Genomic DNA, 57671 nt, shown 5'->3' with positions numbered 1-57671 from the left:
CTTTTTCCACTCTCATCAAAACACCAATCTTAATTATTAATATTATATAATTATTTGTCTGTAATCATATTTAAATAGTATAATTGTACTAATTTTATAGACTTAAATTCCTTAGTTGTATAATTTGGTAGTCCTATTTTTGAATTATTTGAAAATATTTTAAAAAAATTATAAACTGATTAAATATAATGCATTAAATATAAGATTTTAAAAAATAATTTATATAAAAAATTAGAAATTTATATCTAACATTTAATTTAAATTTTTTAAAGGAGAGTTTATGATAGATATAGTTTATATATTGAATCAAATTGATGGAGTATTGTACTTTCCAATATTGATTATTGTCATGGCAGTGGCAGGATTGTATTTTACTCTAAAAACCAGAGGAGTGCAAATCAGACTGTTCGTTGAATCTTTAAGGATACTCTTTGAACCTTCAGGTGATGAAAGTTCTGTATCATCCCTGCAGGCAATGCTTGTATCTACCGCTTCAAGGGTTGGAACCGGCAACATTATAGGTGTTTCAACTGCAATATGTCTAGGTGGACCTGGAGCAGTATTCTGGATGTGGCTTATGTGTATAATAGGTGCATCTTCAGCATTCATTGAAAGTACTCTTGCACAGATTTTCAAAAGAATGGATAATGACGGAAACTTTTACGGAGGACCTGCATACTATATTGAACAGGGCTTGAAAAAACCTAAAATCGCAGCACTGTTCTGCATATGTTTAATTGCTACATATGCATTGGGTTTCAATTTACTGTGCTCATATAATCTGCAGTCAACCTTTATGGATTATTCATTCTACAATCCTGCAACCACCCCGATGATTATAGGTGCGATACTGGCCATAATAACCGGATATTGTTTGCTTGGAGGAGGTAAAAGAATAATTAAGGTGACAAATACCATTGTGCCATTAATGGGTGTTTCTTATGTTATTGTATCATTAATCGTCATCCTTGTAAACTATTATAACATTCCGGCAATGTTTGCTTTGATTTTCCAGAATGCATTTGATTTCCAATCAATCTTTGCAGGGTTTGCAGGTTCATGTATAGTATATGGAATAAAAAGAGGACTGTTCTCAAATGAGGCAGGTGTGGGATCTGCTCCAAATGCATCCGCATCAGCGACAGTTTCACATCCTGCAAAACAGGGATTGGTACAGACATTATCTGTATATATTGACACATTGCTTTTATGTACTGCAACTGCACTGATGTGTTTGTCAACAGGCGTTGCAAGAAATGCTGCCGTTTCAGGAGCCCCATATGTGCAAAGTGCAATCGGAAGTGTTTTCGGCACTGCAGGACCAATATTCATAACAGTTGCAATGGTGCTTTTTGCATTCACCACGTTGCTTGGAAACCTATACTATGTGGATAATGCTTTAATCTATTTAAATCGCAAAAACAAGCCTTCAAAAAGATTCATGAATATATTCTATGTCGCAGCTGCTTTCATAGTTTTTATTGGAGCCATTATTCCAATGGATGCCGCATGGGCAATGGCAGACATTACAATGGGTCTGATGACACTGATAAATCTTCCTGCATGTGTTTCATTGGGCAGGATTGCTGTTGACTGTCTTAAAGATTATGAAAAGCAGAAAAAAGAGGGAAAAGATCCGATATTTGATGCAACGGATATTGATATTGACACGAAAATGTTGGATACATGGTATTAGTGTATTATCATACACTTCCCCTATTATTTTATATCAAAGAAATCTATTTTTATTTCAATAGTTGAATATCTAACTTATTATTTTAATAGTCATAATTCTTTTTAAATTGATTGTTGGTTGATTTTTATTTAAAAACAAATGATACATCTAACTTTTTTTAGAAATATAAAATATTTAATTGCAAAAATCAAAAGTCAAACAGGGTTTTTTGAGTGATTCTTTTAATTTTCAACTCATCATTTAAATAGAATTTATCATCCAAATTATCATTAATTTTATTGTAGTCTTTCAGGTGAAGAATATCCTTAAGGCACCTGTAACCATCATATTTGGAGACAATAATCTTTTCAAAGTTAAATGAATCCCAGACAACATAAAAAGATTGAATAATCCTATTTTTCCCAATTTTTTCATTTAAAAATATCAGATTGTCATAGGTTTCAATATCAATTCCGACATGACTTGTTAATTCATTGACCTTCCAAATAGGATTTAAATTCATACAGAAACTTTTAAGGACATACTCAAGCATTCTTTTGTAATTTTCTTTAATGAAAAAATGATTTGCCAGAATTTGTGTATTTAAAATATAATTACTGTGGTGTTTATCTTCAATTGCTTTAGAAATATGCTGCTTTATAAATTCAACAGGGATTTTAGCTTCCTTTTTTCTGAAATTATCCATATAATATTCATTGAATTCATCAAAGTAATAGTTTTCAAACAGATAATCAGTGAAAATATTCATTCTTCTTTTCTTGTTTTTATAAAATATCCTGGATTTTGAAGACAGATAATAGTCCTGACCTAAAAGCCCATTTTCCAATATTTTCTCTTCGATTTTTTCTCTTTTTCCAGAAGCTTTAAGACCTTCTTTTTTAAGAATCTTTTTTAATGTCTTGGTATTATACTTTTTAAGCTGCCTAGTCTGTTCATTTTTATTCGCTTTATTTAATATATATTTATTTTTAATCAGATAATCCTTCAGATAGTCCTGTGATAAATTATACTCATTTGCAACGACACGAACTGCTCCGTCAATTGATACGTCACGCTTAAAAACCAGATATATGAAATCAAATGTAAACTGCATTTTTGAAGTATCGTAATCTCTAGGCACGTCATTTGAGTATTTAAGGGAAAACTTTTCTGTCATAATTAAAACTATTTTTGTCAATCATACTTATTAAACATGATGAAAAGCTTATGGAAATTATCTGTATCAAATTTCTTACATGAAAATTTAAATAAACAGTTAATTAATATAATACATGAATATAATTCAATTTTCAAGAGATACTATGACATCAAAAACATTAGATACAAAAACACGAAACCTGATACTTCTATTATTTTTAATAGGTGTATTTATGGGCTCACTTGACACAGGAATAATAGGTCCTGTGCTGCCATCAATTGAACAGACATTCAACTTAACCAGCAGAGAATCCAGTTGGATATTCACATTATTTGTAATCACGTTCATGATCGGATCACCTGTACTGGCCAAATTTTCTGATTTTTACGGTAGAAAAAAGATTTTCATACTGGATGTGGTGCTTTTTGGTATCGGATCATCTTTAATTGCATTTTCACCTAACATAGAAGCAATATTTCTTGGAAGAATCATTCAAGGATTCGGTTGTGGAGGATTATTTCCTGTAGCCGGAGCATTTGTAGGAGATGCATTCCCATTAAAAGAAAGAGGAAAAGCATTGGGAATACTTGGAAGCGTATTTGGAATATCTGCTATTGGAGGACCATTGGTTGGTGCTGCATTAATACCATTCGGTTGGCATTGGTGCTTTACAATCAATATTCCGATAAGCATATTCCTTATAGTATTTGCATACTACATCCTTCCGGGCAATGAAGATGACAGAAAAATGAAAATAGACTATGTTGGAATCGTTATTTTGAGTCTGCTTGCAATATGTCTGGCATATGGCTTAAACCAAATTGACTCAAGTAATTTCCTAAACAGCCTGCTGTCATTTAACGTGTTGCCTTTCCTGGTAATATTCATAATATTGCTTCCGATATTCATTAAAATAGAAATAAATGCAACTGAATCGATCATACCTATACACATGTTGAAAAACAGTGAAATAGCCATTGCATGCATTGAAACTTTATGTTATGGCATAATCTATTCATCTGTTATTTTTGTCCCGTCATTGGTAATCCTATCAATGGGATTGACTAATCAATTTGCCAGTCTGATGCTGATTCCTATTTTAGGGGCAAATGCTGTTGCAGCACCAATTCTCGGTAAAATCCTTGACTCAACAGGATCACGTAAAATCATGATGGTTGGAACATTGATATTGGCAATTGGTTTGATTGTTATTTCAATATATCCAGGTAATTTAATTTTATTTATCATTTCCGGTCTTTTGGTCGGTGTTGGTCTTGTAACCATTATTGGAGCACCATTAAGATATATTGTCCTATGTGAAGCAAAACCTTATGAAAGAGGTGCAGGTCAGGCCATCGTCAATATGCTTTCAAGTGCCGGTCAGCTTATAGGCGGAGCGTTGATTGGAGGAGTGATTGCATCATTTTCAGGCATATTGGGATATACTATTAGCCTGATTTTAGCTTCCGCAATTGCATTAATTGCATTCATATTCACTTTAAGGCTAAAAAATCGTGATGAGCAGATTGCAACCATGAAAGCTAATCAATAATTGTTTAAGTTAATTTAACTTAAACATCTATTCTTTTTTTTAAAATAATCCAAATGTATGTTAATATGGCTGATGAGATAATTGCTAATAGAGTTGGACCTAAAAATATTGAATCCAAACTAACTGTCAGCTGATAAACGATAAAACCAACAAACCATGAAAAAACATTCCAATACCAGTCTTTAACATTATTATTGTCATTTCCAAAGTAAAATGAAACCAAAAGAACAGCAGCCATCGGACCAAATACTGAACTAATCAGGTATAAGAAATTGATATAATGGTCCATTATTCCGGAAATTGCCAACAGTGCACTTAAAATACTTACAATAACTCCAGTGACCTTAGGGTCCAGGCTGTTGAAAATGGCCTTTGCGGATTCTCCTGCTGAATTGGTTGCAAGGAAATTGGTTGTGACTGTTGAAAGAACCATAATTATCACTCCAGGAATTCCAAGTCCTGCAATGAGAATTGCCTGTGAAATGCTTGTGGTTCCAATGCCTACAACTTCTACGCCGATAAAATACATCCAAAGACTTGCAATGGTATATGCTATAGCTGAAACTGCAGTTGCCTTAACTGGCTTTTGTGCATCTTTAGTATAATCTGAAATAACCGGCAGCCATGAAATTGGCATTGCAATGGAGATTTCAAAGATGTTCCAGAAGGTTAATGAATTCTTTACAGGTAATGTATTATATGCATTAAATCCCAATAGCTTAAAAGACAATAATATCAAAAGTACTGTTAAAACAATCATTACAACACTGGTGATTTTTGATGAGCGTTGAAGACCGATGAACACCCAAATGGCAACCAGTATTGCCAGAATAAAACATATGGCGGGGAAAGGTATTCCTAAATTCAGGCCCAATAATGCCAGTGCTCCCTGTGCATTTAAAACTGCAACCCATGCAATAAGCTGCAGGACATTTAGTGATGCGAAGAATTTTGAACCGATATTTCCGAAAGTTGACTTGATTGATTCCATTGCATTTACTCTAAGGCGGGCTCCAATAAGACCAACTAAAAAAAGCATTATTCCTCCAACTACATGTCCGAGTATTAATGGAACCCAAATTGAATTTATTGGTGCAGCTGAAGCAATCTGCACTCCCGCTTCAATTTCTGATACTGAAATTGCAACTCCAAACCATATTATAGCATTGGTGAAAAGTCCGGTCCGATATATATTTTTACTGTCTTTCATTTTAAACCTAAAAATAGTTATTATTTAGAAACGAGACATTACCAATCATTCAAATCCTGATTGGTCATATTTATATTTAAAGGAGTAAGACTCGGGCATTTTTCAACAAAAAGTGCATATCCGTCGCTTCCTTCATCATATTCCTTAACAAGATCCGAGACAATCATTATCAAATCATCGCTTGGCTGGTTTTCATCCAATGGATAATTGAATATTTCAGCTTTATCCTCATCATATTTGTCTATAACTTTCTTATCAAGCATTTTATGGGATAAGTGAGTTATTTTAACCTCTTCTGATTCATAATTGGTTGGAACATTTAGATTGAATAAGTCCACATTTTCAGGAAATCCTTCCTCAATGATTTTTAAAACAATATCATGCAATACCTTTTTTGCCAATTCAAAGTCATATTCCACATACCATTCTCCATTTTCATCCTGTTTATATGCTGTTTTTGGATCTATGAATAATGAAACGGCAATTGCAGGTATGCCCAGACTGACTGCTTCAAGTGCCGCACATACTGTTCCTGATGAGGTTATATCACAGCTAATGTTTACGCCCTGATTTATTCCTGATATGACCAAGTCAGGTTTTTCATCCATTACATATTTTGCCCCTACCACTACTGAATCTGCAGGGCTTCCTGATACGGAATATGCCTGACTTCCATCTTCTAGCTTGTATGATTTGATATTTAAATGCTTGAATAAGGTTAACCTGCGACCAACACTGCTATTGTTTTCATCTGGTGCCACTACATATACATTTGCCAAATCATCTACGGCCTGTTTTGCAGCTAGTATTCCCGGTGCGTCAACTCCATCGTCGTTTGATATTAGAATATTCATAATCTTTAAAACCTTCTGTCTTTAGTTAATATTATATATTTTATATATTAAAATAATTATTTAAATATATAACAATAGTTATATTTATATAGTATAACAATAGTTATATAATTACATCAATCTTTTTTTAATGATTATAATAAAAAATACTATCAAAAACTGAATCAGAAATAATCATTTTAAAAGATAGATTAAACAAAAATAAAAAGGTGATAAAAAATGAGTTTAATAGAAATAATCAAAAATTCAATCAAATACCCGTTAAATGACTATACAAAATTCTTAATTGTTGGAATAATATCCTTAATAGCAGGCTTAACAATAGTTTTACCGCAATTCCAAGTAACTGATACAATAATATTATCAATTGCAGGAATTATATCATTAATTTTTGCATTGATTCTTGGAGGTTACTCATTAGATGTAATTAAAAAAGGAATTGAGGATTCTGATGAAATACCTGATTTCAATATTGTAGAAAATATTGTAAATGGAATTAAATCAGTGATAGTGAGCATTGTATACTTAATTATTCCAACAATTATCCTAATAGCATTAGCAGTGGTAACCGGTGCAATCGGAGCAAGTTTAGACAATATTTTAGCATCTCTTGGCATACTAGCAATAGTTGCAATAATCATATATATCCTATTCGGAATTTTAGAAATTGTAGGATTAGCAAGATTAGCAAAAACAGGAAGCATTTCAGAAGCATTAAGCTTTGGTGAAGTGTTTGCAGATGCAAAATCCATCGGAATAATTAACATAATTGCATTCATCATTCTTGTTGCAATAATCATATTTATTATAGCATTAATAGGTGGAATAATCTCATTAATTCCATATATCGGTTTTATAATTGCTACAATTTTAGTTGGTGGATTTTCAGTATTATTCTACGGTAAAGCATTAGGTTTATTATACTCCCAAGTATAATTAAACCAATATTTTTTTTATTTTTTTAATAATTTTTTAACTTCTTTTTCATGTTCAAACAATACACAACCACCTTCATGATGATCCATTAAAAGACCATTACTTCTAAGTGATTTAAACAGGTTTGACTGCAAAGCATCCAAAACTGATGTATCTTTAACATTAATATCAGAGTATGGTGAAGCAGGACAAGGTTCAGCACCGCCATGTGAATTGATATGGAAAAATCCGCGTCCGGCAGCCAGGCATCCTCCGCTTTCTTTTTCATCACCAGGAAAAGACATAAAAAGCATGTCATCATATCTGTCTCTCAGATTATTTATTTCAGATAACAGATAATCTCTTTGAGAATCTGTTATTGTTAAATCAATCGTGTCAGCATCGACAGGAACAAACTCGATAAAGAACAATACCTTACATCCCAATTCATATAATCCATTGATATAATCTTTACTGAGTGCATAATCAAGATTGTCTTTAGTGATGGTTATTGATGCGCCAAAAATCAAATCATTATCATTCATATAATTCATGGAACTCATCAATTGGTCATAGACCCCGTCACCTCTTCTAAAATCAGTCAGTTGCCTGTCACCCTCAATGGACAAAATCGGAATAATATTTCTATGCTTATCTATCAATTTAAAGTATGAATCATCAAGCATGGTGCCATTGGTAAAAACAGGAAACAGTATTTCAGGAAAATTGCATGCTTTTAAAATCACATCTTCACGAATTAAAGGTTCACCACCTGCAAGAACAATGAAATTAATTCCCAGATCTCTTGACTGTGTGAAAATATCTTCCCAGTCACTATCTGAAAGCTGTTCAATTGCAATATCGTCACTGCAGTTGTCATTGGCACGGGAATAACACCCTGTACAGTGAAGATTACATCTGCTTGTAATGCTTGCAATTAAAAAAGCAGGTATGTTAATGCCCTTTTTTTCGTATTGTTTTCTAATTTTCGATGCTTTGCGACTATATTTTATGAATTTAGCTAAAAACAAGGTTTCTTTTGGATTTTTAAATGTAGCAGAAATTGCATTTTTAATAATATTTTCAGCACCATTTGCCAAATATTCCTGCAGATTAAAATTTTCCGCCACATTAACACCAAATTTATTCAAATTTATCCAATAGACCATACAATTCAGGAATAGCCTGTTCGAATTTGACTCCATAAGTATGGGTTTCATCGCCGATTGTTTTTTCAATTGCCTTTTTGGTGAATTCTCCAGCAACTTTTGCAGCAGCTTCTGGAGTTTTTCCAATCATGGTTGACCCAACAAAAGCGGACGCAAAAACATCTCCTGTTCCATGGGATAAATAATCGATTTTATCATTGTAGACAAAATTAAGAGTATCTTCTTTTTTATCCAATACAATCATTCCCATTTCTTTTTGTCTATGATTGTCTCCTTTAAGGATCACATATCTTTTAGTGAAATCAGATAACTCTTTAGCCATTTCAATCATTTCTTCTTTTGTGAAATCTGGTTTCCATGGCTTATGTAATATGTAGCATGCTTCTGTAGTGTTTGGCAGAATGTAATCTCCCAATTTACAAAGCTCTCCCATTTTATCAGCAAATTCCTGATCGAATGTGGAGTAAAACTCACCATTGTCTGCCATAGCAGGGTCAACGAAAACCAATCCATCAGGGTTTAATCTGGAATCAATAATGTCTTTAATATAATCCAACTGTTCGGCTGAAGCAATAAATCCAGTATATATTGCGTCAAAAGATATGCCCTCACTTTCCCAATGTTTTTGAATAGCAGGAAGGTCTTCTGTTAAGTCCCTAACAGTGAAACCTGTAAAACCTGATGTGTGAGTGGATAAAACAGCGGAAGGTAATATTGCAGTTTCTATTCCAAAAGCAGAGATAACTGGAAGTGCTACTGTTATGGAACATTGACCATAACATGAGATGTCTTGGATTGTTAAGATTTTTGTTGTGTCATTCATTTAATTTTCACCGTTTTATATTCTTTTGATTTAAATCAGTATTTATATGTATATTCATAATATATATAAAGATTTTTAGCACAAAACTGTACATTAACTTTATAATATGTCAAATTATAATATCTAATATAGTAGGTGTTATATTGTTTAAAAAATTAATATTCCTGTTTTCAATCATCTTAATTATATTATTGGCAGTGACCAGTGTTTCAGCTGAGGACAACAGTACTCTTGAAATTGTTTCAACTGAAAATACTATAAGCTCTTCTGCAACCATTAATGTAGCTTCAGATTCATTTACTGCACTTCAAAATGAAATTTCAAACGCCAATCCCAAATCCACATTGTATATCAGCGGCAAATATAAGTATGATAAGAATACTGATTCCTCACTCAAAAACGGAATTGTAATCAATAAGGATTTGACAATATACGGTAAAAATGACTGCACTATCGACGGATCAGGACTAGCAAGATGTTTGAATATCAAATCCGGCTGCACTGTAAAACTAGAAAATGTTAAAATTAAGAACGGATATTCAACAAGCGGTGGAGGTGGAATTAAGGTAGGTTCAAACTGTAAATTAACCATTAAGAATTGTGAATTTTCTAATAATGTTGCAGACAATTCCAATGGTGGAGCAATTTTGGCAGGAAAATCATGCACCATTAAAATCTATTCTTCCACATTTAAAAAGAATAAAGCAACAGATTTAAAAAAGCCTAACGGTAACATAAAAAAACGGGGAATGGCAGGTGCAATTCAGGTGTCATATAACTCTAATTTAAAAATATATGATTCCACTTTTAAGCAAAACACTGCATATCTATCAATAATTCTTGTAATAAGTTATATCGATTCCGTTAGAAAAACAAGCACTCTATATATCAATAATTGCTTATTTAGTAATAATAAAGTAAAACAGTGCGGAGTAATATATCTGGATGAATATGGAAAAGGAAGCATCCTTAATTCAGTTTTCTCTAAAAACACTTCACCTGATAATGCAGGCACTTTAGTGTTTGATTCATCAATCTATGCATTGGTTAAAAACTGCTATTTTTATAAAAACAAGGGATATAAAGGCGGTGCAATAAGCTTAAAAATATTTTCAAAAAAGGATCTGTCCCATGTGAAAGTAATCAATTGCAGATTCACAAAAAATTATGCATCAGTATATGGTGGTGCAATTTATGCGGTAAGTGGTGCGTTAACAGTTAAAAATTCAAGATTCACTTCCAATAAAGCAGAAATATTTGGTGGAGCTATCTATTCACGATTGGGTAAATTATCACTATCCCACTCAAAGTTCACTAAAAACAAGGCACGATATGCCGGGGCATTATGTCTTGCATGTAAAAAATCAACCACAAAATACTGCAGCATAACAAAAAACAAGGCGTATTATCTGTATGGTGCATATTATTCAATAAGTAAAAATAAGGTTAGCAAATGTAACATTAAATCAAATAAAGTGTTCAAATATTGCAAAATATATTTTTACAAGTCTGGAAAATATATTAAGGTTAAAGTAACTGACAATGAGGATAAAACTGTAAGTAAATTTGTTCGATTAATTTTTTATGGTTCAAAAAAGATTAAAACAAAATATTACAATACTTCCGATAAAAAGTATAAAAAGATTAAGATTCCAAAATCAGTCAGAGGTTCATATAAAGTTACTTTAAAAGTTAGAAAAGCAAAATATTTCCCTAAATCAATCTATATTAATGTTTAATCATATCTAAAAACTTTTTAATTATTAAAAATATAAATTATATTACATTATTTATATTTGGGGAGATATGAAAATGCAGAATTTAATTGGTAACACACCAATGATTAAGATTAATTATGAATATAATGGAAAGAAAGGTAGTATTTACTCTAAACTTGAATATTACAATTATACTGGAAGTATAAAGGATAGGATTGCATTATATATTTTACAAAAAGAAAAAGAAAATGGCAATTTAGCTGAAGGCCAAACAATAGTTGAAGTGACTAGCGGAAATACCGGCATCTCTTTTAGTGCAATAGGTGCATTTTTAAATCATGAAGTGCATATTTTCATGCCTGATTGGGTTTCTGTCGAGAGAAGAAATCTAATTGAAATGTACGGCGCTCATGTCCATCTTGTATCTAAAGAGGAAGGCGGTTTTAAAAAGGCACTTGAACTTGCAGAAGAATTCGCTATTAAAAACAATGCATTCAGACCTCTGCAATTTGACAATCCTTTAAACACACAAGCCCAATATAACACAACCGGTAAAGAGATTCTTGATAAGGTGCCTGACATTAATGCATTCGTTTCAGGAATTGGAACTGGCGGAACATTAATGGGTATAGGTAAACGATTAAAGGACAATAATCCTGATTCAAAAATATTTGCACTTGAACCGTCAACATTATCCATATTAAAAATGGGCATGGATGAGGGATCACATCTCATTGAGGGAATTGGTGATGATTTCATTCCCAGTATTGTCGATAGGGATTTGATTGATGATATAGTTTTAATTCATGATTGTGATGCAATCAATATGTCCAAAAGAATATCACGTGAATTTGGGTTGGGAATAGGCATTTCTAGTGGTGCTAACTTTTTAGCAAGTGTATTGATGGATAGTGATGATTTAAAAATCGCTACTGTTTTTGCAGATGATAATAAGAAATACATTACTACAAAATTGTCTGAAAAAGTAGATGATAATCCGGAATTAATTTCTAACCAAATTAAATTAATCGGTTTCGATGTAATTTAATTATTTTTTTAATAAAATAGAATTTTTAGGTATGCCTAAATATTTATATACTATTATAATAAATATAATAACAGAGTACTTGAGTTTTATTCATGTTAAAAATATGGAGGATTAAAATGATTATAGGAATTGAAAACCTAAAAGAAAAACAGAAAGAAGAAGAAAAATCAGAATAATGTTAAAAAATAACATTATTCTATCACTATTATACTATTTTTTTCATATTATTGCTTTTAATGATTTCAGAAATTTTGATATTGGGATTTCTGTATCGTTCGTTAGGATTTAACTCATCATTAATGGTTAATGTATTTGTTTTACAGTGCTGCACACAACCTAAACAGAAGTCGCAATTATCACCAATCTGAGGGCGGTCATCTAAAAAGGAGATATTTCCCCTAGGACAAACCCTTGTGCAGATTTTACACAAACTGCAGTCCTCACCAACCTGAATGTGGTATTTTTCAGTCATTGTTGTTTCTAAAAAAACTTCAATGTCAGGCTGGTCAGTGAAAGGCTTTTTGTCAAAAATATAGTCTTTTTTATTTAAAATATCATCTTTAATAACATCAATTTGACCATCAACATCCAAATCCTTTTTAATTTCCTTTTCATGAGCCATATCAAAAACAGGAAGGAAATTGTCAATCATCAAAACAGAATTGGTATAATTAACTTTAATTCCTCTATTTTCAAACGTTTCCTTCATTATCCTTAAGGCGTTCTGATCGCCATCGGAACCATAGGAAGTTATTAAAAAGAAGTAATCTGCTTTAATTTTAACTTTTTTGATAAATTCCCTTAGGCTTTTAGGAGAAGTTGCAAAAAATACGGGAAAAACAATGCCTACAATATCATCTTCAATGTCATAAATCCCGTTTTTAATTAGCTGAGGAATGCTTAAAAGCTCTCCACCCAATCTTTTTGAAATATAAAGGTTATTTCCTGTTGATGTATAGTATAAGATTTTCATGTTTTTTAAAAAAATTATGAAAGTATTTATTCTGGATAAATACTTTCCGGAGGATTTTCCAAATCCATTATATATTTGTTTTCAAGGTTTTCAGGACCTAATGGAGTATGTGTTGACAGATATACGGTCGGATGATTCATGATGAATTCACGAATATTATCCAATGTTTCACGAGCCTTTTCGATATTCTCAAAAACAATTGATAACTTGTTTTCATACAATGCCTCATCAGTATATGTAACGTCTCCATGAATCATGTAGAATATGTCATCATCTTTTACAATTACGATACTGTTACCATTGGTATGACCGATTGCTTCAATTAAATATACATCATCAATAATTTTTTGCGCATTGCTGAAATTATAATATTCGTCATCATAATCAACAGTTACAATATTGTCTCCATTCAAATCTAATGCTTCAGCTTCGGTTTTTGAAAGATAAACTTTTGCATTAGGGAATTGCTTTAGCTCACCGGAGTGATCAGGATGCTTGTGGGTTAAAAGAATTTTAGTTACATCTTCCTTTTTATATCCTAACTTTTCAAAAGCAGTCATATAATCACTGATTCTTTCACCATTATAAATCATGACTGAATCATCTGCTTCAGGATCAGGAAAATCGGAAGGTATTCCAGTGTCAACAAGGATAACTTCATCTCCTGTATCAATCAGATAATTATTGATGCTTGCCCTATATCTTATTGATGCATCAAAGTTTTCAATACCTTCTTCACCACCAAAGGCAAAAGGCTGCTTCATAAATCCATTTTCATAAGTTTTAACAGCTTCAATTTTGATAATATCACAACCTGAAATTAAATTTATTCAACAGTTTGATTATTTATTAATAATTGGGTGAGGTAATTTTGTTTTCCAATCATTTTGCATAAATCAAGTTGCTGTTCGCTCCAATACATGTCTTCTTCCTCATCTTTGAGATAGACTTTCATTAAATCATAAGTAGTATTATCAAAGATTCCGGAATCCATTAATTCATTTAAAAAAGCAATTCCTTCAACGGATACTTGGTAATCAGCTTCGATAAACTCAACAATATCGGTGTAAATTGGTTTAGCTTCCTGAGCTTCCTGTTTGATTTCTCCACCTAAATCAAGAATACGGTCCATGAACTGTTCTACGAAGTCCATTTCTTCACTAGCATGAGCTGCATATTTGTCTCCTAAAGACTGGAAACCTAATCCTGCAAATATTTTTGATTGAATCCTGTGTCCGAATGAATTTGCAGATAAACCGGTTACGATTGCTTGTAAAGCTTCAATAGTTTTTTCTTTATCAGCCATAGTTTCACCTATTAAATTCTACTTAAGATACTTAAGTATGAAATATTTTGTAAAAAATTATATTTAAATTTTTAGTCATAAAATTAAATCATTTTACGAATACTTTCAAGATTATCCACAATAAATTGTTTATATTTTGGATTGGCAAGAATCATGAACTGCTTTTTACCAGTTTTACTATATGATTCATTCATGATATTTTGCAAATCGTCAACATCACTGTTTAAGATAATAGCCAGTTTATGTTTTTGATCTGAAGTTAAATTGTCCAAATAACCCTGAATAATAGATTCAAACTTCGAAACGAGATTGGTGTTTTTTCGAGCAAATCTTTCAAGCAAAAATGTTGGAGCCAAAGTAAATAATGTTTCATATTCTCTAACATCACTATATGTTATCTTATCTTCACTCATCAAATTCCTCCTAAATTGTCAATAGCACTTATCAGTTCAAGCATATGTGAATCCTTAACGTTTTGTGAAGCAAAGCTATACTCTTCAAAGTAGAATGCAGGCACTCCATTATTATTTAATGGAATAGTCAAATATGGTCCGCTGGTGGTTGTATCGGGAGCATAATATGTAATGTTTGGACAGTTGTCTGCAACTTTCTGTGCATAATCAACACCCAAGCCCTCATTTAAAGGTGAGAATACAAAAGTCTTGAAGGGATAAGCGCCAATATTTGAATGCACATCAACTGCAAGAGAATAATTGCCGTTAACTATCTGAGGATATACATACTCATATGCCAGATTCTGTCCATTCTGTCTTCCGGGATTTTCATAATTATCCAGTCCGTCACCGTAATAACCTATATCACGAGTAACATTAATTATGTACACATCATAACATTTGTTGAGATTATCCATCTTTGGAAGTAATTTAACTAGCGTTTCGTGGGTTTCATGCTCCAAAGGATGAACTCCAACGACATAAGCTATTCTTTCACCATCTGCATTACCAATATTTCTGATAACCTCAACACTACCCGGTTCGCCACTGTTATTTGCTATAACCTCACGATAAGTGATATTTTCATCATTATTAAATAATCCATGTTGAATAATCAGCATGCTGAATATCAAAATAATCAGAATTAAAATAACAATGATTATTTTCTCTTTGAATTTCATAAGTCATAATGGATATTGTGCAGTTTATATAGACAAACGGAACTGCTTGAAGGGAAAGCATAAATCATATAATCAAGTTCTTCTAATGTGATTTTCTTGTTGATTATGAATGCAAACATGTTTGCAACGTTTTCAGCATCTGCAGCATAGATTTCAGCTCCGACAATCTGTAAATCCTTATCAACAATGACCTTGGCCTCAGCAGTAGTGTCATTTTTAAGTTCTAATGAGTAAGAATTACCATACCTTATTTGATGCACATCATATTCATCGCTTTCATCAGCAATATAAGCCGGCACACCTACAGTAGCAATTCTTGGAATGGTATATGCCACAGCAGGAACGACAGGATATGTAATTTCATCAGCTTCACCCAACAGTTCTTTTGCAAGATATTTGGAGTGATGTATTGCAACGGTTACAAGCTTTGCAATGCCGGTGTCTGCAACATCACCAGATGCATATATATTAGGAACGACAGTTTGAAGGTGTCCATTTACTTTAATACCCTGTTTGGTGTATGTCAAACCAACATTTTCAAGACCAATGTCTTCCACATTAGCTTCACGGCCAATTGCTGAGACAACATAATCTCCAGTAAGGCTCAAACCGCTTTCACAGTTTACTGTAAATCCGTTTTCATAAGCATTATTATTAATTTTAGCTTCAGGATCCCTTAATATTTCATCACTGTTTTGAGCATTGGTGACATTTAAGACCTTATCTAGAGGATTATCAATTTCTATGTTGCTAATTACTTCTTTTACATTTTCATTGAAATGGAAGCGAATATTCTTTTCTTTTAAAATTTCAATTACTTTTTGAACATAAGGTTGGTGGAAGTACTTTAAAGCCATGTTTCCACGGATTATCACGTCGGCGCTCAAGCCGGCTTCAGCAAGTATTGAAGCAAATTCCATTCCAACAAAACCTGCACCGATAATAATTGCATGTTTAGGAAGTTCATCAATATCCAAATAATCAGTACTGTCATGCAAATATTCTTTTCCAGGGATATCTGGTATAACTGGCTTTAAACCGGTGGCTATAACGATTTTGTCAGTAGTGTATGTTTCATCTCCTACTTTTACAGTATGTTCATCAACAATGACTCCTTTTCCATGGGCAACATCAAGGTCATACTCCTTGAATTTACCATCTAAAAATGGAGCCATATTGGCTATTCTTTTTCTTTTGAATTTCATTAGGCTAGGCCAGTCCACTTCAAAGTTTCCGGATTTTCCAACACCTTCAAAATTATCTGTCAGTGCTTTGATTTCATAGGGTGCATCTAGCAGTGCCTTTGAATTGCAACCTCTGTTGGCACAGGTTCCGCCATAAAGACTTTCTTCGACAATCAATATTTTAAGGCCAGCTTTCCTTAAGAATCGCCCTCCTTGCCAAGCGGCATTACCGCTTCCGATATAAATGACATCATAATCCATTTTTTTAACCTCTTAATTAATTATTTAGTACAAGTTGATATAAATTTTTACTTATTTCAAAAGAAAAATTTATTTATCTATTTATTTAAAGCTTTAATTAGTTATGAAAGATTATCTATACATTGATAGGGATGATGATGCTCATCAAGCCAAATTTAAAGTTTCAAAAACACCCGCAATTGAAAATCTAATCAAACAGGAAAAATATGACGAGGCTTTGGATGAAATAAATGGAATTTTGAAAGATGAATTTACATATGTCAATCTGAATTTGAAAGGAATTATCCTAAACAAAATGGGACAATTCAAAAAATCCATCGAATGCTTTGATGAAGCCCTGTCCTTCAGTCAAAATGATGAGTTCAGGTCAAATAAGGCTCATGCATTATATGATTGGGCAAAAGTTAGTTTTTTTCCTGAAGGAAATTATGATAAGGCATTAACTCTCATCAATTGCGGATTGGAAAATGTTCCGGACGGTGAAGATCCGTCTGAATTCTATTTTTTAAAGGCTGAAATTCTTGAAGGATTAAATGATTTGAAGGAATCATATAAATCATATTTAATTGCCTATAAGGAATTTGACAGACTAGAAGAATTCAAAAATCAGGTTAACTATCTTCAAAACACTCAGGATACATTAATCAATATAGTGGGCAGCAACTTTTATGAATTTACACCTGAAAGTGGAGTTATTGTTGATTTGGTAAGGGATGAAGAAAATGAACATGACAGTGATGCTGTGGCCGTTATTGTAGATGGTAATACTGTTGGATATGTTGCAAATAATCCCTATACATTAATCGATGAAGTTAAAAGTGCAAGCGACATTAAAAGCATGATTGGTGAAAATCAAAAGGCCGAAATCCTTTTTATTTATCTGGGAGAATATGTTATCGCTAAATTAATCTGAATTTGGCTAAGCTGTTTCTGCTTATTTTTGGATTTTTCCATGGCTTTTTAATATTTAATTCCTGTTTTGGGGCATTTTTTGTATCAAGAGGATTGTTAAGCTGATAATTTATGTTTTTCATTATATAAAATGTGTCATAAATATGACTGTTTAAATGAATTTTCATGATTTCATACACACCCAGTGATTATAAATATATAACTTTTGAAAGACCATCATTATTATTCAAATGTCTTTTGATTAAATCAATATTTTTTGTCAAACTTATATAATAAACAGACCTTCAAATGATATGGTGACATTTTCCAAGTCATCAGATTCTTTTTCCATGTTTATAAACAATTCAGTCAAAAGTTCAAGAAACTCTTTAATTGAAAAAGATTTATTCAGTGTCACTTCAGTTGAATTTCCCATCAGCTCAAAGAGAGTTTCCTTAAAAGTGAATTTAAAGTCCAATATTTCTGTTATGCCATATTTATCGATAATTATTTTTATCGATTCGATTTTTTCTTTTGATAGTTGATCATCAGAAATCTTTATTAACCTGTCATTAACATTTACCCCTAGCATATTTGTCACCTCTATAGAATTTATTCAAGTTTAAAGTTGCAGAAATGTCTAAAAAATAATATCCATCATGTTTTAGAGAGATTACATCATATTCATTTAACAGTTTGTCCATCATGCAAATATAGCAGAAATATTGTCTTGATGTGACATCAACTGATTTTGGAATAAAAAACCTATACTCAAAACTGATGAATGTTGGAACCAGTCTAAAGGAATTGAATTTTAACTTTCGGGTGATAAAATTTTCTTTTATTTGAAAGAATTCGTTCATAGAATTTACCAATTTATCCATTAGTCCTTTTTTCTTTTCAAGCAGTTGATTAATTTCGTTTAATGTATCATCATAACTGCTACAGAGAAGTTTTGGGTCATATTTAGTGACTATTTTCTCGTTGGTTTTTATCAATTCTATTATAATCATTTCAATTTCCTTAATTTTAGACATCTCTACCCCAACTACAATTCTTTATTTGTATTAATTAGTATTATATTCATCTTATTTAAGCTTAATTAAATTGTAATGGCTTTGAAAAATTGTTGTGACTTTGAAAAATTGCTTTCATTGAAACATAGTATATATAGTTTTCTATATCTAAAATCAATCAATTTTTACTATCTTTTATATTGTTTCATAATTAACTGTTTCAAAAGAAACAATTATATATATTTAAATATAAATTAATAATCAGGTGAAAAAATGGAAGAAGACATATTTCAAGCGATATCTAAAAAATCACCATTAATAGCATGGATTCATAATATTTCACTAAACCAGGAAAAGTACATGAAAAGCAAATTCAAGCAACTGAATCTGGGCCATGACGTGAGATATATAATGTTTATCTATGACAATCCCAACTGCTCACAGGAAGAACTGGTGAACATGTTCGGCCAAAGCAAGGGAAACATCGCAAAGGTGTTAAAAAAACTTGAAGATGAAAACTACATAAAAAGAGAAATTAATCCTGAAAACCGTCGAAAATACATGCTTACAACAACAAAAAAAGGAGATGAACTAGTACCGAAATACAGACAATACTCAAGACAATGGGAACAGGAAGTAGGAATTACAGAAGATGATGAAGAATTACTAAAGAGAATTAAAGAAATCGCAATAAATGCAAGTAAACTAGTGGAGTGACAGTATGAAAATTAAATTTGAGACATATGTAATATTTGTTTCATTCATTACATCATTTTTTGCAGTGTTTTTATCATCAGGAATAGTATTGGGAGTTCCATCAATTGCTCAGGAATTCGCAATGAACAATGTAGTTCAAAATTGGATACCTACAATTGCATTGCTTGTAGTAGCTGTTTTTACATTGCCTGCAGGTCAGATTTCGGGAAAATATGGCGTTAAAAAATTACTGATTATAGGTGTTGTAATTTTTATTATAGCTTCAGCAGGAGCATGCCTGTCATTTTCAACAGAATCATTCCTGTTTTTCAGAGTAATACAGGGAATTGGAATGGCATTTCTAAATGTATCTGCAATGGCAATGGTGGTGCAGGCAATTAAACCACAAAATCGTGGAAAAGCATTGGGATTCACCGTCACAGGAATTTATCTTGCAGGATCATTATCTCCTGTAATCTGCGGATTTTTAGTATACAATCTCGGTTGGAGGTCAATGTTTTACTTTGTAATACCATTTTTGTTACTATGTCTTGCAATTATGATTTTAAAGATTCCTGGAGAATGGAAAACATATGAAAATGATAAAATCGACTCAACAGGTTATCTGATATATGGAATAGGCATCCTATTGTTCATTTACGGATTTACAAATTTAATGAATACAATAGGAATATTAAGCATAATAGCAGGAATCCTTTTATTAAGTGTATTTGCATATTACGAGCTTAAAACTGACAGTCCAGCATTCAATATGAAATTATTTAAAAATATGAAGTTTACCTCATCCAACATTGCTGCCCTATGCAGCTATCTGGCCATAGCCGCAATAACCACAATTTTAAATTACCATTTCCAATATGTGAGAGGATGGAATGCACAGATTTCCGGAGTGATGTTAATTATTACACCTATAATAATGGCAATAATGGCACCAAATGCAGGAAAACTATCCGATAAGATACATCCACAAAAGTTAGCTGCAATAGGAATGGCAATTGCAACAGTAACCCTTGTTATACTATTGTTCCTGGATGCAGATACTCCGATTTATCTTATTGTAATAGCAATGATTTTACAGGGAGTAGGAATGGGATTATTTACAACTCCAAACACCAATGCAATTATGAGTTCAGTTCCTCCTAAAGAAACACCAAATGCTTCTGCAGCACAGTCTGCAATGAGAACAATTGGGCAGACCATGAGTCTGGGACTTTTAACATTGGTATTTGCATGGATGATGGGTAATTTGAAATTATCACCCCTTTATGCAGATTTGATAGTTCAAGAATCACAGCTAATATGTTTAATCTGTACAATAATCTGTATAATAGCAATTTTTGCCTCATTAGTGGGTATACGTTCAAAAGATTCATTTAATATAGAAAGATAAAAAAGGAGAGATAAATATGGAAATAAAATTTGAAACATACGTAATATTCGTATCATTCATTACATCATTTTTTGCAGTCTTTCTGTCAAACGGAATAATAATTGGTGTTCCGGCAATAGCACAGGACTTTGCAATGAACAATGTAATACAAAATTGGGTACCGACAATATTCTTCCTAGTGGTTGCGGTATTTACCGTTCCCGCAGGACAGATTTCAGGAAAATTTGGAGTTAAAAAATCTTTGCTTGCAGGAATTTTAGTGTTTCTTGCAGGTTCAATCGGAGCATGCCTGTCATTTTCAACAGAATCATTTTTAATATTCAGAATGATGCAAGGTGCAGGAGTTGCATTTCTAAACGTATCTGCAATGGCTATGGTAGTGCAAGCTGTGGCACCACAAAACCGTGGAAAAGCACTAGGTTTTACAGTAACTGGAGTATATCTTGCAACATCCCTTTCACCTGTGATATGTGGATTTTTAGTACATAATCTCGGTTGGAGATCAATGTTTTACTTTGTTATTCCATTTTTACTTTTATGTATAATATTGATGATTTTAAAAATCCCACAAGAATGGAAAACATATGAACATGACACTATAGATAAAGTAGGTTCAGTATTATATGGTATAGGCATTTTGGCATTCATATACGGATTTACCACATTAATTTCAACAACAGGAAAATTTTTAACTGTTTTGGGAATTATTTTGCTTATAATATTCGGATATTATGAACTTAAGCAAAAATCTCCAGTATTCAACATGAACCTGTTTAAAAACAAGAAATTCACTTCATCCAACATAGCGGCATTGTGCAGTTATTTGGCAATTATGGTTGTTACAACTATCTTAAACTATCATTTCCAATATGTTAGGGGATGGGATGCTCAGATGTCTGGAATGATATTGATTATTACACCAATTATTATGGCATTAATGGCACCTAATTCAGGTAAGCTTTCAGATAAAATCCACCCTCAAAAATTAGCCGCTTTGGGAATAGGTATTGCAGCAATCGCATTGGCTATTTTAACTTTCCTAAGTGGAGATACACCATTATATGTAGTTGTTATAGCAATGATATTGCAGGGTATCGGAATGGGATTGTTCTCAAGCCCGAATATGAATGCTATAATGAGTTCCGTTCCACCTAAAGATGCACCAACAGCCTCTGCATCACAGGCCACTATGAGAACCATAGGCCAGACCATGAGTCTGGGACTTTTAACATTAGTATTTGCCTGGGTGATGGGCAATTTGGAGTTGGCTCCTCAATATGCAACAATGATTGTGCAGGCATCACAAACAATCTGTCTGATATGTACAATTGCCTGTGTTCTTGCAGTCTTTGCATCACTTGTTGGTATTAAATCAAGCGACAAGTTCAATACAAATAGATAAATTGATAATTATTTTATCAATTTTCTATCTTTTTTTTAAAAAATAGTAATTATTTGTTTTTACAACATCCAAAGAAGAAATTTTTAACTTTTTTAGCTTTTGAACGTTTATCAGCTTCTTTTTTTTCTTCGATTTCATGCATTTTTCTTCTTGCATCAGCCATGTTGGACATGATTTTCACCTCAAATTTAGTTATACCTAAAGATAATTTTATTTAATTTAGTATATAAATCTTTTTTTAACATGCAAGATTGAATATTTCAATGAATTCATTTGATTAAAAAGTAAACAGCCGATATATCACTTAAAAATTTAATAACAGAATAGTTTTAAAATTAATCATGAAAATAAAAGCTAAATATCATTGAATTGATATATATCTGAAAGTGAATTACTAAAATAAAAAAAGAAAAAAGAATAGTTAATTAGAATGATAGACTTGAATAAATTCCTTTAAGAGTAAAGGATTTAGTATTCCAATTAGCTACGCTTCCAAGAGAATTTTTTGAACTTGTTGCATCAGCAATTGTCCATTTACCATCAATTAACACTTGAACCCATACATGTCCATATGTGCTACCACTTGTAAACTTACAGGTACCTTGCACATACCTAGCAGGAATATCAGCTGTTCTAAACATAGCGACAAGTAAATGTGAATGATCTACACAATTTCCGGATTTAGCATTCAATGCTCCAACAGCACCATATTTGGTATTATAATAGAAACTATATGATAAAGTATCTCTTACATAATTAAATATGGCTTTAGCTTTAGCTGAAGTACTGGTTAAACCTTTAGTAACAGAGTTAACAATTTTCACGATAGCAGCATTATCCACTTCACAATGTGTGGTAGCTTTAAGGTATTGAGATAAATCAGTAATTGTGTTTTTCTCATTTAAACCTGTACCGGATTGAGAAGAGCTACTAGTAGCATAACTAATTGTAACATAACTTGGTAAACGATTGTTTGTTCTATAAAAGTCTAAAATTCTTGCAGAAGAGTCAACTAACTCTGAATAGATAATTTTACCCACTGAAGATGAAGCATAGTTAGGTGCTTGTTTATTAGTACTAATATAATCCATCACATTTTTCGCTACAGTTATGAAATTAGCCTTTGTCAAATCTTTAGAATTAATTGCATCACCGGTAGGTGAACTAGGCTCGGAAACTCCATATATAATAGAAACATCACTAGTTTTAGAGTTGCCCAAATTATTTATCGCTTCACTCATCAGATATAAAAATTCAGGTACTGTAAATGAAATTCCCCCTGCAGTAACGCTGCCAGGTAACTTTTTATTTGATTCATAATAGGATTTTAAGTTGCTTGCAGCATTCACAATATTTTTAATAGACATTGTGTGCACTTGTGAAACACTTAACTGGGTACTGCCATAACTTGGTGCATTTAGATTATCCCCATCAAATGAGTAAGAAACGCTATAATTTCCATATGGGAAACTTGCACTAATGGTTGCATAACCACTTGAAGATGTTTTAGCAGTGTAAGTTTGGGAATTTACGGTAAGTTTAACAGTTCCACCAGATATTGGCTTATTATTGGAATCAACAACTAATAATTTGGTTGATTGGGTACCTTGAGGGAATGTAGTTGAACTTTTCCAAGTGACTGAAGTATTTCCCCTTTCAATAACATTAATTACAGTAGATTTTGTTTTTTTATTAATTTTAGAATCTGCCTTATTATAGTATGTTATAGTATATTTTCCAATTTCCAAATCAATCGGCAGTGATACAACACCTTTACTGTTTGTTGTCTTAGTATAAGTATTTCCATTTACAACAAATGAAACCTTTTTATTTGCTAAAGGAACGCTACCTGATGTTAAGGCAACTTTAAATGGTGTATGTGCCCCATGTCCAAATGTGGTGGTACTTTTTACTGTAAAAGTAGGATTTTTAGTAGGAATAATTGTTAATTTACTTTTTGTACTGGATGCTTTGTAATATCCAGATTTAGCAAAGCTGTATTTGACAGTGTATACTCCAACTTTAAGGGAAGGCAATTTAAGTGTAGCAATACCGTTTTTATTAGTTTTAGCTTTATAGGTTTTGCCGTTTACTTTAAACTTAATTACTTTACCTTTAGCCGGTGCATAACCGTATGCATTAAGTAATTTAACTTTTATTTTTTTACTATTCTTTTTAAGGAAAGTATAATCACTAGCAGTTAATGAAGTTTTAACTGATTTTACGACTTTTACCTTGTTGGTTTTTGTTAAACCATCCTTATTATAACAAATGATTTTATAAGTACCTTTTTTGAGAGTTTTTAGTGATAAACTAGCTACTCCTTTACTATTAGTTTTTACTTTGTATGTTTTTCCATTAATCTTAAACTTAACAACCTTTTTGGCTAATGCTTTACCATTGCTTTTAAGAAAAGTAGCATAGAATTTTCTACCGTCGAGATAAACTTTGCTAATGTCTTTAGAAGTAATGGTGGATAGAACTTTAACAGTATTGGTTAAAGTAAAACCAGTAACAGGATTGGTTGCAACAACCTTATAAGTTCCAGGTTTAAGATTAATATCCAAGGAAGCTAGACCATTACCATCAGTCTTTTTAGTGAATGTTTGACCATTCAATACAATTTTAACATCAGTATTTGCCAATGCTGATCCGTTATTATCTAAAAAGGTAGCTGTGTATTTGGCACTTCCTTTATAATATTTAGTAACATCTTTTGAAGTAATGGTTTTTGATACATCAATATTTGATGATGAATTACCATCACTTTTCAAAACATCACTGTCAGCTGTGTTAGTTGATAAAGTACTTGAATCTTCAGACTGCAAAACATCATTTGATGAGTCAGCAACAGCAGCATATTCATTTGACTGCAATTGAGATGAATCGTCAGCATTCGAAATAGATTGATTATCTAATGAACTGGATGTATATGAATCTGTAACATTTACATCACTAGCATAAATTGTACCGACTGATAACGAAACAGCCAGTATTATTACAAAAGTGAGTAATATTTTTTTGTTCAAAATAATTTACCTCCGTAACAAAATTAATACATCTACGAGACAATATCTCGCTTATTTTATAATTATATACAAATATCTTATATAAACCTTTTTATTAGCTAAATCCAATTTAATGAGTTTAATTTTAAAAAATAAGCTTAAAATATTATTAAAAATATACATAGAATAGATTTATACTCAGATTTTTCATTAAAAAGATTAAAAGATAAGAACTATATTTTAAAGACATCATATTTAATTAAAACTCAAACATAAAACAAATATTCTTTATATAATAATATTTGGCATTATCCTAATGTTAAATATAAAAATAATAATCAATTTATTGATTTTTTAAATGAAACAATGTTTAATAACTGAATTATTAAAATAAGAAAAAAATTTGTATTTTTACTAAAAAACTGGTAAAATGTTTTTTTATTGAAAAATAATTTTTTTCTAAGGTTTTAAACCTTAGAATGTTAATTATATTTAACATGACAAAAATTATTTTCCTGTTGCCTGTTTTCGTAAAGATTTGGGTGTGTCCACAACTGAAATTTTTACCAAATCATTGGAATGTTTATTTAAGTTATTTTCAATTTCTTCAGGTGTGGCATTTTTAAGGTTGATATCGAAAAAATCGGAATTTTCAATGACGCTTTTCATTTTGTTTTCATCAATATTTTCTCCAGATTTATCAATATAATCCATTTTTCGATTTAAAATGTCATGTTTAAGCCATAACTTATAGTCAGTTACTCCCAAATTCTTTTTAAGTTTTTTGTTTAACCATTTTGAAGGTATGCCAATACTTTCAGCTTTTTTATATGCAATTAATCTTGGCATGATAAAACCTACTTCAAAAAGCATTGAAAGAATTTTATATTTTTCTTTACCGTTTTTACCTTCAATATACCAATCATATAATTGATTAACATTGATTCCAGCTGATTTTGCCATTCTGACTCCATTAAATTTATGTTGAGTTACCATTCCTGCAATGATATATACTCTTTCTTTTAAAATCATATCATCAATATCTGCTTTGTTTTCATAAAATTCCTCTTTAGTCAAATTAGAATTTTTTAGAGATATTTTTGTTGTTTTGTTTGAAAGAATATTCTCTACATATTTTTCTATTTTCATTTCTAAAAATCTTGAATGAAAATCACTGAATTGATTGTTTCCATTTTTTCCCAAATTATAATAATGATCCAATTCATCATTATTTATTTTTGAAAGTTTCAATGCCTTGTAAAAATTCTTATTTTCAAAATTCTTAAGAAATTTTTCAAGATGAAGAGGAATGACCTTATTTTCATATAAATCGAATATCTGTTCATATTCTTCCAGTCCTTTTTTTCCATCATCAATAAATTGATTTATTGTTTTAATAGGTATGTCATAAATTTCATATACCTCAAGCTTTGATTTATAATTTTTAAACCCTTCAACTACTAAATCAATGGTCAGCTGATGATTTTTATCTATAAAATATTTGAAAATATTATATTCCGGATGATTGAGCCATTTGTTGATTATAATGTTTGAAAGACCAACGCTTTTTGCTGCATCCGGTTTATTTTTTCCATCTTTTCGAGCTTGCAGATATTTATCCATCAGCTCATAAGTTACTGTCTGATAAAATCCGCTTGATTTATTGGTGGAGAGATATTTATCCTGGTCCTTAACATACCATTTGTTAAATTCCTTTTGTGAAATTTCACATTTTTGGATTGCATAGTAAAAATCTTCCTCAGCGATAATCTGTGTGAATAATTTTTTCCTGTTTTTTTCATATTCAACGTCAAATCTCAAATAAAATTCTGTTTTTTCTTTTTTACTGGTGTTATAAATTTCCATAAATTCCCTTGGAGTGAGATTTGCACAAAAAATGGCTTCCTCTTTTCCTTTACCATTTTTTATTCCATTAATTATTCTTCCCCTTTTAACTAACGAGGATGTAATTTCTTTATTTTTATCTTCAAAATCACGGAATAATTTGAATTCATCATGTCTGGACCATGACTGAAACATGTCTTTTGAAACATTAATCCTTTTAAGAATTTCTTTTTTGTCCCAGTTATTTTTACGGTAGCTGATATACTTATCCATTAACAGTTCGGTTGTTTTAACATAAAAATTTGAAAATGTTTTTTCTCCGTCATAGTACCAATTTAAAAATTCTGTTTTAGTGATTTTACTTAACTTTATGGCCTTATTGAGATTATGATTCTTAAGGTGTTTTATAACTAATTTTTTTCTTTTCTGTGTGTATTCCTTTTCAAAATTCTTATAGAAGTCATCATCTGTTTGCTTTGAAATGAGATACATCTTTTCAAAGTCATTTTTACTTATTTTTGCCAATCTTAAAGCATCAGAGAGTGTCTTATGGTTTTTAATCTCCTTAATGATTATGTCCTGTTTAATTGATTTGCTTTTTTTAAAGAATTTTCCGCCGATAAACTGATTTTGCCAGAAGTAAAACATTTCGTTTGAAATTTTAAGTTCATTTAGGACATCCCTGTCATCTAGATTAGGATTCCTTTTTAATTTAAAGTACTCATTAATTAAAATCTCATTATATAATATAAAAGCTTCATTTAATTTACCTTCCTTAAACGCTTCTTTTTCATGATAATACCAGTTAGTGATATTGAATTCACTCATTGATGATATTTTTTTGCTTTTGGATATATCATTTAGTTTTAAAAGATTTTCTTCAAATGTTTTTTCAAGTTTGCTGTTCACCAGTCTGAAAAATTCTCTAAATGGATATTTGTTTTCAGATCCTTTAATATACTCTTCAGTTTGTTTTATTTCACTTGCACTTATTTCATCCTTGTAAAACTTTGTAACTAAAACGCCAATTTCCACATACTGATTGATTTCAGAAAGATAATCATTGAAATTATCAGGATTAAGTATGTAATAGTCCCCCTTATTGGTAACTGCTCCAAATTTGGATAAATCCATTAAAAGTAGAATCGCTCTGCTTTCGGGTATTCCAAATTCAACCAAATCATATCTTGTAAAAGCCTCATCATTAAATGTTGTCTGCAGTGACAGCATTAAGTTTGCATTTTCTATTTTCTGATTGCATGATCTGCACATGTTTGACATTGATTTTTTATTTGAATTTCCGCAGATTATGCAATTGTCAAAATAAATTTCTATGTTCTTTGGTTTTCTATAATCCGGAATGTCTATGTATTTTTCATTTTCAAAGTTGTCTTTGAAATATTTTTTAGCCAGATAATATAATCTTTTATGCAAATCTAAAGCCAAGTTTTTTTCTTCACGTGAATTTAGGTTTTTGGAATGAATTTTGTTTCTTAGATTATATGCTTCCTGGAGTTTGTTTTTGTATATATAGCTGATTGCTCCCAAACGGTACAGGTTATCAATTTTTTTATAGAAAGATTTTAGATTCCTGTTTAATTTATGATTTGAAAGCTTATACAGGTCTTTTACGAGATTTTCAAGAAAAAGTGTTGCATCGGCGGTTACTGCCCTTGGTGAGTTAATCACATCTTCTTCCAACTTTCTTCCGATTTCATATAATTCATCATTAAAGTTTTTTAAATAATCAAAATTTGTCATTTTAACCAACCTTTATATTTAATGCAGTAATATCTTTTAAACTGGACATATATAAGGTATTGGTTTTTTTAACAACAATATTGATTTTATTTTGTAAAATAACGAGTTCTTATTAATATTTACTTTACTTTAAAAAAATAGAGGATAAAAAAATTAAAAGGAAATGGTTTTGAATTATTTTTCAATTGGTGTTATATTATTCAATTTATTGAAATCCATTAAATTGCCGTATGTATATGACAGGTCATTGTCGGAACCTGTTTTTGCAAAATCGATGATGAATTTATCTCCATCATATTCAACAAGTTCAAAAGAACCTATTTCATTAACACTTCCATCAGTATAATTGTAGGTATTATTTTCATCTTTTAAAACAGTATACTGATTTTCAGTATCATTGGTGATATAATCATCCCAGTCATGTTGGTTAAACTTCACAACTGATAAAATTTCATCGGCATTTTTGGATGAATCATATAATACATATACACCATCTCCAATATCTTCAAAATCATCAGGTGCCTTAAAGCTGCTTTGATCTGCTGCACTTACTGCTCCGAGAATTATTGTACTGAAAAGTAAAATTAAAAATACTTTTTTAATCATTGCTTCACCTCAATGATTAATAATATAATAAAATTAATATTTAAAATAATCTATGTTTTCAAAAAAAGATTAAAAAAAGAAAAATATTGATTAGAACGGAAGACTTGCATATGTGCCCTTAAGGGTAAAAGTCTTTGTATTCCAATTGGATATTTTTCCTAAAGAGTTTTTAGAACTTGTTGCATCTGCACAAACCCATGTATTGCCAATCAATACCTGAGCCCAGACATGACCATATGTACTTCCACTTGTAAATGTACATTTACCGTGAACATATCTTGCTTCAAGGTTTGCAGTTCTAAACATAGCAACTAACAAGTGTGTATGATCCACACAATTTCCTTTTTTAGCGCTTAATGTACCTGTAGCACCAAATTTGGTATTATAATAGAAACTATATGACAATGTGTCTCTAACATAATTGAATATCGCATTTGCCTTATCCAAATCACTAGTTAAACCGCTTGTCAAAGAGTTTACCAATGATTTGATTTTTGCATTTCCCACCTGACAGTTACTTGATGATTTAAGATATGCACTTAAATCTGAAATAGTGTTTTTCTCATTAACACCTTTGGTTAATTTAGAAAATGTAATGCTGACTGACTGGGATGTTGAACTAGAAATGTAATTATTGCTACCTCCAAATTTAACTGAAACAGTGTATGTTCCTATTGGTGCACTAGTTTTAAATGTCGCATATCCATTTGATGCTGTAGTTGCAGTGTATGTTTTAGACTTGATTGTCAATTTAATAGTTTGGCCTGAAATTGCTTTTCCATTAATATCAGTTAATAGAACTTTGAAAGTCTGTGAAGAGTCTGTGAATGATGTTCCGCTCTTCCATGTAAGCATTGAATTACTTCTTTCAAAGACATTTATATTGGATGATCCGGACTTTGCATTTACTTTGGATTCCTTTTTAATGGAATATTTTATGGTGTAATTGCCCAAGTTCAGATTAATAGGTATTGAAGCAATTCCTTTGCTGTTTGTAGTTCCTGTATAAGTTTTACCATCAATATCAAATGTAACTGTTCTTTTAATTAACGGTACACCTCCGGCTGTAACAGCTACTTTAAACTGAGTACCTGCACCGTAACCGAAAGAGGTTGTACTTTTAACTGTAAACGCTGCATTTTTAGTAGAAAGTATGATTACCTTGTTTGAGGCACTGCTTGCCTTATAGTGACTAGCTCCTCCAAATTTATATTTAACAGTGTAAACACCTTTCTTTAAAGATGGCAATTTAAGATAAACTACGCCTTTACTATTTGTTTTTTTAGTGTAGGTTTTACCATTAATTTTAATCTTAATGATTTTTCCTGAAGTAGGAGCATAACCTAAACTATTTTTTAATGTGACTTTAATTGTTTTCTTATCACTTTTAAGGAAAGTATAAAGTTTGGTTGTAAGTGTAGTAGCCACTTTGCCGTAAACTTTTATCTTGAAAGTTTTGGACAAACCATCTTTATTGTAACATATAACCTTGTAAGTACCTTTCTTAAGACTTTTCAAAGATAAAGTTGCTTTACCTTTTGAGTTTGTTTTAACCTTGTAAGTTTTACCTTTAAGCTTAATTTTGATATATTTATTAGCTAAGGCTTTTCCATTACTTTTTAAAAATGTTGCAGTGAACTTTTTGCTATCTCCAGCAACCTTTTTGGTTGTTGCAGTTGCACTGATTGTTGATAAAATTTTAAAAGTGGTGGATAACTTATATCCAGTAATCGGATCAGTTGAAACGACTTTGTAAGTACCTGGCTTTAAGTTAACAGATAGCTTAGCTACACCTTTACCGTCAGTTTTAACATTATATGATTTTCCGTTAACAGTAATTGTCACATATCTGTTTGCTAAAACATTTCCGTTGCTGTCAAGGAATGTTGCACTATATTGTGTGCTTCCCTTATAATATTTGGTAATATCATTTGCTTTAATGGTGGATAATACATTTAAAGTTGCAGTAAAATTATTACTTGCACTATATGAATCATCACCCTCGAAATAAGCAGTTAATGAGTATTTACCTGGATTTAATGATAAATCAAATCTTGCAACACCATTACTGTCAGTGCTCACATTATATTTTACATTGTTTATTACTAAATTAACAGTCTTATTGGCTAAAACATTGCTGCTATTTGAATCTTTTAATGTGACACTGTAAGATCCTTTATAGTAGGTATCTGTTGTTTGTGATGTTATTTCAGTTTGATTCTTATCAGTTTCCATTAAGGAAGCGTCTTCATTGTTAGTTGATAAAGTATTTGAATTAACAGATTCCAATTCATTATCTGATGAACTTTCTACTGTAACAGGTTCATCATCAATTGTGGATAATGCATCTGAATCTGTTATATTAACATCACTAGCCTGAATTGCACTGACTGAAAAAATCATTACCAATACCAATAGCATAGTGAGTAATATTTTTTTGTTCAAAATAATTTACCTCCATTTTACAATTTTTAAAATATCCATGAGAAATTAATCTCACTTCACCAATATTTATTATAAATATCTTATATAAAGCTTTTTATTTGCTAAATCAATTTAAAATTACTTATTTTTATTAAACAAGCTTTAAAATACATAAAAATACTACTTTTAATTAATATTTATTTGAATTAATCTATAAAAAGATTAAACCATATGAATTAATCTTTTACAAACTAAAAGTTTTTAAAAAATAAAATAATATTGAATGTAGTTATTATATCAAATAACTTATAGTTTAAAGTTATTTTATAAAAAAACATAGAATTAAACTGAATTATAATAAAATCCCTAAAATTTAACCGAATAATATTAAAATTAAGAACGAATAATGAAATTAAAAATTTTTTCAATTTTTTGATTGAAAATTATTTAAAGAGCCAAAAACAATTAGATAAATATGGAAAGTTCAGCTGAGGAAATGAAAAAATCAATTGAAAAAATTTATGACAGATTGGATAAAGTATCGCCGGTTGATTTTGACTGTGGAAAATTGTGCGGTGAGGTATGTTGTGTATATGATAGTGAAGAATATCCCAATGAAGATCTTGCATTATTCTTACTTCCCGGTGAAGAGCTGATGTATAAAGACAGTGATGAGTTTGAATTGTATTATATCGATGCAAAAGAACTGGATTTTCCTCATTCATGGAAAGGTGATGTTGCACTGGTTAAATGCATTAATCCTCCAAGATGTGACAGAAGCATCAGACCGATACAATGCAGAACATTTCCGCTGGTCCCACATATTTCCAAAAATGGTGAATTTCATTTGGTATTGGATGACACCGAATTTCCTTACAAATGCCCAATTATTGAAGATCATATTCCATTCAAAGAGGATTTTTTAATTGAAACTTACAAAATATGGAAGATATTAATTCAAAACCCACTGGTATATGATTTTGTAGATATGGATTCAAGAAGAAGGGAAAACCGTAAAATTAATTTTGAAGTTGTAATCTGAGCATCTTTATCTTCCCATATAAACAATTTCATGATTAATTAAAACATACTTTTTTTATATATTGTCTTTTTTTATCAAATATACTATTCATTAAATTAAAGTGTAAATTAATATTTAATATTTGTTTAGGAAGCATCTATACTCAAGCGCTTAAATTATCAATTTTCGGGAAAATACTTATTAATAATTTATCAACAATATAAAAATATGATAAGAAAAATATTTATTTTTCTAATAGCATTATTCATGTTAATGACTGCAGTAAGTGCAATAGATTCATCAGATTGGACAACAGCCAATGTGGGATATGAAAACTTCAAAATTCCACCAAAATACGAAAACCCATATGAAAGTGACTTTGACATGTATGAATTTGATGAAGACATTGATGTTTTCACAATCAGATATGTTAATCCGAGAATTATGGATTTGTACGGATATTTCCTTGAAAGCAATCAGGCAAAAAAGGTCGAGGTTGCAGGACATGATGCAGTTCATTTTACCGCTTATGACCGCCATGATGAAAAAAACAACTCAAAATTATGGTTTTCAGCTGGAGAAGAATTCTATTACATAGCATGGAGGGGAGAAAAAATAACCCCAACAATAAAAGAAGTGGTTAAAAGTGCATCAGATTCAAAATACAGTCATGACGAATTCTATGACATATTAAATGATGAATATCAAAACTACAAACTTGTTCATGCTATAGAATCTCAAAGAAATGATTATCCCTCAAGCGATAGCGGACATCATTCATTTGTTAGTGTAGGAAGTAATGGAGTTAATTTTGGAGTAATGACCTAATTACAGCTTCCAGTTTATTTCCTCTTTATTATTATCCTTTAAAAATTCATTGGCTAGTCTGAAATGATTGCATCCAAAAAATCCACGTCTTGCTGAAAATGGTGAAGGATGTGAAGTGACTAAAACCAGATGATTTGGATTTTTAATTAATTCCTTTTTCTTTTCAGCCTGTTTTCCCCAAAGAAGAAATACAATAGGCTGTTTTTGTTTATCCAATATTTTAATAACATTATCCGTGAATGTCTGCCATCCGCATTTGCTATGTGAATTGGCATTTGACTTTTCAACTGTTAAAACCGTATTTAATAAAAAGACACCCTGTCTAGCCCAGGCCTCAAGACAACCTGATTCCGGAATTGGATAATCATATTCCTCATTTATTTCTTTAAAAATATTTTTTAATGATCTTGGAACTGGTCTTCCTTCAGGTGTTGAAAAAGCAAGACCATGAGCCTGACCAGGTTCATGATAAGGATCTTGACCTAAAATAACTACCTTAACATCACTTAGGGGAGTTAATCTGAATGCATTAAAAATTTCTTCATAAGGAGGATAAATTGTTTTTGTTTCATATTCACTGTCTACAAATGTCTTGACATCTGAAAAATACTTCTTTTCAAATTCCTCTTTTAAAACTAAATCCCAATCATTTCCAATCATAAAATTAAATATATAATTTAAACTATAATACATTTGCTAAAATTCAAATAGAAAAAGAGATAGATAATAGGATATGAATATCCCATATTACAGATTCATAGATGATGAATGCTACTTGTTGCATTCTAAAAATAATATTTCAAAAATATCCGGAAAATTATTATCAAATAACATTAAAGACGATGAATTTAAAGAATTCATCGAGCAATGCCTTTTAAAAACAAAATTTAAAAGAGAGTAACTATCTCTCTTCAACCATCTTGCCTGAAATATGCTCAATTGTCAATTCAAATACTGCAGTTCTATCCAATAATTTATTGATTTCACTTACTGTTTCTTCATGAGTTGGGAAAAACTTATCTCCAAGATAGGTTAATTTATTAATCTTTTCATCATTATCACTCAAAAGCCTGATTCTTCCAAAGACAATGACACTTCTAAAAGTATACCACCAGTCATCTTCTTTTTTAACTCCCTTATCTATTACACAAAATGATGCCTTGTCATATTTTTCAACCGCATCATGTTTATGTCCAGTTTGAGCGCCATGAAAATAGATTTTACCGTCAACATATACATGACTCATAGGAACAGTATAAGGATAATCATAATCTCCCAATAATGCTAAAACGCCTCGGGGTTCATTGGTCAGTATTTCAATGCATTCTTCATAGGGCAATTCCCTATTTTTTCTCCTCATGTCTCGAAACATATTATCACTACAAAATTATTGCCACAATTGCAAACAGGAAAAATATTACAGCAATGCACAAACAACAAATTGGTCCTCCAAAAAGTTTGCTATTTTCCTTAACTTTCTTCGGATTGGACAGCTCTGTTGGATTTTGAGCATATTTTTCATGATTGTCATATACATCCCAAAGCTTAATTGCAACCCAAAATGACCTTATGATGCTTATTAAAAGCAAAAGTAAAGCAAACAGAAAAACATTATCTGCCGGATTAATTTTAAAGAGTTCCACCCCATATATTCCAATATATATGATATAGAATACCCATGGGATTTCATAGATAATGCCTTCCAAAACCCAATTTTTATTGTCATGCTTTAAACCAGTGTAGATAAATCCAAATCCATTTATAAACATTATAAATGAAAGGATTACCCACCATGATTTGATAATTTTATCCAATATATTCATATTATTCAATCAAGTTATTGTTAGTTTGAATTTTTTCAACGACTTTTTGGCCATCCTGAGCCATTTCACTGAACATATCAATTGTTTCTTTCATTTGAGGCAATGCCTGAACTTTATAAGTACTTACATCTTCAATAGCTTGAAGTGCTTCATTAAATGAAGCTTTTAAAACTTCAGGGGAAATCATTGTCTCAGCACTGTGTTTTTGTATTTCGCTGCCTTGGTCTTTAAGCATGTGTGAAGTTGATTCGATAATATTTTCTGTAGTCTGGTTCAATATATTTATTTTTTCCATAACAATTTTTTGATCATATAAAGCACTTGCAACCATTACTCCTGTTCTTAATGCTGAAACGGTTACATTCTTAGCCCTATTAACTCCGCGAATCAATTCTTTATTGTTACGTCTAATTACATTAAGTGAAACAATTCCCTGTTGGTTAACAACAATCATCTGTTGCATATCCATTAATCTTTGTCTTAACGGGAATAAAATCTCCTCACGAACAAAATCGATTTTGCTCTGGTCAACACCTTCGATTTCGGCAGTCTGAATTTGCTGTTCAATAGATGCATCCATCTGTTTTCCAAGTTCAATGTCAGCTAAAAGTTTGTTTGTAACCTCTCTCAAGTAATTTTCTTCACTTAAAAGAGTAGTATTGTCATTTTGCAATACTTTACTGCTTTTATCAAGAGACTGTACAATATCAGATATTGCCACTTCAGCTTTTTCATATTTAGCAAAGTATTTCCTAACAGGATTCATCAAATTGCCTAAAACTCCTTTTTTTGCAAAATCAACTTTACTAGGGTCAAGATCTTTCATCTGTTTGTTCAGTTCAATTAGCTGTTCACTGATATTATCTGCATCTTTGCCACCTTTTGTTAAGTCAACAAATCTGGTAGATAGCATTTCGTTGTGTGAAGCTGACCTGGACATTTCATTTAAACCAAAATTATCTAATGGTTTTAAAATGTTTTCTCTTGCTTGAGGATTTTCCAAATCTGCATCGAAAATAGCAACAGCATTGGCATTTGCTTGATTTTTAAGATTAGAATTTTCCAATTTTTCCTTTTCATCATTCAAAGAGGTTTCAACATCTTCTTTAATTCCATCTATATCTAATGAGAATTCAGCCATATTATCACCTTAATTCAAATAATCTATTTTACTTTTATCAATATTTTCTGTATAAGAATCAATTACTTTACCGCTTTTAATAATTTCCACAGTTACATGGTCTGCATCAGGTAATTTATAAGTTGTATAATGTCCAAAACTAAGAGCATAATTACTTTCATAGTAAATATTTTCTAAAGTCTCTGTTGCATGACCAATTTCAGTACCGTTTGAATCATAATATATTGTTTTAACATTATATCCTTTAATATCATCAGGAACACTATTAAAGATAGCTTCAGTATATAATGTATAACTTGGTTTTGAATCACTGTCTCCTGAATAATCCCAACCTAAAACATCACTGATAGTTAAATCAACATGATCTACATCATCAACGACATCTCCAGAAGAAGTATCATTGCCGGAGCCAGAAGTAAGAATGAAAATTCCTCCTATAACAAGAACTGCTGCAATCAATATAATAAATAATGTACTAAGTGAAAATTTATTAGCATTTTCAGCATTGTCAAATGAATATCCACAATCCATACAAAATTTAGCATCATCTGGAACTTGTTTTCCGCATTTTGGACAATTTTTAGTCATTTTATCACCTAATAATCCTTAACTGAACCGATTAAATTTTCCATATCATCAATTAAATTTTTCACATCCTCTCCGGAATTATCATCAGAACTAATGTTAATAACCAATTCATTTGTTAAATCTTCTATCTGATTGATTATTCTTTTCATTGATTCAATTTTACTATCGATTTCACTGCGTACTCTTTGAGTATCTTCAGCAGCTAAATTAATGATATTTAATGCTGATTCTTCCTGGGTGAGAAATAGTTTTTCTGCATTGTCAATGGTTTTAATAAATTTATCGTAAGTTATTTGAGGCGGTTCAAATCGTTTTTTAATTAATCCACGAACTACCTCCTGTTTGACATCAAATACTACATGCAGGTTATTGATTTCCTTTTTATATTCCTTAAGTGAATCCAAACCTGTGTAATTATCAATCGGTTTTTCAATTTTTGTAGCTTGAGTCACTTCAGCTTGTTTTTTGGAAGTATTTACTTTCTTGTATTTGTCTAACTTGAATATATAATATAAATATATTAATGGGATAATTGTTAAAATTAAAAGAATAAACATCAATATTGTGTTTTTTGCATAGGTCACTGCAAATGAAATGCATATTAAAACAACATAATATAATCCCAAATACCATGGCAATGACTCTTTAATATATAATACATCCTGTGAATTTCCAATTCCTTTTTTAAGTCTTATTGCAGAAGCCAATTTTGATAGGGGAGCATATTGCAGTACTTCATCATCTGACAGTATTCCTTTTTTTGGTTCAACAACCAGTCTGACATCAGACAATGTTTCACTAATCTTAACCTCATTTCCACTATTGTCATAGGCTTTTTGATTTTTAAAGGTTAATGGTGTAGTTAATCTTTTGATTTCATTTAATTTTGGAGTTTCAATAGACATTTACATTTACTTCCGAAGTTGTAAAAATATATTTAGAATTGAATGTTTTTAAATATTTGTATTTAATTTGTTATTATTAATCAAATTCTTTGTCCAAAAGTATAGTTACAGGACCATTGTTCAATAGATTTACTTTCATAAATGCACCAAATTCACCTGTTTCAGTGTCAACCAATTCCCGGCATTTTTGTGTGAAATAATCAAACAGTACTGTAGCTTCATCAGGTGCTAAAGCCTTATGAAATGATGGTCTATTCTTTTTTGTATGTGCATATAATGTAAATTGGGGAACCAATAATAGTTTTCCCCCTATATCCATAACGGATTTGTTCATTCTTCCGTTTTCATCTTCAAATATTCTCAGCTTTGCAAGCTTTCGTGCAAGATAATCTGCCTCACGGACGGTGTCATTTTCACCAAAACCCACTAAAACCATCAGCCCATCTTCAATCTCACCGATAATTTTATTATCCACTTCCACACTTGCAGAAGTTACTCTTTGAACAACTAACTTCATTTTTTAAACTCTCCCAAGAAATTGACCGGTTCACCATTTTTCATTCTGTCGTGATATTCTGCTGTAGCAGAAAATAGTGCATCACCTGCAGAGTTTATAGCGGTTTCACATGAATCCTGAATGACTCCAATGATAAATCCGACAGCTACTGCCTGCATGGAAACATCAGCACTGATTCCGAATAGTGAACATGCCATTGGTATTAGTAAAAGTGATCCTCCGGCAACACCGGATGCACCACATGCTCCAATAGTTGAAATAATACATAATACTATTGTTATAGGTAATGGAACAGAAATCCCAATGGTGTGGCAGACTGCAAGGGTCATGACTGTGATTGTTACTGCAGCTCCTTCCATATTGATTGTTGCACCCAATGGGATACTTATTGAAAAGAAATCCCTATCTAAGCCTAAACGTTCACACAATTGCATATTTACAGGAATATTGGCTGCAGAGCTTCTTGAGAAAAATGCAGTAATTCCACTTTCCCTTAAACAGGTTAAAACCAATGGGTAAGGATTGCGTCTAAGCGCTACTGCAGAAACTAGCGGATCTGTTACAAATGCAACAAATGCAATACAGCCTACAAGCAATAAGATTAACTGACCGTACTGAGTGAATATTCCGATTCCACTTTCACTAACTGAAGTGAACACCAATCCCATAATACCTATAGGAGCACATTGAATTATTCCTCGAACAATGGCAGTAACTGCATCTGCAAGATCTGTAATAACATCTTTTGTTGTATCACTTGCAACCATCTTAAGAGCAATTCCAAACACTATTGACCAAAACAATATTCCCAGATATTGGCCTTGAGACAACAGTTCAATAGGATTGGAGAAAATCATCAAAATCATATCTCTGATTACTTCATCAAGACCTCCGGGAGCAGTTGCGGTACTTGCAGCAGTCAGATGAATTGTTACAGGGAATATGTAACTTCCGATAATTGCAACCATTGCAGATAAAAATGTACTGAATAAGTAAAGGATAATAACTGTTTTAAATCTTGAGCCAATACCGGTTCTTGCCTTGGATATTGCAGAAGTCACCAATACAAAAACCAAAATTGGTGCAATTGCTTTTAAAGCACTTACAAATATTTTTCCAGGAAAACCAATAATCTTCCAGTTAGGAACAGCAATACCTAATATTGCTCCAATAACTAATCCTATTACAATTTTTAAAATTAAACTGGATTGTGTCCATTTTTTTACTATATTATTCATAAAAAACCACTATAAATCAAGATTTTCAAAGACTTCATATGTTGCATCTCTGACAGTTCGAGCAGCTTCAAAGAACTCTTTTTTCTCAATATCATTCATATGAATAGGTACAATCATGGCAATGCCTCTTTTACTTATAACTGCCGGTACGCCCAATGATACATCATCAACCATTTCAATTTCACCATCTAAAAAACTGCTTACTGTTAAAACCCTATGAGTATCTGTAATAATGGTTGAAATTAAATTCGAAATAGCAAATGCCGGACCGTATTCGGTTGCACCTTTTTTGGAAATGATTGTATTTCCAGCGTGTTTCAGCTGATTTACCAATCCTCTTATATCCAAATCAACATATTCAACGAAGTATTTAAGCGGTATACCACCAATTGTTGTAGAACTTAAAAGAGGCACCATATGGTCACCGTGTTCACCTATTACCCTAGTGTGCACTTCAGAACTGTTAATGTCAATTTGTCTTGAGAAATAATTTTTCAGTCTCAATGAATCAAGGTGATTTCCAACACCAATTACTTTACTCTTTTTAAATCCTGATGCCTTAAGAGCAACAGTAGTCATCACATCTACAGGGTTTGTTGCAACCAAAATAATGGAATCCGGTGCATATTCTGCAATTTTTTTAGAATAGCAGCTGACGATTTTTGCATTAGGAACAGCAAGATCAAGTCGTTTCATACCTTCTTCCCTGTGGATTCCTGCTGCTATAAGAACTATATCTGAACCTGCAATATCATTAAAATCTGAAGTGGGTGTTAACTTACAGTCAATATCACGTGCCGCCAGTGCATCATACATATCATAAGTTTCACCTTTGGCTTTATCAAGACTTTCAGGTCTTGAAAACATTACTATTTCATCAACTGTATCTTCACGTGCTAGGGTAAATGCAACATTTTTACCTATAATTCCAGTTGATCCTAAAATACTTACCTTTACCATATCATTTATATTGGTTTTCAATATAAAAATAGCTTACTAATTTATTAATTATATGATAAAATTGTTTAAATTTCAATATGAAAATTTAAAAAATGATAAGTTAAGCTAAAAATAATTGTAATTGTTCATATAACAATAGATTTATATTTTTTATCGTTCCAATTAAATAATATGCAAGATGAAGAATTAAAAATGGAAACCAAATGTTATGATGCTAATGAATACGGATATCTATACGGCCTTAATCAGAAAATTCCGGATGAGGAATTTGAAAAGGTGAAACCTTATTTTAGAAAATTCAAAAGAATGGATTTTGTTGAAGGCAATGTTCAGGTAACCGGCAGACCTGAGGGATGGAGATGCCTTGAAAAGGATGTTGCAAAAGTAGAAGAAATACTTGAGATAACAAACACTCTCGAATCAAGACAAAACAAAATAAAACAAGCTTTTGCAGACCCTATCAAAAAATCCAACTTAATAGACCAGTCATATGAATGGCTGAAAATGCTATTTGAAAAAAGTGGTACCCGTCCGGAACAGGACCTGTCAAGACTTGCAGTCCATTCCACAAAAATATATGACCCTCAGGACAGCTTTAAAAATGGTGCAGAAAATGGAGAAGGTGAATTATTCATATACACTCCTCATGGAATGTGGTACATAATCAATAACTCAGGTGAATTTTCAGACACTTCCCTGAATAATGTTAAAACAAAACAGGGAGGAGCAGTCGGCCACAGAATGATGTATAATGATTTAATTGACAGACTGATTAGAATATATACTGAAGAGAACCTTTATACCGGTGAGCAATTATATTAGTTATCTTCTAATGAAGATGAAATATACTGAAACTGCAATCAAAACAACAAAAACAATAATTGCTAAAATCCAATTTACAAAACCGTAAATCAGTGCTGTAATGAAAAATATTGCCAGATATATCAATGTGATTACATTGCTTTTGTGATATATTGAGTTAATTCTTCCAATAGCATGATTATCTAGTTTTGCACCGCAATTGCTGCAAACTGACTCTTGCGGTGATAAAATCTTATTGCACTTTGGACATCTTTGCATTGCCATGATTATATTATATATTTAAATAATTAAATATTTTATTGATGAAAATAATAATTATTAATAGTTAAATTTGAATAGGTGGTTTAATTATCATGCAAAAAATTGTAAATGCACATTGTCATATTTACCCGGAAAAAATAGCTTCAAAAGCAGTTGTTGGAATTAGAGATTTCTACGATTTGGACATGTCCCTGAACGGAACAGTTGATGACTTGCTTAGAGACGGTGAAAAAGTAGGAGTGACACATTATCTCATTCATTCTGTTGCAACCACTCCAAAACAGGTAAAATCAATCAATGAATTCATTGCAGAGTCTGTAAATCAGCACCCAGATAAGTTCACAGGTTTCGGAACACTTCACCCAGACAGTGAAGATATCCAAGGGGATTTTGATTACCTGATTGAATTGGGGCTTAAAGGAGTCAAGCTGCATCCTGATTTTCAAATGTTTGCAATGGATGAGGAACGTGCATTTAAGATAGGTGAAATAGTTAATGAAGCAAATGTTCCAATGCTGGTGCACTGTGGAGACTTCAGATACAATTATTCCAATCCAGAACAGATTAAACCATTTTTAGATAAATTTCCTGAAATAACATTTATTGGCGCTCATTTTGCAGGATGGAGCGTTTGGAAGGAAGCTACTGAAAAACTGGCAGGAACACCAAACCTTTATGTTGATTTAAGTTCCAGCCTATATGACCTGACACCTGAAGAGGCATATGATTTGATTCATGCATATGGAGCAGACCATGTGCTTTGGGGTACCGATTATCCTATGTGGGAATCTGTCAGTGAAATGGAATACTTTAATAAAATCGATTTGACTGATAAAGAACGATTCCAGATTCTCTATGACAATGCTTCAAAAATATTAAAACTTAAATAAGTTTCAATTATATTTTTTCTTTATATTTTTAAATATAATTACTATTCTATTATTGATGTTGTTGGAACATTAACTAAAAGTAAAAATCCAAATGCCTATTGGAGAAAATTAAAACAACGACTAAAAGAATTAGGTAATGAAACTGTGACAAATTGTCACACTTTAAAAATACCTGCAAAAGAAGGGTAAACTCAGAAAAACTGATGTTGAAATACTATTGAATTATTAAGACTAATTCAATCGCCTTTAAAAAGAAAGTTTAAGGGACAATATGACTAATATTGAATTAATCTTAAACATGTTAGCAGATTATTAGTCAGAATAATTCATCTAATCCTGAATTGTTAAACAATAATGCTCAAAAAACATTAAATGAATTTAATAGTAAATAGTTTTAACTATTTACTTTTTAAATGCATTAACTGCAGGTGGAGTCAATAACTCTTTTTCAATCATTTCATCAACTTCACCTTGACTAAACCATCCGTAATCATCATGCTCTTCACTGATGACTACCTCATCACTTTTGCAAGTTACTTTCATGATTAACTGAATTGAATTTACTTGCTCTTTTGTCTTGCATGCAGTATATTGCTTTTGAACCACATTATATAATGATTCAATATCAATTTCCAAACCGGTCTCTTCCATATATTCCCTTTTCAAGGCTTCATCAAAAAATTCTGACTTTTTAACCTTGCCACCAGGAATTTCCCATTTTCCTGCATCATGTGCTGATTTGGATCTTATTTTCAAAAGCAGTATCTTATCCTTATATTCACAGATTCCACGTACAGTCAATCCCCACATTGTTGACATATATGTCACCTAAAAAAAAGAAAATTAAGGGATTTAATCCCTATCTCATTGCTTTTTCAACAGCTACAGCTACTGCAACTGAAGCTCCTACCATAGGATTGTTTCCCATACCAATCAGTCCCATCATTTCCACGTGTGCTGGAACTGATGAGGAACCGGCGAATTGAGCGTCAGAGTGCATTCTTCCCAAGGTATCTGTCATACCATATGATGCTGGTCCTGCTGCCATATTGTCCGGGTGAAGAGTTCTTCCTGTTCCTCCACCTGATGCAACAGAGAAGTATTTTTTGCCTTGAAGAAGGCATTCTTTTTTGTATGTTCCGGCTACAGGATGCTGGAAACGTGTAGGGTTGGTTGAATTACCTGTAATAGATACATCAACTCCTTCAAGATGCATGATTGCTACACCTTCACGTACGTCATCTGCACCATAACATCTCACTTTTGCCCTTTCACCATCAGAATATGCTTTTTCTTTAATGATTTTTACTTCACCTGTGAAGTAGTCAAATTCAGTTTCAACGTGAGTAAATCCATTGATTCTTGAAATGATTAATGCAGCATCTTTTCCAAGACCGTTTAAGATAACTCTTAATGGTTTTTCACGCACTTCATTTGCTGAGTTTGCTATACCTATTGCACCTTCAGCAGCTGCGAAACTTTCGTGACCTGCAAGGAATGCAAAGCATTCACTTTCATCACTTAAAAGCATTGAAGCCAAATTACCGTGTCCAAGTCCAACCTGTCTGTCATCTGCTACACTTCCAGGAATACAGAATGCCTGAAGTCCTTCACCAATAGCTTTTGCAGCATCAGATGCTTTGGTGCATCCCTGTTTTACTGCTATTGCTGCTCCAAGAGTATATGCCCAGCATGCGTTTTCAAAACAGATTGGCTGAACGCCTTTAACAATTTCATATGGGTCAAATCCTTTGTCAAGACAAATCTGTCTAGCTTCTTCAAGGTCTTTAATTCCATATTTTTCAAGTACTGGAGTGATCTGGTCGATTCTTCTTTCATAACTTTCAAATAAACTCATAATTATTCACTCCTTGGATCTATTTTTTTAACTGCATCATCAAACCTGCCGTATTGGCCTGATGCTTTTTCAATAGCTTCAGCAGGGTCAACACCATCCTTGATTAAATCAAGCATGATTCCTAAGCTGATATACTTATAACCGATAATTTCATTATCTTCATCAAGTCCGATTTCAGTAATGTATCCTTCAGTAAGCTCCAAATATCTTGGACCTTTTTCTTTTGTGGAATAGATTGTACCAACTTGGCTTCTGTGGCCTTTACCTAAATCTTCAAGGCCTGCACCAATCTGAAGACCTCCTTCAGAAAATGCTGACTGGGTTCTTCCATATACAATCTGTAAGAATAATTCACGCATTGCGGTGTTTATCGCATCACATACAAGGTCTGTATTTAATGCTTCAAGAATGGTCTTTCCAACAAGAATTTCACCTGCCATAGCAGCTGAATGAGTCATACCTGAACATCCTATTGTTTCAACCAAAGCTTCTTCAATAATACCTTCTTTAACGTTTAATGTTAATTTACAGCATCCCTGTTGCGGTGCGCACCATCCGATTCCATGAGTAAAACCGGAAATATCACTAATCTGTTTTGCTTTTACCCATTTACCTTCTTCAGGTATTGGAGCAGGGTCGTGATTTGCACCTTTTTTTACAGGACACATATTTTCAATTTCTGTTGAATATATCATCTTCTTTCTCCAAAATTTTTTTACTATTTATATTTTTAATGTTTTTAATTAATAGATTTTTTGCAAAATGTATTCAATAATTAATCTTATTAGCAATGCCAATTAAATTATGATTATGAATATATTCATTAATGCCGATGGCTACAAGGAAATTGCTTTAAAAACAGAATATGAACTGATTGGATATTCTGATGAATTAGATATTGATGTCGTTGATGATATTGATAAAGCAGATATCATTTTTTCAATTGGTGGGGATGGAACATTTTTAAAAACAGCCCGTTTATCTGATTTGCCGATTATTGGGATAAACACAGGAACTTTAGGTTATCTTACAGAAATCAACCCATGTGACTTGAAGTCTGCACTAAAAGACATTTTGGACGGAAATTATTATATTGAAGAGAGAATGATGCTTGAAGGTGAAGTCATTAAATCTGATGGAGAGATAATTAAAATACCTGAATCACTTAATGAGATTGCAATTTCCAAAAACATTTCCGGTGTCGTTAGGTTCGATGCAATTGTTAACGAAAAATTGATTAATTCATATACTGCAGACGGCATATTAGTCTGCACTCCAACAGGCTCTACAGCCTATAATCTGTCATGCGGAGGACCTATTGTAGATCCAACAGCTGAAATCATCACATTAACACCGATTGCTCCACATACAATTATAAACAGAAGCATAATTCTTTCTGACGACTCCACGGTTGAGATTAAAATAACAGAATTAAGAGAAAATACTTCATCTTACGTATTGTACGACGGTATCGCAATAGAAGTATTCAGCGGTGATGCAATAAAGATTAAAAAATCTGATAAAGTTACAAAAATAATAAAACTTGAAGACAGAAGCTTCATCGACACTATACGTGAAAACATCAGTTAACTGTAATGCAGTCATTAGGACAGATTGCTACACATACCCTGCAGCTTTTACAGACCTGAGCGTCACGAACTGAGCAGCTGTCATCAACAACAATCAAAACATTGTTTGGACATGCAATTGAACATTTTTCACAGCCGTCACAATCATTTGTATTGATGTCAATATGGCATTCTTCAATAACTTCTTGTTTGTCTTTTTTTCTTTTAAAAAGTGAACCTAAACCCATATTTATCAAAAAAAAATAGAATTTAAAGGATTAAAATTTTAATCCTAATTCGTAAGCTTCTTTCAGTTTGTCTTTTTGCTCTTCAGCAACGATACCTGCAGGACCTGCTGAACCTGCATCAACATGGCCGAGTACATCATAACCTACAAATGTGAACGGTGAGAATTTTGTAAGTTCAATGTATTGTTCATATGTTCCTTCAGGCTGGTTTTCAGTGAATATTAATGCAGCTTTACCTGATAAACTTTCCTCTACGTTTTTACCGATTTTGTAGAAACGGTCAATGATTAATTTGCCTTGAGCGGTCATCTGACCATAATAAATAGGTGTTGCAAATATTACTCCGTCAGCTGCAATCAAATCAGCAATTATTTTGTTTCCGTCATCTCCACGGATACATTCAGGGTGTTCTGCACAGTACATGCATGCTTTACATGGTGCAATTTCTTCATCTTCAAGGTAGTATTTTACAACTTCTCCGCCGTTTTCTTCAATACCTTTTATCATTTCATCCATTAATACGTCACAATTTCCGCCTTTACGAGGACTTGCTTGAAGTGCTATAATTTTCATTTTTTCACTACTCTCCTAAAATTATGATTAAAAATATATATTTTAAATAATAAATAGGTTATTGTTAAATTTTCATTAAATAAATCAAGGAATTTTTATGAGATTATCCAAATCTAAAATTAACACTTATTTGAAATGCCCGCTGGAGTTCAAATTTCAGTATGTTGATGAAATCGAGGCAAAGCCTAACAAATATATGATTTTGGGAAGTGATGTTCATTCTGTAGCAGAAACATTTGCCGATAAGTTCGGAGATGAACTGGAAAATGTCAACATTGAAAATGAACTTTTAAAAATCAGCAATGAGATGGATATAGGCTATGATTTAGAAAACCACATTGAAAACTTAAGCATTTTTTTCAAAGAGGTATTTGTTGACGGCAATTATAAGCTCTTTAGCCAAGAGGAATATCTTCATGATGAAGTCCACCGCTTTTCGGGAATATGCGACATCATTTTAGAGGATGAAAATGGCGATCTTGTAGTAATAGATTATAAAACAAGCAACTCCAATACTTTTTCCAAATATCGCCGTGAACTATGCTATTACAAATTGCTTGTTGAAAATGTATATGAAAAGGATGTTTCCAAGGTTGGAATATTTTTCACCAAGAATGGCCGTCTAAGATTACTTGATGTTGCTGAAGAGGATAATAAACGCAAGTTTTTAAATTCAACTGAGATTAATGATGCCATCGATACTTTCTATGAAGTGAGAAAGGAAGTCAACAACGGCAATTTCTATCCCAAATATCAATTTTTATGCAGATACTGCACTTATAAAAAAATATGTGACGAATATTTCTAATATTTTATTGACTGTGAAACGGGATTATTTTAGACTCAATAATATTGAAAATGTTGTTTAAATATTCATTACATGATTAAATTTGAATTGATATAATGTAGGCAATATTTCATTTTATTGAACTTTAAGATAATTTTGCCAAATCACAATCGCATTAGGCATATGATTTTTTAAATTTTAAATGTTTTAATAAATAAACCACTGAAATTCACTTTCTGGCAGTAATTGTCATCCATTGTACAAACTTATCTGAAAAGGAAATATGGTCATAATCATCGGGAATTCTTTTAACTCCACCATCTGATTTGACAATCTCTTCATTGTTTTTTGCATCTCTTAAATACACTGTAATTTCTGAATAGCCATTATTTTGTAAATAAGATTTCAATTCCTCATCATTATAAACAGTCATGTCAATCAGCTTTTCTGATATTTTCATCACCATGTTATCGGATCCGTTGGATTCCATACCTATCAGGAATATTCCACCAGGTTTCAATACTCTTTTTACTTCCCCGAATGATTTTTCAATGTCCGGCCAGAAATATACTGTCTCAAATGCTGTAACTATGTCAAAGCTATTGTCTTCGAACGGTAAATTCTTGACATTTCCTTCAAGCACTTCCACTTTTCCCTCACCGATATAATCCTGATTTACTTCACGTGACAGGTTTACACTTTCAACACTATAATCTACACCATATACCTTTTTGGCTTCCTTTGCCATGCGGTTGATGTTAATTCCACCTCCACAGCCAATATCCAGTATTATGTCATCCGGATTGATATTCAAGTGTTTTAAACCCCATAATGATACCGGAGTGTGTTCTTTGTTCATTGATTTAAGTTGAATATTGCCTAGTTTTCCTTTTGGTTTTCTCATATTGTCAAATATTCCCATTCATATCACCTTAGGGATGAATCTGTTTACTTTTTTAGAATACAATATATAATCATTACCATACATGTCAGTTAACCATTTTTCTTCAGTGTTTTTAAGAGATACTGATAAAAATATCCAATATAAGACAGGTAAGATAAACAAGTAGATATTTGTGGACATTAAGACTAATCCTGTAGATGCATACAAAAATGCAGCATATATGGGATGTCTTATAATTCCATATATTCCGTCTGTTTTAAGTTTATTTGATTTTATATTTTCATCAATATCTGATTTTGCTGAAAATATCCAAACTGCTATACCAATTACAATCAACAATATCCCAAAAATTGTAATTAATGAGTTTAATATGTTTATTTCGATTTTTGGAATTATCTTATAGTTTGTTAATATCAATCCCAATATTGCTGTTGCAATCAGTGGCGCAATCAAAATTGGTCCAACACCATATAAAGGCAAATGATTATTATTTTTTACCATAATCATATTTAATATATGAAACTATAAATATTTTGGTATGCCTAAATTTTTATAAAAAAGAAGTTGATGGGAAATAATTCCCATTTAATTTAAATTTTAGTTTTTCCTATTGATGTTAACACCCAATATTGATAAGACTAACAATAATAAAAGTATTGGATTAGCAGTAGTATGATTGTCTATTGTTTTAGAAATTGTATTTTTAGTTGGTTTTAAAGAAGAGTTATCTGTATTTTGGCTTGAATCATCTGAATCAGAATCATCCTGATTATTAATTGTTGTATTTGTTTTATTAGTTTGATTATCTTTTACTGTAAAATTATCTGAATTAGTTGCATTTTCATATCCGTCAATTGCGCTTTTAATTGTTATTTTATATTTGCCTACAGGCAATGTATGATTAATAATAATTTCATAGTCCTTATTAGCCTCACCAATAGTGATTTCCTGTGTAATGCCGGTTCCATCAATTGAGATAATATATTTACCAGTTACATTAGCGCTAACAACTGCACGAACTTTATCCGGATAAATTATATCATCAGCTTTGATATGCACATCAATCTTACCCGGCAATACATTAAACTCATCATTATTAGTTGCAGTATCATAACCATCAACCAAACTTGTAATAATTGCATTGTATTTTCCTACAGGCAATATTTGACCTAAATCTGTTTGAGCTTCATAAATTTCATTTTGAGAATTAATTTTGCCCAAAACAAAGTTAAAATCCTTATTGGATTGTTCAATATCAACAGTTTTTGAGATATTGGTTCCTGGAACTGTAATAATGTATTTACCACTTACATTAGCACTAACAACTGCATATGCATAACTTGGATAATATACATCATCAACTGTAATATTTACCTCAATTAAACGTGGCAAAACAGTCAAGGTATAAGTTTTGGTCAAATTGATTCCATATGGATCTGTATAAGTTATAGTTATTGGATATTGTCCATTAGTATCTGGAGATTTGATAGTTACCTGTCTTTTATCTGCAGACATTACATGAGTTTCATTTCCAACTTTAACAGTGATTGTACCATCCAAAATCAAATTTTCCTCATTATCTATTAAATTAAACAATATAGGTACATTTTCATTAGCATAAGATACATAATTCTGACTGGTTAAAGTTAGCGGAGGTATATCTGAAGTACTATATATTTCAGTATATATCACATCATTTGGATGTTTAAACTGTATTTTTGCACCATTATAAGTGATGAAACTTACATTACCATACAAATTGGTAGTTAAAGTTGTAGTGTATAATGGATTATCATTTTCATCAAAAATGGACACGATTATGGTTTGATTATATTCACGAGTATCCTGATATAATTTTGACCCATCATCAGAGTTTTCAACACCTGAAACAGGAGTAACACCGTCAATTGTTATCGGAATTTCATTTTTTCTATCATTCCATATATTATTGATGATATTATCATAACCATATAAGGTAGCTGTGAAATTTCTATTGGAAGATGTAATAGGTAACTTTGAGGATTCTGCTTGATTATATTCAAATGTTGTTGTAGTTATTGAAAGTTTTACACCTTCCAAATTCCTAACTGCAATTGCAGAACCATATGATGCATTATTTCCTTTAAAATAGGAATCAATAATTATATTGTCTCCTCTTTCATAGTATACTGCACCACCATGACCTTTTTCAGAATCAGTACCTACCAGATAATTGTCAATGAATCTGCAGTTTATAAGTGTGGATGAAAGATTATTATTTTTAAAAGCCCCTCCTTGAAGAACTGCATGATTGTTTGTGAAATTACAATTTTTAATAGTTCCATTAGGTTTATTCCAATAAAGTCCTCCGGCATGTCTTGAAGCAGTATTGTTTGCAAATACACAGTCAGTAACGGTTCCATTTATACCATACCAGTATAATGCTCCACCGTTACCTGAATGTTCCACTTCATAAACACCATTGTTTATAACATAAGAACGTGCTTCATTATTGGTGAAAATACAGTTTTTAACTGTACCGTTGTGTCCGCCCCAATAAACAGCTCCTCCTTCAACATAATCGATTTGGTTGTTATTACGTAAAACATAATTCTCGTTAAAAATAGTGTTTTGCAATGTCCCTTGAGATCCTCCCCAATACATTGCTCCACCATCACAGTTTAAAGCTGAATTATTGGTAAAACAGGAATTATTAATAACCAGGTTAGTTGCCTCTCCATCAATATACATTGCCCTTTTTCCAGCATTTTTAAATGTAATATTATTTAAGACAACATCAGGAGAAGTTATTGTAAATATTCTAATTCCTTTAGCATCTATAGAATGATTATTTCCATTAATAGTGATTTTATCTTTAATTTGGATTCCATTATTGCTGAAAGCATGGTCATTTTCTGAATCATACTCATAACTTTTATTGAGAATGATTGTTTTGCCATAATTTGAGTTAATGTAATCATTAAGTTCTGTAAATGATCCTGTATCACTATCAGATAACACTGCATCATCACAATCCTGTATAATATTTGTGTCATTATCTTGAGCATTTACACAATTTAAACATGATAATATTAATATTATTGACATAATAATGATATATTTTTTATTCGTTTTCTCACCTCCTTTAATTTTGATAAAGTAAACTGAGATAAAATAAAATTTAATATAAGTATTTTCTCTCAAATAAGGTTAATTCAGACCTAATATAAATAAGTTATTCAAAAAAATAAGAAAAACGCCTTAAAACAATAGTTAAAGGGTAAACTAAAAAGTTAACAAGGAAACTAAATTAAAAAAATAAGTAAAAAAGGAGTTTTATATTAAACTCCAAAAATTAATGTTTTCTTTTGATACAAACCAATGCTGATAAAACTAAAAGCAATACTAAAATAGGATTGCCAGTAGGATGACTTTCTAAATTGGATTTATGTACTTTAGCTGAAACTTTTACATGTTCATCAACAATTACATGAACATTGCCGGTTCCATTGGAAGCATAATAATAATCATTTCCACCAAAAGACACATACACTTTATAATCGCCCTTATAATTTTTAGGGATTGTCCAATCAACACTACCTTTTCCATTAACTATTTTAACAACTTTTTTAGTTCCATCAGGCAATTTAACAGTTACTTTACCTGTAAATTTAGATCCATCTTCCGGTACAACTTTAATAGGAATTGTTACTTTATCACCAGGTTTGCCTGATACATTACCAACAGTAATATCTACAGGCACTTTAGGAATGGTTATTGTTCCTGTACCCTGTGAAGGTAAGTATTTATCATCACCTGAGAATTTAACAGTATCTGGGTATTTACCAGGTTTGTAATCCTTAGGCACATTCCATTTTGCTGTTCCTTTACCATTAACAATCACCACAGTCTGAGTAGTTCCATCAGGGAATGTTATAGTTACATTACCGTTGAATGGAACACCATCATCCGAAGTGACTCTAATATGAACATCAATCTTGGCTCCAGGTTTAGTTGTAATGTTATCCACACTAATGTGGGTTGGAATCTTTTCAACTTTAACTTTATCACTTGCATTGACAGGAGCATGCTCTTCAAATGCTGCACTAACGTTGTTTTCAAAAGTACCTGCTTTATTAGTATTGAAGAATACTCTGAAGCTTGCCTTTTCACCAACATCCAAGGATTGTAAGATGAATGTATATTTTCCATCAGCATTGCTGAATTCCCATTCTCCTTTAATTTTTGAAAATGAATCATAAATTAATTTAGAATTAAAATTTTCTATCACATATACATTGTTTACTGCTCTTGTTCCGTTATTTTCAACTTCAATAACAAAACTGGCCTTTTCAGATACAAATATTGGACTTTCATCAACTGTTTTTGTTACTTTAATGCTTGGATTATGTACAGTAGTGTTAGTTGAATTAACTTCTTTTTCTAAAGTTTCATTAGTAGAAACATGAACAGTATTTTTGAAGGTACCAACTTTAGTAGCTTTATATATCAAAGTAAGAGTGACTGAACTTCCAGGATTTAATATATCTGAATAATAGAATTTATTGCCGTCTTTTGCCCAACTGGAAGTATAATCCAATAATACAAATCCATTAGGAGCATTCTCAGATACTATAATATCAGTTAAAGCATGACCGTTTGCTGGATTTTCAACAGTTATTGTGTATGTTACATTTTCACCAACATCAACTTCCGTATCTTCAGTATTTTTATGAATTGGCAAGTCAATGATTTCAAAGTCATTTGTTGCATGTGCATCAGTATAGTATTCATCCCATTCGTGTTCTGCGGTTACAGTGTAATTTCCAGGTTTGAGGCTTTGCATTAGTTTAGGGAAATCACCACAAATGTCAGTCAATACACCTTGCTTTTCAAAAACAACATTTCCAGTTTCTTTATTAACAATTTTTACATTTAACAATTGTGCATTTTCACGAGCATCTTGCCAAATTTTAAAGTTTTCACCTTGAGATATAAAAGCACCTAATAATTCTGAAGAAATTGGACTTGATTGACTCAATACATCTTGAGCATTGGTTTTATCTGCACCATCAACAGGATTTACAAATCCAACTGGAGTAGTTACAGTATCTAATTTACCATTAACATAAGCATCATAAGTAATATTACTTATAAACACCCAAGTAGTGTCTTTTTCATTCCAAATTGCATTGGCAATATTATCCCAACCTGCAAATACTATTTTTACAGTAACGTTGCTTGGATAATAACTTAATTTCTTATCAACATCCACTGTTAATGATGATGAATCCGCCCTATTTTTACCAAATACTGAGTTGGATAAATATAATGTATTATATAATCTATTATCACCAATTTTATCTGATAAAAGAATTGCAGATCCAAAACTTGCATTGTTACCATCAAATTTACAATTGGAAATGTTTGCTAAACCATTTACAGATATTCCTCCACCTTTATGAGCTACATTATCATTAAATAAACAATTATCAATGAAAACATAGAACCTTTTAGAATTTCTGTCTCTTAAATGTATTGCACCACCTGCACCTTTAGATGCAGAATTACCAGTGAAATTACAGTTATATACATGTGCAGTATTTTTTCCAGATTGCGCAAGATTTGAATTCCTTAAGTCAATATATAATGCTCCTGCATTTGATTTAGAAGTATTATTAGTAAATATACAATTGGAAATGGTAGGGTTTGATCCTACTGATGATATAGCAGCACCAGTAGCGCCACTATTTTGAGCATAATTTTTTGTGAAATTACATTTGTCAATAATAACATCTTGACAAGCATCATTTACATAAATACCTCCACCATAGGTAGCATTATTCAAATCAAATTGTGAATTTGAGATTACTGCCTTATTACCAGTAACATATATTCCTCCACCAAGATGGTCTTGTGAAGATGAATCCCATATTACAGTATTTTTTTCAAAATGACAATCTGAAATTTGTACATTATTACCGTGGACATATACACCCGCACCTTTAGGACCGTCTTTTTGAGATAATGGAGTAATGTCCTTTACTTTATTATCAGTAAAATTGCATCTAATAACATTTCCATCATTACCATTGACCATTACTGCTCCACCATAACGTGCTAAATTATTATTAAAACTAGAACCACTTACAGTTCCAGAATTTGTAATTAAAATTGCACCACCGACGGAATCAGTTGCATTATTGTTATTGTATTTTGAATTTATTATTTTAGTGTTTTTACCACTTGCAAATATTGCTCCTCCACCATTATTAGTTTCTTTGTTAGTGGATTGAATACATGTTGCACTATTTCTTTCAAAAATGCAATTATTTACTTCAAATTTTTCAGATGATGAATAAATTGCACCACCATGGTCTGCAGTATTCCCTTCAAATGTTGAATCGTAAACTTTAATTTTATTTTCACCAATATATAATGCTCCACCATTTCGTTTTGCAGAATTATTTATAAATGTAGATTTGTTAACAATTGTATTGGCTCCTACCTGAGCAGCACCTGCATTATTTATAGCACAGTTATTAATGAAATAATTATTGTAGAATGATTTAATAAGATTATTTGCATATAACGCCCCACATCCGACTCCAGAATTATTTATGAAATAATTGTTTTCTATGTTTACTTCGCCGTTAAACTTTAAATAAACTGCACCGCCAGATTTTCCAGCTGAATTATTAATGAATTTACAGTTAATTATTGAAAGATTTACGGTATTAGTAGTATCAAGATTTATAACTCCACCAGCACCAGTTGTATTGGCATTTACAAAAGTAATATTGTTTAAAACAATATGTGGTGAATTATCTCCTTTAATAATTAAAATTCTTGCAATGTTTTTAGCATCAATTGTATGACCTTTTCCATCAATAGTTACTGAATTGGAAAGAACAATACCAGATACAACATCACCTTCAACATAAACATAATTCTTTTCAAGTGAAACTTCACTATTGGTACCTATTTCATTTTTTAATTCTGTAAAATTGCCTTCACTTTCAGGAGCATCTACAATAGGAGTCTCATCAATTGTAACACTTTCAAGTGAAATATCATCATGATTTTGAACAATACTTTCAAAATCATCACTAGCACTTGTGAAATTCAAACAAGATAAAATTAAAATTATTAAAATAAGAATTAGTATTTTGCTTTTCGTATTTTCACCTCCCTTTAATTTGATTGATAAATCAGTAAAAAATTTTTTACTATTTTAATATAAATTTAAAATGTAATATATATTTTTTAAAAAGAGAAAAAAATGACCAAAATAACTAATTTCAAATTTTTAATTATTAGAATATAAATAAATGACTTTTTAAATAATTAGGAATGCCTAAATTTTATAAAAATTAAAAAAAATAATGAAGTTATGAGGAGGCTTCCTCAACTTCATCAAAGTCTACTTTTTCACCTAAAATCTTAAGTCCAATGTACATTACAATTACACCTACAACAAGGGAAATGTACCATGGGATACCTAATCCTGCTGGGATGTAACCGATAAATATTGCCACACAAGCTACAAAGATTGCATAGTAGATTTGTGTTTGTACGTGGTCAATATGGTTACAGCTGGTACCCATTGATGAGAGAATTGTAGTATCTGAAATCGGTGAACAGTGATCTCCGAAAATAGCACCTGTCAATACACCACTGGTACATACAATTGTAAAGTTCATGTCACCGGTACTTACTGCCCATGCAAGAGGAATTGCTAAAGGCATTAAGATACTCATGGTACCGTAAGCGGTACCTGTTGCAAATGAAATTAAAGCACCTAAGATAAAGATTAATGCAGGAACGATAAATTGTGGTATAGTGTCACTTAAAACACCAACCAGATAATCAGCAGTTCCAACTTCACCGATTACTCCTCCTAAAGACCATGCGAGAAGCAAGATTACACCGGTGATAACGATGGTTTTCATACCACCAATCCATTCTGATATTGCATCTTCAATAGTGAGTATTTTTTCACCGACAGCCATAACGATTGCAACAATGGAAGCAAGAAGTGCTGCCTGGAACAATGCAACGGATGCATCAGATTGGGATAATGCTTGGAAAATACCATCAAATGATAATGGAGCTGTTTTCATTAAGGTAATGAGTGCTTGATCTTCTCCACCTAAAATGGTGGTGTATCCACTCCAGTAGAATGCTATTAATGCACCTACAATTAATGTTCCGATTGGAATGATAGCGTTCCATACTGATAATTTGATTCCTTCAACCGGTTTGACTTCATCAAAACCAGGAGCTTCAGGAACAATGATTTCTTCGTCTTCTTTTCTAGCACGTGCATTTTGTTCTGCTTTTTTCATCGGACCGAATTCATATAATGTAATTGCTGAAATTACAATGAAAAGTAAAATGAAAATGTTGTAGAACCTGTAAGGGATGGTCTGTAAGAATATTCCGAAACCAGTTACATTGGTTACTCCAACAGATTCGAAACCTGCTGCAATTAAACTGATTTCCAAACCAATCCAAGTAGAAATAATTGCAATACCCGCTACAGGTGCTGCAGTTGCGTCTACTACAAATGCTAGTTTTTCTCTAGATACTTTAAGTTTGTCCATTACTGGTCTCATGATTGGACCAACGATTAAGGAGTTAGCGTAGTCATCAAAAAATACACATAATCCTAAAAACCAAGTGAATAATTGAGCTTTTCTTGGAGTGTCTGCTCTT

The 57671-nt window shown here is 31.6% G+C and carries 56 protein-coding genes (2 of these 56 cut by a window edge); 16 read left to right on the top strand and 40 right to left on the bottom strand.

Translation table 11 applies throughout. The annotated features are described in order from the left end of the window. Positions 1-16, bottom strand: the start of a protein-coding gene (locus tag IJ258_RS10200) for a histidine kinase dimerization/phosphoacceptor domain -containing protein (RefSeq protein WP_292806542.1). 1853 nt of this gene lie to the left of the window's left edge; only the first 16 of its 1869 coding nucleotides appear in the window; its start codon is at positions 14-16; its stop codon lies beyond the left edge, outside the window. Between the two features lie 264 nt (positions 17-280). Between IJ258_RS10200 and IJ258_RS10195 the strand changes: the two genes are divergently transcribed. Further along, the gene (locus tag IJ258_RS10195) at positions 281-1696 is read left to right on the top strand and encodes a sodium:alanine symporter family protein (protein ID WP_292806540.1); all 1416 of its coding nucleotides are present in this window, start codon (positions 281-283) and stop codon (positions 1694-1696) included. A 187-nt stretch (positions 1697-1883) separates the two neighbouring features. Here the strand turns inward: IJ258_RS10195 and IJ258_RS10190 are convergent, their stop codons facing one another. Beyond that, a complete protein-coding gene (locus tag IJ258_RS10190) occupies positions 1884-2852 on the bottom strand; it encodes a hypothetical protein (protein WP_292806538.1) in 969 nt (322 codons plus the stop codon). Positions 2853-2997: 145 nt separating this feature from the next. Here IJ258_RS10190 and IJ258_RS10185 point away from each other — a divergent pair, with 145 nt between their 5' ends. Next, positions 2998-4386, top strand: a complete 1389-nt coding sequence (locus tag IJ258_RS10185; RefSeq protein ID WP_292806536.1) for an MFS transporter — start codon at positions 2998-3000, stop codon at positions 4384-4386. A 19-nt stretch (positions 4387-4405) separates the two neighbouring features. On the opposite strand, the gene IJ258_RS10180 is transcribed toward IJ258_RS10185, so the two are convergent. Beyond that, complete coding sequence (locus IJ258_RS10180; RefSeq protein ID WP_292806534.1) at positions 4406-5596, bottom strand: cytosine permease; 1191 nt, start codon at positions 5594-5596, stop codon at positions 4406-4408. Between the two features lie 38 nt (positions 5597-5634). Next, a complete protein-coding gene (gene surE / locus IJ258_RS10175) occupies positions 5635-6450 on the bottom strand; it encodes a 5'/3'-nucleotidase SurE (RefSeq protein ID WP_292806532.1) in 816 nt (271 codons plus the stop codon). 219 nt (positions 6451-6669) lie between these two features. On the opposite strand from surE, the gene IJ258_RS10170 reads away from it, so the two are divergent. Next, complete coding sequence (locus IJ258_RS10170) at positions 6670-7386, top strand: DUF4013 domain-containing protein (RefSeq protein ID WP_292806530.1); 717 nt, start codon at positions 6670-6672, stop codon at positions 7384-7386. 17 nt (positions 7387-7403) lie between these two features. Here IJ258_RS10170 and IJ258_RS10165 read toward each other — a convergent pair whose 3' ends face one another. Together IJ258_RS10165 and IJ258_RS10160 are read right to left on the bottom strand one after the other, a co-directional pair. Next, entirely contained in the window at positions 7404-8495 is a 1092-nt protein-coding gene (locus IJ258_RS10165; RefSeq protein ID WP_292806528.1) for a radical SAM protein, read from the bottom strand. A 13-nt stretch (positions 8496-8508) separates the two neighbouring features. Next, the gene (locus tag IJ258_RS10160; protein WP_292806526.1) at positions 8509-9357 is read right to left on the bottom strand and encodes a pyridoxamine kinase; all 849 of its coding nucleotides are present in this window, start codon (positions 9355-9357) and stop codon (positions 8509-8511) included. 143 nt (positions 9358-9500) lie between these two features. Here IJ258_RS10160 and IJ258_RS10155 point away from each other — a divergent pair, with 143 nt between their 5' ends. Beyond that, the gene (locus IJ258_RS10155; RefSeq protein ID WP_292806524.1) at positions 9501-11096 is read left to right on the top strand and encodes a right-handed parallel beta-helix repeat-containing protein; all 1596 of its coding nucleotides are present in this window, start codon (positions 9501-9503) and stop codon (positions 11094-11096) included. A 73-nt stretch (positions 11097-11169) separates the two neighbouring features. Then, positions 11170-12123, top strand: coding sequence for a PLP-dependent cysteine synthase family protein (locus IJ258_RS10150; protein ID WP_292806522.1), 954 nt, complete (start codon positions 11170-11172; stop codon positions 12121-12123). A 205-nt stretch (positions 12124-12328) separates the two neighbouring features. Here the strand turns inward: IJ258_RS10150 and IJ258_RS10145 are convergent, their stop codons facing one another. From IJ258_RS10145 to IJ258_RS10120, 6 genes are all read right to left on the bottom strand, one after another. Continuing rightward, the gene (locus IJ258_RS10145; protein WP_292806520.1) at positions 12329-13096 is read right to left on the bottom strand and encodes an EFR1 family ferrodoxin; all 768 of its coding nucleotides are present in this window, start codon (positions 13094-13096) and stop codon (positions 12329-12331) included. Between the two features lie 26 nt (positions 13097-13122). Further along, a complete protein-coding gene (locus IJ258_RS10140) occupies positions 13123-13860 on the bottom strand; it encodes an MBL fold metallo-hydrolase (RefSeq protein WP_292806518.1) in 738 nt (245 codons plus the stop codon). Between the two features lie 62 nt (positions 13861-13922). Beyond that, a complete protein-coding gene (locus tag IJ258_RS10135; protein ID WP_292806516.1) occupies positions 13923-14402 on the bottom strand; it encodes a bacterioferritin in 480 nt (159 codons plus the stop codon). Between the two features lie 83 nt (positions 14403-14485). After that, entirely contained in the window at positions 14486-14815 is a 330-nt protein-coding gene (locus tag IJ258_RS10130; protein ID WP_292806514.1) for a hypothetical protein, read from the bottom strand. Beyond that, positions 14815-15537, bottom strand: a complete 723-nt coding sequence (locus IJ258_RS10125; RefSeq protein WP_292806512.1) for a hypothetical protein — start codon at positions 15535-15537, stop codon at positions 14815-14817. The genes IJ258_RS10130 and IJ258_RS10125 overlap by 1 nt, the downstream gene beginning before the upstream one ends. Then, complete coding sequence (locus IJ258_RS10120) at positions 15534-16982, bottom strand: NAD(P)/FAD-dependent oxidoreductase (RefSeq protein ID WP_292806510.1); 1449 nt, start codon at positions 16980-16982, stop codon at positions 15534-15536. Before IJ258_RS10120 ends, IJ258_RS10125 begins: the two co-directional genes overlap by 4 nt. 103 nt (positions 16983-17085) lie before the next feature. Between IJ258_RS10120 and IJ258_RS10115 the strand changes: the two genes are divergently transcribed. Continuing rightward, positions 17086-17895, top strand: a complete 810-nt coding sequence (locus IJ258_RS10115) for an HIRAN domain-containing protein (RefSeq protein ID WP_292806508.1) — start codon at positions 17086-17088, stop codon at positions 17893-17895. Here the strand turns inward: IJ258_RS10115 and IJ258_RS10110 are convergent. From IJ258_RS10110 to IJ258_RS10100, 3 genes are all read right to left on the bottom strand, one after another. Beyond that, positions 17882-18061: a hypothetical protein gene (locus tag IJ258_RS10110; RefSeq protein ID WP_292806507.1), complete on the bottom strand. Its 180-nt coding sequence runs from the start codon at positions 18059-18061 to the stop codon at positions 17882-17884. The two genes, IJ258_RS10115 and IJ258_RS10110, sit on opposite strands and share 14 nt — an antisense overlap. Positions 18062-18159: 98 nt before the next feature. Beyond that, the gene (locus tag IJ258_RS10105; RefSeq protein WP_292806505.1) at positions 18160-18465 is read right to left on the bottom strand and encodes a hypothetical protein; all 306 of its coding nucleotides are present in this window, start codon (positions 18463-18465) and stop codon (positions 18160-18162) included. Further along, positions 18446-18910, bottom strand: coding sequence for a hypothetical protein (locus IJ258_RS10100; RefSeq protein ID WP_292806503.1), 465 nt, complete (start codon positions 18908-18910; stop codon positions 18446-18448). Before IJ258_RS10100 ends, IJ258_RS10105 begins: the two co-directional genes overlap by 20 nt. A 252-nt stretch (positions 18911-19162) precedes the next feature. Between IJ258_RS10100 and IJ258_RS10095 the strand changes: the two genes are divergently transcribed. From IJ258_RS10095 to IJ258_RS10085, 3 genes are read left to right on the top strand one after another with little or no spacing between them, the layout of a single operon-like run. Further along, positions 19163-19606: a MarR family winged helix-turn-helix transcriptional regulator gene (locus IJ258_RS10095; protein WP_292806501.1), complete on the top strand. Its 444-nt coding sequence runs from the start codon at positions 19163-19165 to the stop codon at positions 19604-19606. Between the two features lie 4 nt (positions 19607-19610). Next, complete coding sequence (locus IJ258_RS10090; protein ID WP_292806499.1) at positions 19611-20996, top strand: MFS transporter; 1386 nt, start codon at positions 19611-19613, stop codon at positions 20994-20996. Between the two features lie 16 nt (positions 20997-21012). Then, entirely contained in the window at positions 21013-22398 is a 1386-nt protein-coding gene (locus tag IJ258_RS10085) for an MFS transporter (protein ID WP_292806498.1), read from the top strand. 49 nt (positions 22399-22447) lie between these two features. Here the strand turns inward: IJ258_RS10085 and IJ258_RS10080 are convergent, their stop codons facing one another. The 5 genes from IJ258_RS10080 to IJ258_RS10060 all read right to left on the bottom strand — a co-directional run bounded on the left by IJ258_RS10080 (position 22448) and on the right by IJ258_RS10060 (position 32063). Beyond that, positions 22448-22570: a hypothetical protein gene (locus tag IJ258_RS10080; protein ID WP_292806496.1), complete on the bottom strand. Its 123-nt coding sequence runs from the start codon at positions 22568-22570 to the stop codon at positions 22448-22450. Positions 22571-22823: 253 nt separating this feature from the next. After that, on the bottom strand, positions 22824-25427 hold the full coding sequence (locus IJ258_RS10075) for a transglutaminase domain-containing protein (protein WP_292806494.1): 2604 nt from the start codon (positions 25425-25427) through the stop codon (positions 22824-22826). A gap of 486 nt (positions 25428-25913) precedes the next feature. Beyond that, positions 25914-29012, bottom strand: coding sequence for a hypothetical protein (locus tag IJ258_RS10070; protein WP_292806492.1), 3099 nt, complete (start codon positions 29010-29012; stop codon positions 25914-25916). A 174-nt stretch (positions 29013-29186) separates the two neighbouring features. Continuing rightward, positions 29187-29618, bottom strand: a complete 432-nt coding sequence (locus tag IJ258_RS10065; RefSeq protein ID WP_292806490.1) for a hypothetical protein — start codon at positions 29616-29618, stop codon at positions 29187-29189. Between the two features lie 90 nt (positions 29619-29708). Beyond that, complete coding sequence (locus IJ258_RS10060) at positions 29709-32063, bottom strand: transglutaminase domain-containing protein (protein ID WP_292806488.1); 2355 nt, start codon at positions 32061-32063, stop codon at positions 29709-29711. Between the two features lie 454 nt (positions 32064-32517). On the opposite strand from IJ258_RS10060, the gene IJ258_RS10055 reads away from it, so the two are divergent. Both IJ258_RS10055 and IJ258_RS10050 read left to right on the top strand, forming a co-directional pair. Further along, positions 32518-33084, top strand: a complete 567-nt coding sequence (locus tag IJ258_RS10055) for a hypothetical protein (protein ID WP_292806486.1) — start codon at positions 32518-32520, stop codon at positions 33082-33084. A 252-nt stretch (positions 33085-33336) separates the two neighbouring features. After that, positions 33337-33891 carry a hypothetical protein gene (locus tag IJ258_RS10050; protein ID WP_292806484.1) on the top strand — a complete coding sequence of 185 codons (555 nt, stop codon included), beginning with the start codon at positions 33337-33339 and terminating at the stop codon, positions 33889-33891. On the opposite strand, the gene ung is transcribed toward IJ258_RS10050, so the two are convergent. Then, the gene (ung, locus tag IJ258_RS10045; RefSeq protein WP_292806482.1) at positions 33892-34551 is read right to left on the bottom strand and encodes a uracil-DNA glycosylase; all 660 of its coding nucleotides are present in this window, start codon (positions 34549-34551) and stop codon (positions 33892-33894) included. It lies immediately after the preceding gene. 73 nt (positions 34552-34624) lie between these two features. Here ung and IJ258_RS10040 point away from each other — a divergent pair, with 73 nt between their 5' ends. Continuing rightward, positions 34625-34792, top strand: a complete 168-nt coding sequence (locus IJ258_RS10040; RefSeq protein ID WP_292806481.1) for a hypothetical protein — start codon at positions 34625-34627, stop codon at positions 34790-34792. On the opposite strand, the gene IJ258_RS10035 is transcribed toward IJ258_RS10040, so the two are convergent. From IJ258_RS10035 to IJ258_RS10000, 8 genes are all read right to left on the bottom strand, one after another. Next, entirely contained in the window at positions 34793-35263 is a 471-nt protein-coding gene (locus tag IJ258_RS10035) for a pyridoxamine 5'-phosphate oxidase family protein (protein WP_292806479.1), read from the bottom strand. A gap of 7 nt (positions 35264-35270) precedes the next feature. Beyond that, positions 35271-35714 (bottom strand): hypothetical protein, encoded by a 444-nt coding sequence (locus tag IJ258_RS10030; RefSeq protein WP_292806477.1) that lies wholly within the window; start codon positions 35712-35714, stop codon positions 35271-35273. Between the two features lies 1 nt (position 35715). Further along, entirely contained in the window at positions 35716-36855 is a 1140-nt protein-coding gene (locus IJ258_RS10025) for a toxic anion resistance protein (RefSeq protein WP_292806475.1), read from the bottom strand. 9 nt (positions 36856-36864) lie between these two features. Continuing rightward, entirely contained in the window at positions 36865-37443 is a 579-nt protein-coding gene (locus tag IJ258_RS10020) for a zinc ribbon domain-containing protein (RefSeq protein WP_292806473.1), read from the bottom strand. Between the two features lie 8 nt (positions 37444-37451). Next, on the bottom strand, positions 37452-38348 hold the full coding sequence (locus IJ258_RS10015; RefSeq protein WP_292806471.1) for a hypothetical protein: 897 nt from the start codon (positions 38346-38348) through the stop codon (positions 37452-37454). Between the two features lie 76 nt (positions 38349-38424). After that, positions 38425-38865 carry a D-aminoacyl-tRNA deacylase gene (dtd, locus tag IJ258_RS10010; RefSeq protein WP_292806469.1) on the bottom strand — a complete coding sequence of 147 codons (441 nt, stop codon included), beginning with the start codon at positions 38863-38865 and terminating at the stop codon, positions 38425-38427. After that, positions 38862-40103 (bottom strand): serine/threonine transporter SstT, encoded by a 1242-nt coding sequence (gene sstT, locus IJ258_RS10005; protein ID WP_292806467.1) that lies wholly within the window; start codon positions 40101-40103, stop codon positions 38862-38864. Before sstT ends, dtd begins: the two co-directional genes overlap by 4 nt. Positions 40104-40112: 9 nt before the next feature. Then, positions 40113-41063, bottom strand: coding sequence for a malate dehydrogenase (locus tag IJ258_RS10000; protein WP_292806465.1), 951 nt, complete (start codon positions 41061-41063; stop codon positions 40113-40115). A gap of 171 nt (positions 41064-41234) precedes the next feature. Here IJ258_RS10000 and IJ258_RS09995 point away from each other — a divergent pair, with 171 nt between their 5' ends. Further along, positions 41235-41885 (top strand): hypothetical protein, encoded by a 651-nt coding sequence (locus tag IJ258_RS09995; RefSeq protein ID WP_292806463.1) that lies wholly within the window; start codon positions 41235-41237, stop codon positions 41883-41885. Here the strand turns inward: IJ258_RS09995 and IJ258_RS09990 are convergent, their stop codons facing one another. Continuing rightward, positions 41886-42149, bottom strand: a complete 264-nt coding sequence (locus IJ258_RS09990) for a zinc ribbon domain-containing protein (protein ID WP_292806462.1) — start codon at positions 42147-42149, stop codon at positions 41886-41888. It lies immediately after the preceding gene. An 89-nt stretch (positions 42150-42238) separates the two neighbouring features. Here IJ258_RS09990 and IJ258_RS09985 point away from each other — a divergent pair, with 89 nt between their 5' ends. Beyond that, entirely contained in the window at positions 42239-43036 is a 798-nt protein-coding gene (locus tag IJ258_RS09985; RefSeq protein ID WP_292806461.1) for an amidohydrolase family protein, read from the top strand. A 402-nt stretch (positions 43037-43438) separates the two neighbouring features. Here IJ258_RS09985 and IJ258_RS09980 read toward each other — a convergent pair whose 3' ends face one another. From IJ258_RS09980 to IJ258_RS09970, 3 genes are read right to left on the bottom strand one after another with little or no spacing between them, the layout of a single operon-like run. Then, on the bottom strand, positions 43439-43855 hold the full coding sequence (locus IJ258_RS09980) for an NUDIX domain-containing protein (protein ID WP_292806460.1): 417 nt from the start codon (positions 43853-43855) through the stop codon (positions 43439-43441). A 40-nt stretch (positions 43856-43895) separates the two neighbouring features. Continuing rightward, positions 43896-44894: a GGGtGRT protein gene (locus tag IJ258_RS09975; protein ID WP_292806459.1), complete on the bottom strand. Its 999-nt coding sequence runs from the start codon at positions 44892-44894 to the stop codon at positions 43896-43898. A 2-nt stretch (positions 44895-44896) separates the two neighbouring features. Beyond that, the gene (locus IJ258_RS09970; protein WP_292806458.1) at positions 44897-45589 is read right to left on the bottom strand and encodes an iron-sulfur cluster assembly scaffold protein; all 693 of its coding nucleotides are present in this window, start codon (positions 45587-45589) and stop codon (positions 44897-44899) included. A 109-nt stretch (positions 45590-45698) separates the two neighbouring features. Between IJ258_RS09970 and IJ258_RS09965 the strand changes: the two genes are divergently transcribed. After that, positions 45699-46484: an NAD(+)/NADH kinase gene (locus IJ258_RS09965; RefSeq protein ID WP_292806457.1), complete on the top strand. Its 786-nt coding sequence runs from the start codon at positions 45699-45701 to the stop codon at positions 46482-46484. On the opposite strand, the gene IJ258_RS09960 is transcribed toward IJ258_RS09965, so the two are convergent. Together IJ258_RS09960 and IJ258_RS09955 are read right to left on the bottom strand one after the other, a co-directional pair. Further along, positions 46477-46710 (bottom strand): ATP-binding protein, encoded by a 234-nt coding sequence (locus IJ258_RS09960; RefSeq protein WP_292806456.1) that lies wholly within the window; start codon positions 46708-46710, stop codon positions 46477-46479. The two genes, IJ258_RS09965 and IJ258_RS09960, sit on opposite strands and share 8 nt — an antisense overlap. A 30-nt stretch (positions 46711-46740) precedes the next feature. After that, positions 46741-47283 carry a flavodoxin family protein gene (locus IJ258_RS09955; protein ID WP_292806455.1) on the bottom strand — a complete coding sequence of 181 codons (543 nt, stop codon included), beginning with the start codon at positions 47281-47283 and terminating at the stop codon, positions 46741-46743. Positions 47284-47380: 97 nt separating this feature from the next. On the opposite strand from IJ258_RS09955, the gene IJ258_RS09950 reads away from it, so the two are divergent. Next, positions 47381-48091, top strand: coding sequence for a PD-(D/E)XK nuclease family protein (locus tag IJ258_RS09950; RefSeq protein ID WP_292806454.1), 711 nt, complete (start codon positions 47381-47383; stop codon positions 48089-48091). Positions 48092-48299: 208 nt separating this feature from the next. Here IJ258_RS09950 and IJ258_RS09945 read toward each other — a convergent pair whose 3' ends face one another. The 5 genes from IJ258_RS09945 to IJ258_RS09925 form a co-directional block, all read right to left on the bottom strand. Continuing rightward, on the bottom strand, positions 48300-48992 hold the full coding sequence (locus IJ258_RS09945; protein WP_292806453.1) for a class I SAM-dependent methyltransferase: 693 nt from the start codon (positions 48990-48992) through the stop codon (positions 48300-48302). Then, a complete protein-coding gene (locus IJ258_RS09940) occupies positions 48993-49475 on the bottom strand; it encodes an isoprenylcysteine carboxylmethyltransferase family protein (protein WP_292806452.1) in 483 nt (160 codons plus the stop codon). A gap of 96 nt (positions 49476-49571) precedes the next feature. Beyond that, complete coding sequence (locus tag IJ258_RS09935; protein ID WP_292806450.1) at positions 49572-52061, bottom strand: hypothetical protein; 2490 nt, start codon at positions 52059-52061, stop codon at positions 49572-49574. A gap of 247 nt (positions 52062-52308) precedes the next feature. Then, a complete protein-coding gene (locus IJ258_RS09930; RefSeq protein WP_292806448.1) occupies positions 52309-56082 on the bottom strand; it encodes a right-handed parallel beta-helix repeat-containing protein in 3774 nt (1257 codons plus the stop codon). A 262-nt stretch (positions 56083-56344) separates the two neighbouring features. After that, positions 56345-57671: the 3' portion of a Na+/H+ antiporter NhaC family protein gene (locus tag IJ258_RS09925; RefSeq protein ID WP_292806446.1), read on the bottom strand. It continues 410 nt past the right edge of the window; 1327 of the gene's 1737 nt are visible here — the last part of the coding sequence; its start codon lies beyond the right edge, outside the window — the gene reads right to left on this strand; it ends in the stop codon at positions 56345-56347.

It is taken from the genome of Methanobrevibacter sp., assembly GCF_017468685.1.
Lineage (GTDB): Archaea > Methanobacteriota > Methanobacteria > Methanobacteriales > Methanobacteriaceae > Methanocatella.
The sequence above is the reverse complement of the archived record's forward strand: the minus strand, read 5'-3'. Positions and strand labels throughout refer to the sequence as shown.

Bases quoted from the DNA above. Each gene is read 5' to 3' on its own strand.
- IJ258_RS10195 (WP_292806540.1), top strand. From the start codon at position 281: ATGATAGATATAGTTTATATATTGAATCAAATTGATGGAGTATTGTAC.
- IJ258_RS10190 (WP_292806538.1), bottom strand. From the start codon at position 2,852: ATGACAGAAAAGTTTTCCCTTAAATACTCAAATGACGTGCCTAGAGAT.
- IJ258_RS10185 (WP_292806536.1), top strand. From the start codon at position 2,998: ATGACATCAAAAACATTAGATACAAAAACACGAAACCTGATACTTCTA.
- IJ258_RS10180 (WP_292806534.1), bottom strand. From the start codon at position 5,596: ATGAAAGACAGTAAAAATATATATCGGACCGGACTTTTCACCAATGCT.
- surE (WP_292806532.1), bottom strand. From the start codon at position 6,450: ATGAATATTCTAATATCAAACGACGATGGAGTTGACGCACCGGGAATA.
- IJ258_RS10170 (WP_292806530.1), top strand. From the start codon at position 6,670: ATGAGTTTAATAGAAATAATCAAAAATTCAATCAAATACCCGTTAAAT.
- IJ258_RS10160 (WP_292806526.1), bottom strand. From the start codon at position 9,357: ATGAATGACACAACAAAAATCTTAACAATCCAAGACATCTCATGTTAT.
- IJ258_RS10150 (WP_292806522.1), top strand. From the start codon at position 11,170: ATGCAGAATTTAATTGGTAACACACCAATGATTAAGATTAATTATGAA.
- IJ258_RS10145 (WP_292806520.1), bottom strand. From the start codon at position 13,096: ATGAAAATCTTATACTATACATCAACAGGAAATAACCTTTATATTTCA.
- IJ258_RS10140 (WP_292806518.1), bottom strand. From the start codon at position 13,860: ATGAAGCAGCCTTTTGCCTTTGGTGGTGAAGAAGGTATTGAAAACTTT.
- IJ258_RS10135 (WP_292806516.1), bottom strand. From the start codon at position 14,402: ATGGCTGATAAAGAAAAAACTATTGAAGCTTTACAAGCAATCGTAACC.
- IJ258_RS10130 (WP_292806514.1), bottom strand. From the start codon at position 14,815: ATGAGTGAAGATAAGATAACATATAGTGATGTTAGAGAATATGAAACA.
- IJ258_RS10125 (WP_292806512.1), bottom strand. From the start codon at position 15,537: ATGAAATTCAAAGAGAAAATAATCATTGTTATTTTAATTCTGATTATT.
- IJ258_RS10120 (WP_292806510.1), bottom strand. From the start codon at position 16,982: ATGGATTATGATGTCATTTATATCGGAAGCGGTAATGCCGCTTGGCAA.
- IJ258_RS10115 (WP_292806508.1), top strand. From the start codon at position 17,086: ATGAAAGATTATCTATACATTGATAGGGATGATGATGCTCATCAAGCC.
- IJ258_RS10110 (WP_292806507.1), bottom strand. From the start codon at position 18,061: ATGAAAATTCATTTAAACAGTCATATTTATGACACATTTTATATAATG.
- IJ258_RS10105 (WP_292806505.1), bottom strand. From the start codon at position 18,465: ATGCTAGGGGTAAATGTTAATGACAGGTTAATAAAGATTTCTGATGAT.
- IJ258_RS10100 (WP_292806503.1), bottom strand. From the start codon at position 18,910: ATGTCTAAAATTAAGGAAATTGAAATGATTATAATAGAATTGATAAAA.
- IJ258_RS10095 (WP_292806501.1), top strand. From the start codon at position 19,163: ATGGAAGAAGACATATTTCAAGCGATATCTAAAAAATCACCATTAATA.
- IJ258_RS10090 (WP_292806499.1), top strand. From the start codon at position 19,611: ATGAAAATTAAATTTGAGACATATGTAATATTTGTTTCATTCATTACA.
- IJ258_RS10085 (WP_292806498.1), top strand. From the start codon at position 21,013: ATGGAAATAAAATTTGAAACATACGTAATATTCGTATCATTCATTACA.
- IJ258_RS10080 (WP_292806496.1), bottom strand. From the start codon at position 22,570: ATGTCCAACATGGCTGATGCAAGAAGAAAAATGCATGAAATCGAAGAA.
- IJ258_RS10070 (WP_292806492.1), bottom strand. From the start codon at position 29,012: ATGACAAATTTTGATTATTTAAAAAACTTTAATGATGAATTATATGAA.
- IJ258_RS10065 (WP_292806490.1), bottom strand. From the start codon at position 29,618: ATGATTAAAAAAGTATTTTTAATTTTACTTTTCAGTACAATAATTCTC.
- IJ258_RS10055 (WP_292806486.1), top strand. From the start codon at position 32,518: ATGGAAAGTTCAGCTGAGGAAATGAAAAAATCAATTGAAAAAATTTAT.
- IJ258_RS10050 (WP_292806484.1), top strand. From the start codon at position 33,337: ATGACTGCAGTAAGTGCAATAGATTCATCAGATTGGACAACAGCCAAT.
- ung (WP_292806482.1), bottom strand. From the start codon at position 34,551: ATGATTGGAAATGATTGGGATTTAGTTTTAAAAGAGGAATTTGAAAAG.
- IJ258_RS10040 (WP_292806481.1), top strand. From the start codon at position 34,625: ATGAATATCCCATATTACAGATTCATAGATGATGAATGCTACTTGTTG.
- IJ258_RS10035 (WP_292806479.1), bottom strand. From the start codon at position 35,263: ATGTTTCGAGACATGAGGAGAAAAAATAGGGAATTGCCCTATGAAGAA.
- IJ258_RS10030 (WP_292806477.1), bottom strand. From the start codon at position 35,714: ATGAATATATTGGATAAAATTATCAAATCATGGTGGGTAATCCTTTCA.
- IJ258_RS10025 (WP_292806475.1), bottom strand. From the start codon at position 36,855: ATGGCTGAATTCTCATTAGATATAGATGGAATTAAAGAAGATGTTGAA.
- IJ258_RS10020 (WP_292806473.1), bottom strand. From the start codon at position 37,443: ATGACTAAAAATTGTCCAAAATGCGGAAAACAAGTTCCAGATGATGCT.
- IJ258_RS10015 (WP_292806471.1), bottom strand. From the start codon at position 38,348: ATGTCTATTGAAACTCCAAAATTAAATGAAATCAAAAGATTAACTACA.
- dtd (WP_292806469.1), bottom strand. From the start codon at position 38,865: ATGAAGTTAGTTGTTCAAAGAGTAACTTCTGCAAGTGTGGAAGTGGAT.
- sstT (WP_292806467.1), bottom strand. From the start codon at position 40,103: ATGAATAATATAGTAAAAAAATGGACACAATCCAGTTTAATTTTAAAA.
- IJ258_RS10000 (WP_292806465.1), bottom strand. From the start codon at position 41,063: ATGGTAAAGGTAAGTATTTTAGGATCAACTGGAATTATAGGTAAAAAT.
- IJ258_RS09995 (WP_292806463.1), top strand. From the start codon at position 41,235: ATGCAAGATGAAGAATTAAAAATGGAAACCAAATGTTATGATGCTAAT.
- IJ258_RS09990 (WP_292806462.1), bottom strand. From the start codon at position 42,149: ATGGCAATGCAAAGATGTCCAAAGTGCAATAAGATTTTATCACCGCAA.
- IJ258_RS09985 (WP_292806461.1), top strand. From the start codon at position 42,239: ATGCAAAAAATTGTAAATGCACATTGTCATATTTACCCGGAAAAAATA.
- IJ258_RS09980 (WP_292806460.1), bottom strand. From the start codon at position 43,855: ATGTCAACAATGTGGGGATTGACTGTACGTGGAATCTGTGAATATAAG.
- IJ258_RS09975 (WP_292806459.1), bottom strand. From the start codon at position 44,894: ATGAGTTTATTTGAAAGTTATGAAAGAAGAATCGACCAGATCACTCCA.
- IJ258_RS09970 (WP_292806458.1), bottom strand. From the start codon at position 45,589: ATGATATATTCAACAGAAATTGAAAATATGTGTCCTGTAAAAAAAGGT.
- IJ258_RS09965 (WP_292806457.1), top strand. From the start codon at position 45,699: ATGATTATGAATATATTCATTAATGCCGATGGCTACAAGGAAATTGCT.
- IJ258_RS09960 (WP_292806456.1), bottom strand. From the start codon at position 46,710: ATGGGTTTAGGTTCACTTTTTAAAAGAAAAAAAGACAAACAAGAAGTT.
- IJ258_RS09955 (WP_292806455.1), bottom strand. From the start codon at position 47,283: ATGAAAATTATAGCACTTCAAGCAAGTCCTCGTAAAGGCGGAAATTGT.
- IJ258_RS09950 (WP_292806454.1), top strand. From the start codon at position 47,381: ATGAGATTATCCAAATCTAAAATTAACACTTATTTGAAATGCCCGCTG.
- IJ258_RS09945 (WP_292806453.1), bottom strand. From the start codon at position 48,992: ATGGGAATATTTGACAATATGAGAAAACCAAAAGGAAAACTAGGCAAT.
- IJ258_RS09940 (WP_292806452.1), bottom strand. From the start codon at position 49,475: ATGGTAAAAAATAATAATCATTTGCCTTTATATGGTGTTGGACCAATT.
- IJ258_RS09935 (WP_292806450.1), bottom strand. From the start codon at position 52,061: ATGTCAATAATATTAATATTATCATGTTTAAATTGTGTAAATGCTCAA.